Genomic DNA, 57671 nt, shown 5'->3' on the forward strand with positions numbered 1-57671 from the left:
TGACTTCGAAATATCGGACGCCGTATTCCCAGAAGAGCAGAAACGCACCGAAAAAGAGGACGACTTGGCTGTAGGCAACAAGTCGCGAATTAGAGCCTGGCATGGAGGCCTCCGACGACAGAATTTTCATGCATGGTGAAGGGCGCCGGCTGACGCCGGCGCCGGGAGGTCACTGTCCCTGCTTGTCCTTGACCACCTGATGCGGTGGCGGCACGACGAAGCGCTTGAAGCGCCACTGGTCGAAGGCATCGATATTGCGCTCCCACACCTTTGCGGTATGTGGGCTGTCCTCCGTGACCTGGATCATGTCGCAGTAGATTTCGCAGTTGTTCCCGTCGGGATCCTTGAACACGAGGAAGCAGTTGGCTCCGGGACCGTGCTTGCCGATGCCGCGGACGATTTCGACGCCCCGCTCCTGCAGCATTTCGGCCGCAGCCTCCATGTCCTCCAAGCTGTCGACCAGGTAGGAGAAATGCTCCAGGCCGGGCCGCGTGTAGCGTGGCAGGTCGTTGAAATCGGGTGAGTCCGCCGGCAGCTGCGACAGGGCAAGATCGTGATGATCGGCGCCTGCGCGCAGGAAGACCATCTTGTCCTCGATCCAGTCGGACACCTCCAGCCCTACCACATTGGTGTAGAAGTCGACGGACTTGTGGATGTCGCGGACCATCAGGACCATGTGGCCCAGCTTCCTCACATTTATCTTCTTCTTCATGTTCCTCTTCCCTGAACCGAACGGACTTTCCAGAGCGCCGTGCGTTCGCAAGAAACGCACAAACGACGCTCTAACACTCTGATTCCAGAGCATCTTACTGCCTTCAGGTGTTTCCACTCGAAGGCAGAATGCACTAGCGACTGATGTTGCGATAAAGGTCGGTCGTCTTGATGCTGTCGTCGACGACGAAGGCTTCACGCACGAAGTTCATCGTCTTTTCCATGCGGTCCGCCCGCACGAAACCGAGGTCCTTGTTATCCGCGTGCGGATCGCGAACCAACGCATTGATCTGGCGGATCTGTTCGAGCACCACGCTCTTCTTCAAGGTCGGGTATTGCTTGACGATGAGGTCGGCGGCCTCTTCCGGATGCGCGGCCATGTAGTCGTAGCCGCGGTAGGACGCGTCGAGAAACTTGTCGACAACTTCAGGCTTCTCCGAAAGCAGAGCCTCTGTCGTGACGAAACCGCTGCCGTACATGTCGAGACCGAAATCGCGGTACTTGATCATGCCGATCTTCTTGCCGGTCTCACCGGCATTCTCGTTGAGGATGGCAAGGCTTGCGCCTTCCCAGCACTCGGCGAGATCGACCTGGCCTTCGAGGAAGGACGAGGTGATGACGGCCGGGTTCATACGCAGGAGCTTCAGATGATCCTTCGGCAGGCCGTTCTGTTCGAGCCAGGCCGGAACGATGTTCTGCACCGGCGACGTGGCGCCGCCGCCGACCGACTTGCCGCTGAAGTCGGCGAGCGTCATCTCCTTGCCGCCGTCCTTTTGCAGATAGCAGAGGGCGCCTGGCCAGACCGTGTTGATCGAGCCGACGAAGACGGCCTTGCCGCCGTTGACGCGGTTCAGGATGACGCTGACCGGATCACCATAGCCAATGTCGAACAGCCCCTGGTCGATCTCGTTGACGGTGCGCTGGCCGCCATATCCCTGGTAGACGGACACGTCGAGCCCGGCTTCGTCGTAGAAGCCTTTGGCCTTGGCCACGAGCACGCCGCCGACGCTGCCCTGGGGCAGCCAGGACATGTTGAACGAGATCTTTTCTGCCGCGCTTGCGGCCGTCATCATCGATGCGAACGCGCCCGCCAATGCGGCCAGTCGCAATGCAGTCCCAAATTTTTTAGCCATACTGTCTCCTCCTCAGTTCAGCCATTGTTGGCCTTGGTTATTCGATCCGAGCTCCTCTGATCGGATTGGTGATCGTGCCGACCTTCTCCACACCGGCTGTCACGATATCGCCGGCATTCAGGAACTCTCCGGTCCCCATGCCCACCCCGTCCGGCGTGCCGGTTGCAACGAGATCTCCGGGCCGAAGCGTCAGGATCGACGACAGGTACGAGATCTGCTCGGCGACCGAGAAGATCATCGATCCGGTGCTGTCGTCCTGCTTGCGGGTGCCGTTGACGTCGAGGGTCAGGCGAAGGTCCTGCGGATCGCCGACGCAATCGGACGGCACCAGCCAGGGCCCAAGCGGCGCGAAGGTGTCGAAGCTCTTGCCGCGGAACCAGTCGTGCTTGAACGGGAAATCGCTGCGGCGCGTCAGATCGCGCGAGGTGATGTCGTTGATCACTGTGTAGGCGGCGACGTGATCGAGCGCACGCTCGACGGGAATGTCACGGCCACCGATGCCGATCACGGCGGCAAGCTCGACCTCCCAGTCGACCTTCTGTGCACGCTCCGGCAGGATGATTGCTTCGTCCGGTCCGATGACGCTTGAATCCGCCTTCATGAAGACGAAGGGCTGACTCTCGGACTTGGCGGCCAGCACCGTACCCATCTCCTGCGCATGCTCGACATAGTTCGAAGCGGTAGCAAAGATCCTGACCGGACGATAGGGCGCACAGAGCTTTGTACCCGTACCCAACGGCTCGAACTTGCGGCCGCTGTCGACGAGACGCTCAGCAAGGCCCGCAAGCGCCGGCTCCACATCCGTCCAGGCATTGAGCATGCCTTCGATCCCGCCAGCGAGCCATTTGCTCCAGGCCTCTCCCGGTTGCCTGAGGACCCGCGAAACAAGGTCGAGATCATAGACGCCCTCTTCGGTCACAATGACCGGCCGGACTTCCTCCCTGATGAGCCTTTGCCCCAGTGCATGCCAAACCACCAGACTTCTCCTTACCTCGTTGTCCGTATCGTTCTTGCATACAATTTCGTGTTTGTGTATTCTTGTCAAGCGAAAGGTGCACACAATATGAGGGTGAAATGCTGGAACGAGAGATCGAACTTTTCCACCAATGGGGATCGATCCAGTCATTCAAGGTGCGAGTCTGCCTTGCCGAACTCTGCCTTGGCTGGGTTTCGCGACGCATCGACCTTTCACGCTTCGAAAACCTTGAACCCAGCTACCTCGCCATCCACCCGCAAGGCCTCGTTCCGGCCCTGAAAATCGGCAGCGAGGTCACGACCGAATCGTCCGTCATCAACGAGCGTCTCGATCTCATCGCCGGCGGCAAGTTGCTGCCTGAGGATGCAGAGACGCGGCGGCGGGTGCGCGACTGGACCGAGCTCGAAGATACGGTTGTTCATCCGGCGGTGAGACCGCCGACATTCAATCTCATCCTGAAGCCGCGACTTCAGCGGCTCTCGCCCGCAGAGATCATGGTGGCGATGGAACGGCATCCGCTAAAAAGCCGCGCCGAGGCCTACAGGCAGGCAGCAATCGCGCCGGTCGATGTTTCGGCCGTCATCGGGTCGATCGTCATTTTTCAGTCGGTTCTCGCCCGCATGGAAATTCACCTGTCCCAGGCGCGCTGGCTCGCCGGCGACGGCTTCACGCTTGCCGATGTGGCGATGGCCGCCTTCATCGACAGGCTCGGCCGGCTGGCCATGGAAGGACTGCTCGCCCCGTTTCCGCTGGCAGCCGATTGGGCCGACCGGATCCGGCAACGTCCAAGCTTTGCCGCCGCCAAAGGCCCGGAGGCCGAGCGCCCCGATCCGCCGGTGGATCGCCACCTCGTCGACCGGCTGATGACGGCCGCCGACGCCCACGTTCAAAACCAAGTCTGACCTCAATTTGACCTCAAGGAGATCCCATGGACCACCAGACCACGCAGCAGCCTCAAGCCGATGCGACCTTGCTCGCAAGGCTTTTCACCGAGGCGCGGAGCCAGAACGGCTGGCTCGACAAGCCGGTGCCGACAGCCTTGCTGCACCAGATTCATGAACTTGCGCGCATGGGCCCGACCAGCATGAACTGCGCGCCGCTGAGGATCGTCTATCTGACCGGCGCGCAAGCAAAGGAGCGGCTGAGGCCGGCGCTTGCGGCCGGCAACGTCGACAAGATGATGAGCTGCCCGGTTGTCGCGATCCTTGCCACCGATTTCGCCTTTGCCGAACACCTGCCCTTCCTGTTCCCGCACACCGACGGCAAGGGCTTCTTTGAGCGCAATCCGCATCTCGTTGCCGACACTGCCTTTCGCAACGCCACGCTGCAGGCCGCCTACTACATGCTGGCCGCCCGCGCCGTCGGGCTCGACTGCGGGCCGATATCGGGCTTCAACGCAGGCGAAGTCGACCGGATCTTCTTTGAGGGAACTGAGACCCGATCGAACTTCATCTGCGGCCTCGGTTACGGCGACCCGTCGAAGCTCTTTCCCCGGCATCCGCGGTTCGCCTTCGACGACGTCTGCACGATCCTTTGAACGCGATGACCCCCGGCGCCGCAACGCCGGGGGTCAAAAAATTCAAGCGGCAAAGCGCTTATCGGGCTTCGGCGGCGACCACCTTCAACTCCACCACCATATCGGGATGCGGGAGCGCGCTGACGCCGACCGTCGTTCGTGCCGGACCATCGGTCGAAAACCAGCTGTTGTATTCGTCATTGACGGCGCGATAGTCCGCCATGTCGGTCAGGAATATCGTCACATCCACCAGTTGGTCGATCCGAGCGGCGTGGCGCTCAAGCGTGTCGGCCACTTTCTGCAGGATGACCCGCAATTGCAGGGCAGCGTCATGGACACGCCTGCCGTCGTCGGAGACCGCGGTACCGGCAATCGTTCCGTCCGCCTGCCGGGCACTCATGCCCGACAGAAACATCAGGCCGCCTGCCCGCCGCAATTCGGCGTAGTTGGCAAGCGGCTTGACGACGGGCGCACTCGCCGCGCTCATGCGTCCTCCCGCACGACGCTCCAGGGGCGGAAGCCGATCTCGGTGCAGGCGGCGACAAACTTCTGCTCGGCCTGCGGGTCGAGCTCCATCAGCGGCGGGCGCACGGCGCGCCAGCTGGGGTCGCCCGTGTGGCGCGCGATCGCGACTTTCATCGCCTGGATCATCGCAAACTGCTGGAAGAGAGCGCGCACCGGCGCGACGGGTGCGAAGGAGACGGCCGCGCCATGCGTCGCGCTTGCCGCGGCCGCATCGACCATCGCCTTGGCATTGACGTTTGCGGTCGCGGAAATGCAGCCCGCAGCGCCCCGTTCGATAGTCTCGCCAAGCAGGATTTCGGAGGCCGGGAACACCTGGAAGCCGTCGCCGACCTCGAGATAGCGGTTGAGATTGTCACGATCGCCAGAACTGTCCTTCACGCCGGCGATGTTTGCCGGGTAGCGACGGCGCAGCGTCTCGATCAGCTCGACGGTGATCGGCACGCCGGTAAACTGCGGAATATGGTAGAGCACGATCGACAGGCGATCGGAGCCGATGGCCTCGATCAGATGCCCGTAGTAGCGGGCAAGCCCTTCGGTGGAGACCGGCTTGTAGAAAAACGGCGGCAGCACCAGCACCGAAGGCGCGCCGGCATCGACCGCTGCACGCGTCAGTTCGACGGTTTCTTCGAGGCTGCAGGCGCCGACGCCCGGCATCAGCGTGCGTGCCGGGATTCCCGCCTGGATCACGTCGTCGAGCAATTGCCTCTTCTTGCGCAGCGACAGTGAAGCGGCTTCGCTGTTGGTGCCGAAGATCGCAAGGCCGGCACCCTGGTCGACGATCCAGCGGCAGTGCTCGATGAACCTCGGCGTGTTGCAGCTCAGGTCCGACTTGAACGGTGTCAGTACCGGCGCGTAGACGGAAAACAGTTCTCTCTTCATGACGTTCACTCTCACTTTTGACAGGATAGACCGCAGGGGAAGAAACCGCACTCTTCCCGGGCGAAAAGGATGATCTCGCGCCCCAATTCGTCCTCGCCGGTATCGAAATGGGCGACGATGGACGTGTGGTTGTGGGACTTCAGCTGCAGGAAGCGCGGCGCCTTGCCCCGGCGCATGGCGTGGCGCTGGACGAATTCGGCGCCATAGGCATCGATGTAGCGGTTCTCGTGTTCGGCAACGGCGATGAAGACAGGCAGGTCACGAGACCCGGCAAAGGTCACCGGCGACCGAGCGTCGTAGACCGCGGGATCGCCGCCAAAGTACTGGCGCACGTTGGCGGCGTTCGGGTTGTCCGGCAGGCAGTCGGCCCGCAGCCGGGCGCTGACGAGCACCGCCCCCTTGATGGCCGGATGCGGCAGCCGGCCGACGGCCGGATCATAGAGATAGCTTGCGACATGGCAGCCACCGGCGGAATGGCCGATCAGAAGGATCGACTGCGGGTCACCGCCGTAATCGGCGATCGAGCCGACGATCCAGTCGACGGCGGCTGCGACATCGCGCGCGCCCTCGGGATACTGCGCACCCGGGGCTAACCGGTATTCGATGTTGACGCCGACAAAACCCTGGCGCGCGAACCAGCGCAGGACATTGTCGTAGATCAGGCCGTCGCCGCTCTTTGAGCCGCGCGTGAAGGCGCCGCCGTGCACGAAGGCGACGACCGGGCGCGCACGCCCGCCGGCGCAGACACGCGCGCTCTCAAAGACATCGAGGCGATGGGCGACGTCGGCGCCATAGGCGATATCGCGGTGTTCGACGAGCGGCTGGCGCGCGACGCTTGCCTCGGCGTGCGGCCGGTAAACCTCGAGCACGACCTTGCGGCTTGCCGCTAGGTCGTCGTTCCAAACTGTTCCTATCTGCCGCAGCCGGTCCTTCTCGCCCGACGACAACCCTGCAAACCGCATCTGCTCCTCCCAGTCTCGCTGACGGCGCAGCATCCGTGCGTCGTCATCAGCGTGCATTTCGATAACACCCAAAAACACACTTGACAACTATTTTGCATACACAGATTACTAATTGCATACACGGAATGATTTGAGCCGTGTTGGCCGGCACATGTTGCGCCGCGCCCATCAGTAGAGAAAGGAAAAATCACATGGCAAAGTTGCGCCATCTCGCTATCGCCGTCTCCGACCCGGAAGCAGCAGCCCAGTTCTTCGAGAAGGCATTCGGCATGACCCGCGCCGGCCAGGCGATGCGCGGCGTCTACATGACGGACGGCATCATGAACGTCGCCCTTCTGAACTTTGGCGAAGAGCCGGTTCCGGGCTTCGAGACCGAAAAGGACTACAACGGCCTCATCCATTTCGGCATGTGGGTCGATTCCGTCGAGGAAACCGACGAACTCGTTCGCAAGGCCGGCGGCTCCTACATGGCCGGTCGCAAGGAATCGAGCCCGAACGTCTTCTATGAGGTCAAGTACAAGACGCCCGAAGGCATCGTCTTCGACGTCACCGAAAATGGCTGGAAGGGCGCCGTCAAGAACGTCAGCGCCGCCTGAAAGACCTGAAGCGACATCGCACCAGCCCAAAATGGCGCGGTGAAGCAGTGCCTGTCCCTCGACTGACGGGGGATCCAAACAAGACTGGAAAGAGTGACATGACCAGAAAGACGATCGTGGTTTCGATACCGGTTTCAGAGGACTGCCTGTCTCGACTATCCAGTCTCTACGACGTGATCGCGCTGCCCGACGGACTGGGCAGCGGATCACCGTCGCTCGACGCTGACGCCGTGTGGGCGGTCGTCACCAACGGCAGCACCGGTCTGACCGGCGCACAGATGGCCAACCTGCCCAATCTGCATTTTGCCTGCTCCTATGGCGCAGGCTACGAGAACATCGACCTTGATGCCGCGCGGCAACGGGGCATCCGCATCACCCACGCCCCGAACACCAACATGGAAACGGTCGCCGATCACGCGCTCGCCCTGATGCTGGCGGTCTCGCGCGACATCTGCGCCCGCGACCGTTCGCTTCGCGAGGGGAACTGGGCAACGATCCGCTCGCCGCGGCCGACGCTTTCCGGCGCGCGGCTCGGCATGATCGGTTTCGGCAACATCGGCCAGGCGATTGCGCGCAGAGCGGAGGCCTTCGGCATGCAGGCGTCCTACACAACGCCGGAGCCGATGCCGGGCGTCACCCAGCCGCATCTGCCGGATGCCGTGTCGCTGGCGCAGGTCAGCGACTTTCTGGTCGTCGCCTGCCCAGGTGGCCCCGCCACGCGTCACCTCGTCAACCGACCGGTGCTCGATGCGCTGGGCCCGACGGGCTTTCTCGTCAACATTTCCCGCGGGATGGTGGTCAATACGCAGGATCTCATCGAGGCCCTGCGCGACAACACGATCGCGGGTGCCGGGCTCGATGTCTTCGAAGGCGAGCCGACCCTGCCGCCTGAGCTTCGCGACCTCGTCAACCTCGTCGTCACCCCGCACATGGCCGGGCGTTCACCCGCATCGGACGCGGCCCAGATCGACGCTCTGATGAACAACCTTGCGGCCGCGAGCGCGGGTGGCGCCCTGACGGCGCAACTTGCATAAATCGGACGCGGTCATTAAACCGATTCCTGGCCACACCTGGCCTTGCTGCGTCGTGAAGACAGGAAAGCTGCACGCATGACAACGATTGCCTCCCAGATTTATCAGCAGCTTGCCGACGAGATCGCCAAGGGCGTCATGGTGCCCGGGCAGAAGCTCGAGGAAAAGACGATCGCCGAGAAGTTCGGCGTGTCGCGAACGCCGGTGCGTGAGGCGATGCGGGAACTCGGCGCACGCGGGCTGATCGAGATGAATCCGCGCCGCGGCGGCATCGTCGCCCGCATCGATATCGAGCAGATGGCCGACATGCTGGAGGCCGAATGCGAGATCGAGGCATCCTGCGGGCGGCTTGCCGCTCAACGCATGACGGCCATGGAGCGCGAACAGCTCTACGAACTGCACCGCCTCTATGCCGATTGCGTCGCCAATCAGGACATTGATGGCTGCAGGGACATCAATCGCAAATTCCACGATGCGATCTGCCGCGGCGCTCACAATCAGACGATTGCGGCCATGGCAGTCGATCTGCGCGCGCGGCTCGCGCCGTTCCGCCAGCATCAGTCCGGCCCGGCGGATATCCGCCTGCAGCAATCGCTCGACGAGCACCAGAAGATCGTCGACGCGATCAGGGCCAACGACGCCGCCGGCGCCTATGCGGCCCTCTCCGAGCACAACGCGCGGCTCAGCGCCGGCGTCATGCGCCGCTTCACCGCCGAAGCCGCGAAGTAAGCGCTCCGCGTCCATCGACGCGAGCGGCTGCTCAATCACTCAATTCCCGGGCAGAAGCGCGACTGGCACCAGATGTGTGGCCGGAGCGCTTTGCGCATGCCAATTCTTGTCGCTCAGGCCGACATGCGACCGATCACCAGCGCATGAGATCCCGTTTCGGTGATCGCCGCGTCATGGCCCTTTCAGATCGCCGATAGCCCTGCAACGCCCCTCCACGCCCAAATCGTTTCAAGTCAAAGCGGCAGAAGGCGTCGCCCGCCTGTGCGCAAACTTATCTGTTTGCATTCTATATTGATTCTGTGCATACATAGTAGACGTAATGAATACCTATAAATTGGTATCACCGTCTGACCGACTGAGTTCAAGACCCTAGTTCTGGAGGAGAAAACATGGGCAAGACTGCACGGTATATGACATTGGCGCTGGCACTCGCCGCTTCGAGCGCGCTTGCGACCCCGGCAGCCGCGGAGGCTGAGAAAACCATCGGCGTCACCGTTCCCTATTTCGGCTCACCGTTCTGGAAGGCCGGTCTCTATGGCGTCGAGACGGCAGCCAAGGAAAAGGGCTACGCCGTCATCAAGGGCGACGCCAAGGACACGGCGGAGGTGCAGATCAAGCAGATCCGCGACTTCATCGACAAGAAGGTCGCAGCGATCATCATCGGCGCTGCCAACGCCGCTGAAGTCGGTCCGGCCGTCGAGGAGGCGATCGACAAGGGCATTCCGGTCATCGCCCTTTCGGTGCCGCCAAAATCCGACCGGCTGACGTCCTTCGTCGGCGCCGACAACATCGGCATGGGCCGCCTTCAGGGCATCTGCCTCGGCCGGGCCATTGGCGGCAAGGGCGAAGTGGGGCTCTTTGCCGGGCCGGACGAGATCTGGGCCAAGCTCCGGGTCACCGGCTTCAAGAACACGATGGAAGCCGATTTCCCTGACATCAAGATCGTCGTCGAGAAGGCCGGCGGCACGAAGGACGCAGGCGTCGCGGCAACCGACTGGACGAAGAGCCACCCGGACATCCACGGCATTTTCACCGCAGCCGACACCATGGCGGTGGAATCGATCAAGTCGCTGGCGCAGGCCGGGGCAACGGACAAGGTCAAGGTCTCGACGTCGAACCTGAATGATGAAGCCCGCGCAGCTCTTGAAGCCGGCACGCTTACCTGCGCGTCGCTCCAGCCGGCTGTCTCCATGGGCCGTGATGCCGTGCGCGAAGCCACGGCCGCCGTCGAAGGCGGCAAGGTGCTGGGCCGGATCGAGGCGCCAGCCCTGTTGGTCACTCGGGAAAAGGTCGCGTCCTACGACTTCAGCAAGATCATCGCGCCGGCAGACTACAAGCCGTAATCGCCACGACGATCAAAGGGGGAGCCGTGCCCTGCCCGGCTCCTTCGTTCTTTAGTGGACGATCGCAGTCCTCAGTTCAGCAGGCGAACCAGCGCCAGGGCGACACCCGGTGACATCGTGACGATCGCCAACCGGACGAGGTCAGCGATCACGAACGGCATCACACCTCGATAGGTCTCGGTGATCGGAACGTCGGTCGCCAGCTTGTTGATAATGAAGACGTTGAGCCCGATCGGCGGGGCGGAGAGGCCGATACCGACAACGATGAGCACGAGAATGCCGAACCAGATGGCGACGTCGTCCGTCGGCATCCCGAAATCGAGCGTCAGAATGATCGGAATGAACACCGGAAGCGTCAACAGGATCATCGCCAGCTCGTCCATGACCGCGCCGAGCACCAGGTAGGTCAGCAGCATGCCGCAGACGACGACGTAGGGCGGCAGGCCGGAGTCTCCGATCATCGCGGCAAGGGTTGCCGGCATCTGGGTCAAGGCGAGAAACGCGCCAAAGACCTCGGCACCCAGCAGGATCAGGAAGATCATGCCGCTGGTTTCAGCCGTCTGCAGCAGAGCGTTTTTCAGGGCACCGAGGCTGAGCGTTCGCTGCATGAGGCCGATCAGAAGGGTGACAGCGGCACCGACCGCCGCCCCTTCCGTCGGCGTAAACACCTCGCCGTAGATGCCACCAACGACGGTCACGGCGACGGCAGCGGCCGGAACGATCGCGAAATCCGCAAGGACGAGCAGCAGTCCGAATATCGCCAGCAACACGCCGCCGACGGTTCCGAGTGGGCCGAAGAGCCAGCCGGCGATAGCGGCGGCAAGGATGAAGAACCCGGCCGGCCTTGCCCAGAACGGGCGATGGGTTCTGGCGACGTCCACTACCGCCACGGGTGGCGCGAGATGGGGCTTTCGCCGCACGACCACGGCGATCGCGATCAGGTAGAAGGCGGCCGCCAACAGTCCCGGCACCAGGGCAGCCTGAAACAGCTTGGCGATGTTCTGCTCGGCGGTGATGGCATAGATCACCAGGATCACCGATGGCGGGATGAGGATGCCGAGCGTACCACCGGCGGCGATCGTGCCTGTGCCGAGGCCGGCATCGACCCGGGCCCTTCGCAGTTCCGGCAGTGCCGCACGCCCAAAGGTCGCCGTCGTTGCGACCGACGAACCGCAGATCGCACCGAACCCGGTGCACGCCGCAATCACCGCCATCGGCATGCCGCCCTTGAACCGGCCGAAACCGCGCTCGGCAACACGGAACAGGGTCGCCGCGATACCGGATTGCTCGGCAAGCGCCCCCATCAGAATGAAGAGCGGAATGACGGACAGCGTGTAGCTCGCAAACTGGCTGTAGGTGTTGGTCTGCAAATAGTAGATCAGCGCATGCGGGCCGGAGAGATAGGCATAACCGGCGGCTCCGACGCTGAGCATCGCAAGCGCGATCGGCATCCGGATGGCGATCAGAAAAAGCATCGCGGCAAAGCCGATGAAAGCAATGGCAAAGCCGCTCATCGGCCGGCTCCAATCTTCAGAATGGCAACGCTCAGGCCGATGATGGCAGCGAGCGCGGCCAGCACGGCGCAGGTGAGATAGACAGGCCAGATTGGCCAGGGAAGCTGGATCAGCGTCGTTCCGTACTGGCGCGCTTCCAGGCCGCCGGTGAAAAGACCCCAGGCGAAAAACGCCAGGCAGCCGGCAAGCAGAAGATCCCATAGGCCGTCGATGACCCGCGTTAGGCGCTCGGGCAGCGCGAGCGTGAAGGTATCGACGGCAATGTGACCGTTGCGCGCCTGGGTGTATCCGAGGAAGGAGAAGGCCGCGACACCGACCGCGACCTCCACCAATTCGTAGTCGGCCGGCACCGGCCGATTGAAGAGCCAGCGCCCAAGCACGCTGACGCTGACGAGGCCAGCCGCAAGGCAAAGGAGCGTGCCGCCAATCAGCGCCAGCCCGCCCGCAAGTCGCTCAATCTCTCGCCGCCGCGGCACATTCACCGTTTCCTGGCTATCTATGTTGTCCGTCATTCCGGCCCCAGAACCTTGATTTGCGATGGCGCCGGACGCGGCGCGGAGACTTGGCGGGGCCACTCAGCCTTGCGCGTATTTCTGAACGAGCGCCTTAGCGGCATCGATCAGCGCATTGCCATCAAGGTCCTTGGCCTTCATGTCCTCGACCCATTTGGTATGCACGGGTTTGGTCGCTTCGACCCACTTGGCCTTCTCGTCCTCGCTGATCGTGCTGATCGCGCCGCTGCCTGAGGTCTCGATCGAGGCGCGCACGTCGGCCCCGACACTGTCCCACATTTCGCCTGCCTTCTTCGCGAAAGCCGCGCCGCTGTTGGCATCCAGCACCGCCTTTAGGTCGGCCGGCAAACCCTCGTACTTGCCCTTGTTCATCGCCAGGAAGAAGGTCGCCGTATAGAGCGTCGGCGAGCCTGGAATTTCAGTGTGGAACTTGGTGAGCTCGTTGACCTTGATCGAGGGCACGACTTCCCAGGGGATGACGCAGCCGTCGATCGCGCGCTGGGCGAGCGCCTCCGGCACCTGCGGAACGGGCATACCAACCGGGGTCGCACCCAGCGCCGCCAGCGCCTCGCCGGCAAGGCGGGTCGGATTGCGAAGCTTCAGCCCGGCGAGATCCGCGGCGGACTTGATCTCCTTGTTGGTGTGGATCAGACCGTGATCGTGCGCCCAGAAGCACAACAGCTGGGTGTCGCCGGTTTCCTTCAATACATGCGTCTGCCCGTATTCCTGGCACGCCTGTGCGTTGACGATCGCCTCCCTTGCCGCGACGAAGGGCAGCTCGAACACCTCGGTGGACGGGAAGCGCCCGGGGGTGTTGCCCGGCAGCGTCCAGACGATATCGACGACGCCATTGGCCGCCTGATCATAAAGCTGCGGCGGTTTTCCGCCGAGCTGCATGGCCGGAAAGATATCGACCTTGAGCGCACCGCCGCTCTGCTCCTCAAGCGCCTTTACCCAGGGCGTCAGGAGCTTTTGGTGAACGTTGGACGCGGGCGGCAGAAAATGGTGCAGCTTCAACGTGACCGCGCTTTGGGCGCGCGCACCGCCCGCACCGAGGATAAAGGGCGCCGCAAGCATGGCACCACCGGTCTTAATCAGGCTCCGTCTGCTCAGTTTCATGAGGTCCTCCCTGTCGACCCATTTCAAAACGCCGGCGGCGAGCGCCCGCCCGCCGCGCAGGTGCGTGCAGATACGGACGACCGCCCTGAACAGCGGCTGTCCGACGGCGCAGACCTGCCTTTGATCGCTTGAAGTTCCCTTCGCTCCTCACCCGGGAAATTCACTCCATTAACATGTTAAGTTTATTTTGAACCGACTGTCAAGCGACAGCCGCCGGGACGCCGGGCAACGCAAATTAAGGCCGAGCCTTGCTACTCCCGGGGGATTTTTGCATCGCTCACCATCACTTTTGGTTGCGCAACAGTCCAAGCATGGCGCGCCCTTAAGCAACGGTTGCCGCGGCCGTGCTTCAGTCACTGTTCCGTCGCCTGAGGACCCCGCAAACGCAATACTGCGGCCTCCACAGTAGCCGTGCGGCAACGGATGCTAAAAGCGACAGCAAACCAAGATGGTTAAAAATTCAAAATAAACAACAACGCTCCGACCCATAATAAAACGCGAGAGAACCTAATAATTTCAGGGGTTGACTGTGAGTATTAAGGCAGTCATCGTGCTAATATTGGGGGGATATTTGATGATCCATCAAGCGAGTCGCAGATGATCTGGAACGTCTCGAAGACTCTCGACGGCCCAGCTACGCTTCGTTCCACAACCAAACATTTTATTGCAGCAAAGCTGCTACTTTTACTTTGCTCCTGCACGTCAAATGCAGTCGACGACCTAAACCCGAACAGTGAAATCGCCCGCGGCGTGCAGGAGGAATATCGGCGCTTCGTATCGAAGGCCGAAGGTGAACTTGGGCCCCACGTTGCCGACAAGGACGGCAATGTGACGCGTGCGGCCCGCTCTGACGACCCCTATTACGGCGTGTCGCGTGTTCCGCCCAAGGTCGAGGGCCTGCCGATCGGGAAAGCATCGGCCGGGGCCTATTGGGAAAAGGCGATGACCGCGCGGCAGTCGCGCAAGCCCAAGAAAATTCCGGTGGAGATCGACCAACTGCTTGGTCAGATGCTCGCAACCTCGAACCAGCTCGCAGCCAGCTCGGACATTCCGATGATCCGGGAGGCTGTGGTCAACGAGGAAGAGGGCCGCTTTTCCCCCTATGCCTTCGGCGAGGGCAGCTACAAGGACACGGACACGCCGCGCTCGAGCCTGCTGCAGACCGGCACGTCGTCCTCCTCTCCGACAACGCTCAAGGAAGACGAAGGCTCCGTCGAATTCGGTCTTGGTCAGCCCCTCATTACCGGCGGCGAGTTGCGGCTGTCGCAGCGCCTTGGCAGGCGCGACAGCAATTCCGAGTTTTTCGTGCCGAAGGACCAGGCCGACGCCAAGCTGCGGCTGGAGTTCAAGCAGCCATTGCTGCGCGGCGCCGGCGTCGAGGTGAATTCGGCGCCCATGCAGCTCGCACGGCTCGAGCGCGATCGAAGCGTGGCCGACTTTCAGCGCCAGATAGAGGATCAGTTCTCCGAGGTCGTGCGTGCCTATTGGACGCTTTATGCCGAACGGGCGCGCGTGCTGCAGCGGCAGCGGCTGGTGGGCGAACTCCAGAGCGTCGCCGGGCGGATCTCGGCGCGAAAAGGCCTGGACACCCTGACCGGCGAAGCGGAGCAGGCGACCGCCTCGATCCGCAGCGCCGAAGCCTCCATCATCCGCGCGCGCACCGGTGCGGACAACAGTCAGGCCCGCCTCTCTTCGCTTTTGAGCGACAAGGCGCTCTATGGCGATGAAGTCGAGGTGATACCGACCCAGCGACCGGCAAAGAAGTTCATCGACGTTCCGCTCGAGGACGTCGCCTTGCTCGCTGTGCAGAACCGGCCGGAACTGAAGGCCGTCGCCCTGCAGCTCAGAAGTGCTGAACTGCAGGAAAGGGTCGCGAAGAACAACCTGCTCCCGGACCTTGATCTCTTCGCCGGCGTTTCCAACGATGGCCTTGCCGGCAACAACAACTATGGCGATGCCTGGCAGGGGCAGTGGGACCAGACGGATGTGGACGTCGATGTCGGCGTCCGCCTCAAGGTGCCGCTCGGCAACACCAGCGAAAAAGCCCAGCACGAGCGCCGGCGCATCGAACTCCGGCAACTGACATCGCAGATGCGCAACGTCAGCGACACCGTGCTTTTGGAGGCGCAGATCGCCGTGCGCGAGGTCAGGAGCGCCTACCAGGAAATGAAGGCACGCGAGGCGGAACTCTCTGCCGTCAGCACCGAAATCGGGGCGCTTCAGGCCCGCTCGGACGAGGGACTTGAAAGCGGCAGCGCGTTCCTGGCGACGTTGATCTCCGGCCTTGAGGACCGCACCCAAGCGGAAGAACGCCTGATGGAGGCTACCGTCACCTACAATCTGGCGCTCTACGCCCTGGAGCGCGCCGCCGGAACCATGCTGACCGTGCGCGGCATTCAGGCCACCCGCATCGCATCCGACGATCTTGATTACATCCGGGTGAGCCGACAGGGCTACGTCAGCAAGGATGCCGACGCGTCGCCAAACGGCTCTGACAAGAACATTCTCGTCAATCCGCAGGCAATTCGAAAGCGCGATGCGCAAGCCGAGGCCCAAAATGCCAAGACGGCACAGGACTAGCCCGGCGAGCCGTTACTTGATGATGCTGCTCGCCAGCGCGCTGGCGGGCCCGGCGAATGCGCAGGAGTGCTCGCTGGCGATCGCCAGCGGCTTTACCGAGCCGGCGGCGACCGTGGAGGTGGCCGCACGGGAACCGGGCATCGTGGCGACGATGCATGTCGAAGTGGGCCAAAAGGTGAAAGGCGGCGACGTGCTTGCGGAACTCGACAAGACGATGGCGCGTGCCGAGGTTGATGGCGCACGCGTACGCTTTGTTGCCAAGGGGCGCCTGATGGTGGCCGAGGCCAAGCGAGACCTGGCGCGCCGGAAGATGAGCGAGCTTGAAAAACTCGAAAAAGCGCGGGCCGTCCGCCCCCTGGAAATGATCGAGGCGCGCGCCGAACTTCTGGTCGCGGAAGCCGAAGTGGAAGCGATGCTTGAAGAGCGGCGCGCCGCAGAGATCGCACTTGCCAGCGCCGAAGCGCGCCTCTCCCTGCTCGACATCCGCGCGCCCTTCGACGGCGTCGTCAGCACGCTGCATCGCAAGCCGTCGGAGCTGGTCGGCGCCGGCGGCGACGCACGCCTCGTGACCCTGCTCAGTCTCGACAAGCTTCATGCCGATTTCTTCGTCCCGCCTGCCTGCCTTGGCAGGGCCGAAACGGGAACGCCGCTTCAAATCCGGTTGCCGCGGGAGGGAAGAGAGGTTGCGGCACGCGTGCGTGATCTCGGACCGGACATCGATGCGCCGACAGGGCTCAGGCGGTTGGGCATCGAAGTGGACAATGGCGACTACCAGCTTTTGAGCGGGGAAAGGGTCGAACTGGCGCTTCCGCTCCTGGCGCCGGTGCAATGAACGCGGCAGGCAAGATCGGCGCAGCCGCCGGCCGCAGTCCGACCGATGGGGAGCCCCCGTCACAGCCTCCCGTCTACCGCCGACTGCATCGCGTCGTTCAATCCTTCGGCTCTGGTCGAGGTGCATCCGACCGGCGACAGGGCGAGCTCCTCGCAGTGGTTGCCGAACTGGTCGATGCCCACGCACTCGGCCTTGTGATTGACCGCGATGGCACGCTGGCACTCAGCGACTTCGCACTCGATGCCAGCCACCGGGCCAATCATCTTGCCATCGGCAACGAGCTACGCCTCGCAGCCAGCGACGCCATCCGCACGATGGAACCGCGCGCAGAGGTTTCCGCCTCGGTGCCAAACGCGGTCCTGCTTGCCACCCCCCTGCCCCGTGGGACCGGCGCGATCACGGCGATCAGGCCGGCTTCGGAGGCAGCGCTTGTATCATCCCGCGCCACGCTGGAACTGGCAGCGCTTGCCCTGTCACTCGGGACCGTCGAGACGAATGCGAACCTATCAAAAACGCTGGCGGACCTGGCGGTCGCGGAGGCGACGCCGTTGCCAGAGGATCCTGGCACCTTCGCCGATCGCCTTCGAGGGGTCCTGCACGCCCGCTCGGTATTCGTCACCACGCCCGCTGGCGACGTTCTGGTCTCGTCGCCAACGGCCGTGCCGCGCAATTCGGCGCCCATTGCCGAACAGGTCAGGAGTTTCGCGCGCCGCTGCGCCCGGCTCGACCACCCGCTCGTCGAGGAAAAGGCAGGAGACGCAAAACCCGGCCTTGCCTCCGAACTCAACGCCAGGAGCGTGGTCGGCTTCAAGGTGACGGACCGTCGAACGGCACGCGATGTCATTGTCATCGTCGCCGAGCCAGGTGCCAGGTTCGCAGAGCTGGACGCCAACGGCTGGACGGTCGTTCGCGCAATCGTCGATGTGAACGTGAAGCCTGCCGTGCAGCGGCGCATGCCGGCTCTACGACCGGGAGCGCGGCTGCTGACGGCGTTTGCCGCAGCAGCGTTGCTGGCGGCCGCTTTTTTCGTGCCCATCCCGGACCGCATCCGCGCCGAAGCAGAGCTTGAGGCGGAGGGCCGGCATTTCGTGTCCGCAAGCTTCAGCGGGGTCCTGCGGGAAGCGAAGGTCAAGGCCGGCGACGTTGTGAAAATGGGCGACACGATCGCCGTGCTTGAAGGCGAGGCCTTGCAGCTTGCGCGCAACACGGCCGCCTCCAAAGCGGACGAGGCCTTCCGCCGGCGTGACGCGGCAGTCCGGGAAAAGCGCATCACCGAAGCCGAGCTTGCACGAAACGAAGGAGATGCAGCCGCGTCCGAACGCGACCTGCTCGATTGGCAGCTCGCAAACCTGGTCCTGAAGGCACCGGTCGACGGCGTCGTGCTTCAGAGCCCGCTGGAGCGGTCGGCCGGCGCGCCGGTGCGCGAGGGTGATACGATCGTTGAGATCGCACCGCTCGAGCACATGCGCGCCCGCATCGACATTCCGGTCGAGGCACTCGCCCGGCTGCCACTTCAGGCCGAAGCGAAGCTCTATCTCGATGGTGTGCAATCGGACCCGATCACACTTGAGAATTTCAGGAAAGCCCCGGAAGTCGAAACGCTGGCAGGCCGTACCGTTCTGCCCATGCGGGCGACGATCGAGAATACCAGCCAGTCCCTTCGGCCGGGCCAGCGCGGCGTCGCGACCCTCCCGACAGGACAGGCGCGCCTTGGCGAAATCCTGTTCCGCGACGCGTGGGTCGCCCTGAAGCGGTGGTGGCGGTGAGATGGCGGACGATCTCCCGCGGCTGCGGCCGGAGCTACGTTTCATCTATCGTGACGAGGGTCCTCGAGAGACGGTCATCATCGAGGATCCGCTCGGCGGAAGCTTCATGGAGACGGACCCGGAAACCGCCGCGTTCGCGCGCCTGCTCGACGGGACGCACAGCAGCAGCGAGGCCTATGCACGGCTGCAGCTCGAATATCCAGGCATAGGGCTGAAACAGACCGAGGTCTCTCAGCTCGTCGAAGAGTTGCGGCGTCACGGGCTTCTCGTCGGTTCGGACACCACAAGCCTGCCGACCGGCCGCAAGAATCTCGGTCTGATCTCCCAGCGCGTTCGACTGGGGACGTGGGACCGGTTCTTCGACTTCTGCGCCAGACGCCTGAAGTGGCTGTACGGTCCGCTCGGTGCGCTGCTGTGGCTTGCCCTGCTGATCGCGGGGGCAGCCGAGCTTGCCGGCAACTGGAGCGCCTTCCGCAGCGATCTCGGATCGCTTTTCAGCCTGGACATGGTGCTCCTGCTCTGGCTTGCCTGGGTCGTCAGCAAGCTGTGGCACGAATGCCAGCACGGTATCGTTGCTCGCCTCTATGACGTCGAGATCAGGGAAGTCGGCATCCTCTTCATCCTGTTCATGCCGCTCGGCGCCTATGTCGACGCGACGGGCGCCTGGCGGGTGCAATCGCGCTGGCGCCGGCTGCACATCACCGCGGCCGGCATCATGGGCGAACTCGCGCTTGGCGCTGCCGCCGTGCTTTTATGGTCGCACGCGGATGCCGGGCAGTGGAAGGCGTTCCTTCAGTCGCTGATCGTGGCGACGACGCTGAGCACGGTCGTTTTCAACGCCAACCCGTTGATGCGATACGACGGCTACTATGCGCTGGTGGACCTGTTTCGGGTATCCAACCTCTACCAGCGCGGCGCGATTGCGGCGCGAGACCGTGCCATGCGTCTGCTGACAGGCATAGGGCCAAAGGTCTCGGAGCAGGGCTGGATCGAGTTCTACGGCTGGCTCGCCTTCGTCTGGCGGCTCGTCGCTGCGAGCACCCTGACGCTGGTCGCCACGCATCTTGCCTTTGGCTTTGGGCTGGTCCTGGCGGTGGTGGTGGTATGGACGATGGTCGTCGCCCCCCTCTTCCGCTTCCTGTTGGCCGCCTGGAAACTCAGCGCCGCCAACCGCCAGGGAACGTTTGTGCGCATGGGAATTGCTGCAACCGCAGTGCTTGCCCTGTGGTTTGCGCCGGTGCCTGTCTGGCTTTCGGCCCCGGGGGTGATCGACTACCGCGACGCATTCGAGGTGCGCACGACGAGCGCCGGCGTCGTCAACGACATCTTCGTCAGATCGGGGGACCGGGTGGAAGCCGGAGATCCGCTGGCGAGACTTTCCAACCAGTCATTGCAGGCCGATCGCAAACGCCTTCTGGCGCGGCAGGCAGGCATCGAGATCCTCCTGGCGCGTGCGCTCGACGGCCGTGATCCGAGCGCACAGGAAGGCGCCGAACAGGCGCTTCAGGCCATGCATGACGAGATCGCCGATACGGAGCAGCGCGTGGCCGGCCTCGACATGACCGCGAAGCGCTCGGGCGTGATTTACGGCAACGACATCGATACGCTTTCCGGTCGCTGGATCGAACGCGGCGAACTCATCGGCAAGATCGCAGAGCCGGACAAAATCGAAATAAAGGTCTGGCTGCTGCCGGAAGACGTCAACTTTCTGCAGGAAGGCATCAAGGATGTCTCTTTCAGGCCGGCGGTCTTCGGAGATCGCTCCATCCCCGTGCAACTGTCGCGGATCGATCCGACGGCCAGCAACGCGCTGCCGCCACCGGCGCTGACAGCCGAAGGCGGCGGACCGCTTGCAGTCGATATCGCTGGGGCGAAGCATAAACTTGTCGACGTGCGCTTCAGCTCCGTGTTCCTGCCCGCGGGTGGTGCGGACGGCTGGATTGCCGGCACGCCCGGCAGGCTCACTTCGGGACTGAGATGGCGCTCCGTCGGCAGTTTTGCCGCTGAATGGCTGCATTACGTTAACCTGGGGCACCTGCCGCGCTGGGCTCACTATAGAAACTAATATACTGTCACTGACGCCTACCATCGCGAATTGCACACCCGAGACATGACGACAAGGGAGATGGCAATGCTGATCGAGCGGGGACAAGCCTACAGACCGCGTATTCGCCGCCTTGAGGACCGTGTGCTCCTCAACGCGACACCGGAAGCAGCCGTTGTCGACCTTCCCGCCGAAGAGCTGATCAACGACGATTTCACCTTCGCGGTGACCTTCGACAACACGGCAGCGTCCACTGATCCGCTCGGAACCGGCTACGGCCCGTTTGTCGACGTGACCGTCGAACCTGGCGTCGAGATCAACAGCGTGACCTATCTTGGCACAACCGTGACGAGCCAGACGGTCGGCACCTGGAACGGCAGCAACTGGGTCGACGGCAGTGGCGCGGTGGTCAGTGCCCATCCCTTCGGCGGCGGCATGGCGCTGCCACAAGGCACGGAGATCGGCCAGACATGGGTCAACGTACTGGCACCCTTCGGCAGCTACGGCCCGGACCAACCCGTCATTCGCCTGGATTTCAACGCCACCCTCGCCCAGAGCCCGAACGGCATCGATCCGGGCGCCGTTCCCGGCGATCCGATCGACATTACGGCGCGCGGCGGCTTCCGCTTCGGCCTCGACGAACTGAACAATCCAACGACGGACCCGCCGATCCAGCAGGGGTCGACCAGCACGGACGCGATCACGCCCATTGTCATGAGGCTTGAAAAAGCCGTGCAACTGGCGGAAGGCGAGACGGCACAGGGACCGAACTTCCCCTTTACCTACACGATCTCCGTTGACGTCGCGACCAACATCACCGTCACCGACATCGATGTGCGCGACCTGCTGCCGACGAACCTCTATTTCCTCAACGCAACGACGAATGTCGGCGCCACGTCGGTCACCGCGCCCGGCGTCGGCGGCACGCCGCAGGGCGTTCCCGGTGCCGATACCGTGACCACCGCGGAGTGGAGCTTTGCGACGGTGACCGGCCGGGCCGGTGACGGCGATATCGTTATCACGCTCAGCGCGTACGCACCGGAAAGAGATGCCAGCGGCGCGTTGATCATCAATCCGCTGAACCCGCATGTGGCGATCGCCACCAACAACGCAACCGTCGACGCTCTTTATCAAGGAAATCCGGTCGACGCTGCGACGGGTGGAGATCTCCAGGACAGCATCGACATTGCCATCCGTCCCTTCACTGTTCTGAAGACGGTCTCGGTCGAGGGCGGCGGTCCGGCGATCCCGGGCTCTTACCTGCGCTTCCAGGTGACAATCGACATTTCCGACTATCAGGCGTTCAGCGCAGCAATTCTCAATGACCTTTTGTCCGATGGCCTCACCTTCGACACCACGGACAACGGCATCCTGGAGCACACGCCCGTGCTCCAACTGGTGCAAAACGGGCAGACCACATTCATCGACCTGCAGCGGCTCGTTCCGCCCAGCCAGCAGACGGAACTAACGTCGGCGTTCCAGGCAAACGGCACGGAAACGCTGACGTTCTTCATCAGCAACGCCTTGAGCAACAACGGCAACGACGCGCGCCTGGTCGGCGATCTTTTCGCGGGCGATGCGCAGCAAGGCGCAACGACGCTGACGCTCGTCTATTTCGCGCGCATCGACGAAACCTTCCGCCAGCCAGGACGCGGTCCGGTCGTCATCAACGACGTGCTCTCGAACGCCATTTCGATGACCGCCAACAGCGCGCTTCCCGGCGGCGGCGCTGCTGATCCGGACGGGTCGCAGAGCTCCGTGACCGTGCCCCAGCCCCAGGGGCAGAAGAGCATCTACGCCGTCAACGGCGTGCTCGGCAATCCGGGCACGGTTTCACCCGGAGACACGGTCACCTATCGCATCCGCATCGTCGTCGCCTCCAACGACGTCGACGATCTGATCATCACCGATTACCTGCCGCTACCTGTCTACGACGTTGATGCCAATGGCTCGGGCTTCGTATTCATCGACACACAGGGTGGCGTGCCGGTCGCGTTCACGATCATCCGCGGCCCCGATGACACATTGACGGGCGGCAGCCGGATCGCCGGCGTGCCTCTCGTGGCGACGCTTGGCGCCAACAATGCCATCCGGTTGGACTTCGCCAGTTTCGACGAAAACGCGAGCATCGGCGGCATCATCGACATCCTCTACACGGTCGTTGCCACCGACCAACCGTTTGCCGACGGCCTGTTGCTCGTCAACCAGGCCGTTGTCCAGACCGGCGACAGCCAGTCGACGCTGGTGCTGGAACAGGACTTCATCAACTCGATCATCCTCAGGCAGCCGATCCTCTCCCTGACGAAGGGCGTTGTCGCCACCAACGCCAATGGCGCAGTCGACAATTCGCTCGCCTTCAACCCGTCTTCGACGGGACCGTCGAAACTCACCTTCCTTGTCGGCACGCCGGGCTTTTCGACGAGCTCGCCTCTGACAAGCGCCGACCTCGTTGCCAACCCCATCGTCAGCGACCTCTCTGGCATCGACGCCGGCGACACGGTCAAGTTCGCGATCGTTATCCAGAACACGGGCGGTCAGGACGCCTTCGACCTGCTCATTCGCGATCAGCTGCCGCCGGGCTTCACCATACCGCCGGGAGCCGCCCTCCAACTCGACGTGCGATACGGCGACGGTACCGCGGTCGCCTCGTTCAGCGGCGACCTTTTTGGCGCCGGGCTGTCGATAACCGATGGCAACGGCATCGGCTCGATTGCTGCCGACGGCGCCAACGACGGCCGCAACATCATCATCATCACCTATCAGCTGGTGGCAATCGACAGCATCGATCCCGGCATCACGGTGCAGAACGCGGCCGAACTTGTTTCCTATGCGGCGATTGAAGGCGGCACGGACTTCACGCTGAACGTAGAGGGTCAGTTCAACGACGCGGTCTCGCTGGCGACGCAGGGCGTCGCCGCCTCCAAACGGCTGGTGGCAACGGACCAGGCCTTTACATCCGGCAATGACTTCGCGATCGGCGAAATCGGCACGTTCCAGATTTCCGTCACCTTCCCGGATGGCGACACCGCGGCAACGGTCACGGACACGCTTCCGGCCGGCATGGTTCTTGTCGGCACGCCGGTCTTGCGCCTTACCTACATCAATGCGGCGGGGCAGACCGTAACCTTTGATGGCACCGTCGCACAGAACGGGACTGCCTTGGCGGACGGCGCCCTTTTGACCTACAGTTACGTCAACAACGTGCTGACGTTCGATTTCAGCAACGTGGTCGCCAATGCAGCACCCGGCACGGCGCTGTCCGGCCAGTCCTTCGTCATCGAGTACCAGGTCCGAGCGAGCGACGATCCCGTCCTTCAGGCCGGCGTCACGGTCAGCAACTCCGCTATCCTGGATACGCCGACCACGGCGCCGACGGCTCCGGCCGTCGTTCCTGTCGACATCGTCGAACCCAATCTCTCGATCATCAAGGAATTCCTGCCCGACGTGGCGCAGGGTGGCCAACTCATCCAGATGCGCCTGACCGTGCAGAACTCGTCTGCAAGCACCAGCACGACGTCGTTCGGCCTGCAGATGACCGACGACGACCTGCCGCTTGGCTGGTTTACCAGTCTGGTGCTGACATCGAAGACCGGCACCGGCGCCGTCAACACCGCCCTCGTCGACGTGACGATTTCCCAGGCCGGCGGGTTCTGGGTGATCACGGTTGCCGACAACAGTCCCGACTTTGCGATCGCGCCCGGCGAAAAGCTGATCCTGAACTTTGCCATGCGCATCGATCCGGCCATCGTTACAGGGAGCACGCTCAACAACGTCGCCGTGATACCGGACGGTGGCTATACCTCGCTGCCGGGCATCGATCCGAACGAGCGCGCCTTCGAACAGGTGACAGGCCAGGACACGCTGACGATCCTCGCCCCGCAGATCACCAAGACGCTGATCAACACCTCCTATGGCGGCACCGAATACCTTACCCCCGGGCAACCGGGCTACGTCGCAGATACCAATCCCAATGTTCTCGTCGGCGAAATCCTGATCTACGAGATCCGGGTGCCGATCCCCAGAGGCACATCGCAGAATGTCATCGTCTACGATGACACAGACTTCCTGAACGTGCTCGGATCCCAGGGGATCATCGAAATTCTCAAGGTCGACGGCCATAGCGTCGGCACGGACCTGCAGCTTTCCAGCACGCCGACGTTCCAGCTCCTCGACACCGACGGCGATGGCGTCGTCAATCGGCTCCGGTTCGAATTCGGCACGATCGTCAACAACGCCACGGGCACGGTGACCGATGAGGAAACCATTGTCATCACCGTGCGCGCGCAGGTGCTGAACGTGCCGGAAACCGACGAAGGCGACGTGCACCTGAACGGCACTGCGGTGACGTTCAGCGTCAATGACGTGCCGAACTTCGCCGTTCCCAATACCAACGTGACGGTGACGGTCACCGAACCGGCGATCGATGTGGTCAAGTCATTCACGACGCCGGACAGCACCACCGATGCCGGCGACGTGGTCACCTATACGCTGACCATTCGTCACAACGCCTCGTCGACCGCAGATGGCTTTGAGCTCGATCTCACCGACCAGTTGCCGCCGGGCACGATCCTCGTGGCCAATTCGGTGACGATCACGGCGGGTGCGCCCGCCTTCGGTCTCGACCCGCTGCAATTGAGCGACGTGACGCTCGACCTCGTCAACAACCGCGTGCTTGTCACAGGCTTCGACCTCGGCCTCAACCAGGTGGTCACGATCACCTACCAGGCGACGGTGGCGCCGAATGTCGTGGCTGGTCAGGTTCTGACCAATTCGGTCGACCTCACCTACAAGTCGCTTCCGGACCTGGATGCCGTCGACAACGAGGATCCTTCGCTCGCAAAGGATGTGGCCGGCGCGACCAGCGAACGTCGGGATGGGTCTGACGGCGGACCCCGCACGGACGAACTGCGGCTCAACAACTATGCCTTCACCACGACGTCAACGCTGACGATCGCCCAGCCCGGCCCCATCATCAAGACCAGCGACAGGACGAGCTATACGATCGGCGAACAGATCATCTACACGATCACCATTCCGGTGATCGAGGGATTGACTGAAAACCCCTTCCTCACCGATTTTCTGCCGGCCGGCTTCGTTTTTGTGCCGGGCAGCGGCATTGCGGTCGACGCCAACGGCAATGCGCTCGTCATCGATGGTGCCAGCACCATCACACAGACGCTGACGCTCGACCTTGCCAGCTTCACGACGCTCGCCGACAACAACCCGAACAACGACTTCATCCGCGTCAGCTTCCGCGTCCAGGTGCTGAACACGCTCGACAACGTCAACGACGCCGTGAAAGTCAACACCGCCACCTTCACGTCGGACCACTCACCAGACCGCACCGACACGGTGGACGTGCGCATCGTCGAGCCGAAGCTGGTGATCGGCAAGACCAATGATGCCCCCGGCCCGGTCGATGCCGGCGATATCGTGACCTACTCCATCACCGTCGCGCATACCACGTCCTCCAAGGCGACCGCCTACGAGTTCGCGTTTCGCGACCCGACACCAGCCGGACAGCGCGTCATCGGCATCGTCAGTGCCAGGATCAACGGCGTCGACGTCACGGGCCAGATCGGCTTCGACGCGAACGGCGTCTTCTCGCTGCCGGGCGCCAATCTCGACATTCCCTTGGGGTCCACCCTTACGGTCGTCTACCAGGTCGAGATGCTGGACAGCATCGGCCCGGGGCAAACGCAGACGAATACGGTCACCGGCGACTGGAGTTCGCTTGACGGACAGGTCAACCCCGGCGCCATCAATGGTGAGCGCATCGGCACGCCCGTGCCTGACGCCAACAGCTACATCACCACGGCCCAGAGCACGATCGAAACGGCCACAACGTTTGAAATCGACAAGTCGATCGTCGGTCCGGACACCCAGTTCACCATCGGCGAACGCGTCGACTACGTCATCGATCTGAAAGTTTTCGAAGGCACCTTGCACAACGTCATCATCACGGACGTGATGGCGCCGGGCCTCGAGATCGATATCTCGACGCTCGCCATCCTCAATAGCGGCTTTGCCGGCGGCACGGTCTCGATCCGCAATGTCCAGGTCACGACCAACGTGCTGGGCTATACGATCCTGACCTTCGAGCTCGACAACGATGCGGCGACTGCCGGCTCACAGATCGTCAATCCCGGTGATCCCGCGGGCAATACATTCCCGAACGATACGATCCGCATCGCCTACCAGGCAATCGTGCGCAACATTCTTACCAACCAGCAAGGCGAGTTCCTGTCGAACGTCGCCGTTGCGAGGGCCGACGACGTGGACGACGCGGCTGGCGTTGCCTTCGTCGAGATCGTTGAGCCACACCTGATCGTCGACAAACGACAGACGTCCTCGCCCACCACCGTCGATGCCGGCGATGCCGTCGGCTTCGAGGTACTGATCACCAATGACGGCCTGTCCACCGCCTATGACGTGACATTCGTCGACGCCGTGACCCCCAACGCCTTCTTCGGGCTCGCCACGGCTTTCGACAGTTCCGGCAATGTCGTCGGAACGTTCACGATCTCACCGAACGGCCTTGTCCTGACCGGCAGCGGCTTCACGATTGCCGCCGGCGACTTCGTGCGCGTCGTCTATACGATCGTTGCCGCCGATTCCCTGCAGCCCGGTGACGACATCATCAATGGTGTCGATGTTCGCTGGACATCCACGCCGGGAACCAACCCGAGCGAGCGCACGGGCGCCGACGGTCCGGGCCCCGATAACGTCGTGCTCAACAACTATGTCTCGCAGGATTCCGAAACGGTGCAGACGGGCCGCGGTGCCGCAGGCGTGAGCATCGACAAGACCGTATTTGACACCAGCATCGTTCAGACCCCCGGCTCAAGTGTCGCTGTGGGCGAAATCGTCATGTTCCGGCTGCGCATCAACCTTGAGGAGGGCACGACCGTCGGCCTGCATCTGCGCGACCTTCTGCCGGCCGGACAGCGCTACATCCCCGGATCGGTCTTCGTCGTCGCCGGCAATCCGGGCACAACGCTCAACTTCGATCCGGCAAGCGTTAGCATCGGGGCGGGTAATGTGCTTGTCATCCCACTCGGAACCGTCGTCAATCCGGGCGACAATCTTCCGCTCAACGACTACGTCGACGTGTTCTACAGCGTCGTCATCGTCGACGACCCGGTCAATGTCGTGAACGGCGCCGTGTTGCCGAACACGGTCATCCTCACCGGGGACCGGGTGGGCGCCACCGATTCAGCTGACGTTACCGTCGTCGAACCGAAGCTCACTGTCGACAAGAGCGTCAGCGCTCCCTTCGTCGCAATCGGCGATCGGGCCAACTACACGATCACCGTCACGCATGACCCGACCTCTGCGATCGACGCCTTCGACGTCGTCGTCTCGGATCCGTTCGATAACCCCAACATGGTGCTGGACCCCAGCTCGATCACCGCCGTGATCCTCAACGGCAGCGGGCTCCCCGCGCCGATCGTCGAGCTGGTCGGCACGGGTTTCCGGATAACCGTGCCGGACCTCCCCTTCGGAGCGACGCTGCAGATCAGCTTCTCGGCCATCGCCCAGAACACCGCGACGGTCAACGGCCAGACCGTCGTCAACGTCGCGACAGTCGACTACGACACGGTGCCCGGCACCGATGCGCCCGACGAACAGCGGGACTATACCGGTTCCGACGACGCGATGATCACGATCGCCGGTCCCGACCTCCAGGTCATCAAGGATGCCTCGGTCCTGACGGTCGAGCCGGGCGAATTGTTCAGCTATACGATCCAGGTCCTGAACAAGGGCGCACCGGGCATTGACGCCGGCTCGATCGAGCAGGCGCGGAACGTCGTGCTTACCGATACGCTCCCGCGCGACATCATCCTGCATGCGGTCAGCGTCGATGGCGTCGCCGTGCCGTTCAGTCTCGATCCGATCACCCGGCAGTTCAGCGTCAACCTCGGCACGATGAACCCGGATCAGGTTCGTCTCGTGACGCTCACCGTCTCCCTGCAGGATCCGTTGTCGCCGATCTTCAGTGGTGGCCCAGACCGGCTGTTGCTGGTCAACACGGCAACGGCGACGATGGACCAGCCGGAACCGACGCCACTCGACAACACCGATACCGCCGTCGTGATCCCCCTTGTTGACGGGCGCCCGCCGACGCCGGATCTCGTCATCACCAAGACGAACGCGATCGAAGAAACGGGCGGCAGCGAAATCGTGACCTTCACGATCACGGCGAAGAACGTCGGCCATCGGGTCGCAGCCGGCGTCGAGATCGTCGATATGGTCGACACCACCGTCTTCGACTTCGTGTCAGCCAGCGATGGCGGCACGTTCGACGCCGCTACCGGTCGAGTCATCTGGCAGTTCAACACGCTTTCGCCCAACGATCCCGATCGCGTTCTGACGCTGGTGCTGAAGGTCAAGCCGGACCTTCCCGCAAGGATCGACGAAACCACCAACGTCGTCGTGATCGGTGACAACAGCCTTGGCGGCCGGGACCCGACGCCCGACAACAACCGCGATACGCACACCGATCGGTTGATCTACCCCGACCTCGTTGTCACCAAGACCAACAATGTCGAGGAGGTTTCGCCCGGAGACGTCGTCACCTACCAGATCACCGTCAGCAATGTCGGCGCCTTCCTTGCCGATGGCGTGCGCGTCACAGACATTGCCGACCGCAGGGTCTTCCGCGTCATCAGCGCCAGCGACGGCGGCACCTACGATCCGACGACTGGCCGGATCACCTGGAACCTCGGAACGCTTGAAGCCGGATCGACACCGCGCGTTCTGACGCTGACGATGGAGGTGCTGTTTCCTTCGACGTTCGGCATCGAAAACGCCGTCAATCTCGTCGCCATCACCAGCGACGGGACCCGCGGCCAGGATGCGAACATCTTCAACAACATCGACGCCGATATCGACAAGCTCAACGCGGCGATCGATCCGGCCGAGATCCGCGCACTGTTCGAACGCGATCGGCCGTTCCTGGAGGAAGAGGAAGAGGAGCTGCTCTACATCTCCCCGATGCTGACCGGCCGCGCCGCCGTCGGATCCTACGTCTCGGTGGTGCTGATCGGTCCGGATGGGCAGCGCATGGAACTCGGCTCGGCACAGACGCCGACAAGCGGCAACTGGATGATCAGCCTGCCCGACATGCACGGAAGAGGCCCGGTTTCGGCGATCGTCACCACCGCGCCTCCCGTCATGACCAGTCTCGGAGCGCTTGACGCCAACAACGTCTTCTTCAACCCGGGCGGAGATTCGCCGATCGGCTTCCAGCGCCGCTACGACCTGTTCAGCGTCACCGACAACGCGAGCTACACCGCCCTTCAGGCCCAGATTGCCGCGAGCGAAGAACCATTGGCGCTGGCGACGAGGCGCTTCGTCAACTTCAACAAGGTCGGCGCAACGGGTGTCAGCCTTTATTGAAGCTGACGAAATGCCCGGTGCAGGCAAGCGAAAACAGGTATGGCGAGTGGCGCTGTCTCGGCACCACCCGCCATTTTCGAACCTAGCGCAGCGAGCGGAAGCCCTCGCGCATGTCCTCGACCAGCGCCTGCGGCTGTTCCCAGGCGGCGAAGTGACCGCCCTTTTCATGGCGCTTGTAGAAGATCAGGTTCGGAAAGGCCTTCTTCGACCAGCTTTCCGGAGCGGTGTAGATCTCGTCCGGGAAGGCACTGACCGCGACCGGGATGGTCACGCCCTTGGGCGCGAAGAAGGCCAGCTTGCTTTCCCAGAACAGTCGCCCGGAAGAAAGACCCGACTTCGTCAGCCAGTAGAGCGTGATGTTGTCGAGGATGTCGTTGCGTGACAATCCTTCAACCGCCCCGTTAAAGACGCGGTTGATCAGCTTCTGGCTTTCCGGATCGTGGTCGATCATCCAGGCGGCAAGCGCGATGGGCGAATCGTCCAGGCCGTAGAGCGTCTGCGGACGGGCACCCATTTCCAGCGCGTAGCCCACGCGGTTCTTGTAGAAGAAGTCGAGCTGCTTCCACGCATACTTTTCCTCTCCCGTCAGGTCCTTCGGCTGCGGGCCACCGGCCAGCGCCGCCGAGATCTCGTCGGGAAGCGTGCCGGGCATGTTCGTGTGGATGCCGAGCAGCCCCGCGGGTTTTTGCAAAGCAAACTGCTCGTTGACGGCATCACCCCAGTCACCGCCCTGCGCGACGTATTTCTTGTACCCCAGGCGGTCCATCAGAACGGCCCAGGCACGGGCGACATGCTGCGGATCCCAGCCGACTTCGGTGGGCTTGCCCGAGAATCCGTAACCGGGAAGCGACGGAATGACGACGTCGAACGCATCTTCGGCCTTGCCGCCGTGCGCGGTCGGGTCGGTCAGCCGGTCGATGATTTTCAGCTGCTCGATGATCGATCCGGGCCAGCCGTGGGTGATGATGACGGGAAGCGCATTCTTGTGCTTCGACTTCACGTGGATGAAGTGAATGTCGACGCCGTCGATCTTGGTCACGAACTGGGGATACTGGTTGATGTTCGCCTCGGCCTTGCGCCAGTCGTACTCATTGGCCCAATAGTCGGCGAGCTTCTGGACGGTCGAAAGCTTGACACCTTGGGTATCGTCCGAAACCAGCTCCTCGGTCGGCCATCGCGTGGCCTTGATGCGTTGCTTGAGGTCGGCCAGGTCCGCCTGCGAGGCGTGGTAGCTGAACGGCCGGATCGAGACGTCCTGGGCAGGCTGCGCGGCGGCCGCGGTCGAAGACGATGCGGCGACGTTGGCGAAAGGCGCTGCAGCCGATGCGACGCTTGTCATCGTCAGAAGTCCTATGACCCCGGCCGAGGCCGTGGCGAGTACCTGGCGAAGGAACCGCCGCCTGGCGGTGGCGTGGCCCTTCCTGTCGGAAAAGGCATGGGTTTCGTCGCTGTTCGGTGATGCGCCGGTAACCACGGCGACTATGCGTAGATCACTCATGTTGCACCTCTAGGCTTGTGATGGGCGCCCGATTGCGCCGCTTGCAAGAAATTGGGCTCGAAGGTGCAAGACGTGAACGGCCGCGACCCGGCAGTCACTCTTCCGCAAAACGACAGGAATGACGGCTCGATTGCCGGCCTTGAGGATCGGGTTCGACAGTTGGAGCAGTATTCGGGCAGAATTCATGCAGGGTACGGCGCGGCCGATCCCCGCGAGTAGGCCCCCAATCGCCAGCAGGTGTTAAAGACGGCGAGTGCGACGATGGTGATCGCCTGAGGCCACCGACAGAAGGTCAGGCAATCCGTCGTTGGGACGACAACCTTCATGCCGGAGGACCCCAGATGGCACCCTCACGCCGGAGCGCGATACCTTAGCCCATCCATGAACAGTTCCAGCATGCGGGCCGGATACTCCGGTCCGACGTCTTGGGCAGGCGCGCAGAAGCTGGCGACGGCCCGAAGAAGCTCGTTTGCTTTCAAACCGGAGCGGATAGCCCCGGCGGCTTCCGCCGCGTCGAGCAGTCCCTGCAGAGCCGGGTGGAGGCGCTTTTCGAAATAGGCAGGAAGCCCCTGATAGGCGGGATCTCCCGAATAGAGTGCGGCGGCGAGGCCCCGCTTGGTCATGATGAACTGCACGTATCGGTTCATCCAGGCCGAAACAGCCTCGAACGGCTGGAGCTCATCGCCGAACGTTGCGGCGGCATCGGCACAGGCGTCGATCTCACGTGTGCAAACGGCCAGAACCAGATCCGAACGCTGCGGAAAGTGACGGTAAAGCGTACCGACGCCGACACCGGCCTCCTTGGCGATATCTCTGACCGGCGCATCGACGCCTTTCGACGCAAACACCTTCATCGCCGCCTTTAGCAGCTCGTCCAGATTGCGGCGTGCATCGGCACGCACGCGCCCTCTTTCGGCTGGCGTTGCCTCCGCGGTCGTGTCCTCAGGGCCGGTTTCTCTCACCATGCGTAATTCCGATTGATATCCGGAACATTGTTCCGTATAGATGGAACATGGTTCCGGTTACCTTCTTAGACCAACAGCGCGCGGTTGGCCACATGAAAACCCGAGGAGAAGCACATGCACGACAAACCAGTCGCCCTCATCACAGGGGCAAACAAGGGCATTGGATTGCAGATTGCCAAGGATCTGGCAAAGCGTGGCCTGACCGTGCTTGTCGGATCACGCGATCTTGCAAAGGGGGAAGTGGCTGCGGCGACCGTGTCGCCGGATGCGGCCGCCATTCAGATCGACGTGACGGACGCCGCCTCGATCGCCTCCGCCGCGGATCGTATCCGCGACACTTACGGTCGCCTCGACGTTCTGGTGAACAATGCGGGGATCGCGAGCACGGCCGCGCCCGGCACGTCGTTTGAAGAACGCCTCAAGCAGAATGTCCCAAGCCAGGCTCCCATGGACTATGTCAGGGCGATCTACGAGACCAACGTCTTCGGCCTGATGGCCGTTACTCAAGCCATGCTGCCGCTGTTGCGACAAGCTCCTGCAGGACGCATCGTCAACATGGGAAGCTCTTCCGGTTCGCTGACGCTCAATGCCGATCCGCATTACGCGCATCGCCGCGTGTTCGGCGCGGCCTATAGCCCTTCGAAAACCGCTGTCCATGCCGTCACGCTCGCCTTTGCGATCGAACTTGAGCATTCCAACATCAAGGTCAATACGGCCTGCCCCGGCTTTACCGCCACCGACCTCAACGACTTTCACGGGACGCGCACGGTCGAACAGGGCGCGCGTGAAGCCGTCCGCCTTGCCCTGCTGTCAAAGGAAGGTCCGACGGGCACCTTCTCCGACGAAGACGGCACCGTCCCCTGGTAAACAGTCGCCGGGGTGACGTTCTCTGCAAATATCTGGACGGGGCGGTGATCGACCGCCCCTTTCCTTTGCACGGGCGGCGGCTGGTACCACTGCACCCTCGACACTGTGGAGAACCGCCCGCCGGTTGACAGGCAGTGGCGCGGTGCAAAGACCGCGGAGGATCCGCAGGCAGTCGGGCTAGCCCGAGGTCTGCGGGAAGAGGGTCTCCGAGATGTTCTTCTCAGCCTGGGCCATGTGGGTGCGCAGTTCGCGTTCGACCCGGTCACCATCGCGCGCGATCAGGGCCGCGACGACGGCGTCATGTTCCTTGAGCGCTCGCTCCCTGTTCGTCTCCTTCGTCGAACAGACGTAGCGTGCCCGGTAGAGCCTGTCGTTGAGAGCCTTGTGGGTTTCGATCAGAACCGTGTTGCCGCTGGCCGCAACGATCGCCCGGTGAAACGCGATGTTGGTCTCGAAATAGTCGAGATGCGTTTGCCCCTCGGCAATGCGCCGCATGCCCTGCTGCAGCGCTGCGATGGCCTCAATGCGTTTCGTGTCTGCAACCGCACAGGCCAAACGACCCGCCAGCCCCTCGAGCACGCCGATGATCCGCAGCATGTCGTGCAGCTCGGCCTCGCTTGGGTTGGCAACGAAGTACCGCCCGGTGCTCGACAGCGTGATCAGCCCTTCGAGCGCCAGGGTCCGCACTGCCTCCCGTATCGGCGTTCGCGAGGCGCCGAGCAACGCCGACAGTTCGCGCTCCGTCACCTGGCCACCCGGCGGCAGGGCGCCCTGCACGATCATTCGCCGCAACTCCCCAGTCGCCTGGTCAGCCAAGAGATCGCGTTTGATTTTGTTGGGTGTCTCGAGGTTCAAGTTTTTCACCGGTTCAGTCGCTCTTGCTCGCGACCATATTCGATGCCCGTCAGCGTTTGTAGCCGAAAAGCTCTGTGCATCCGTTGACCGTAGATCATTTTGGTATACCATAGACCAAAATGAAATCGAACGGATGCAGCCTTTATGAGAACCATCGCATTGATCCAAGGAGACGCGGCAGGCATCGGGCCCGAGCTGATGGTCAAGCTGCTCCGGCAAGACCATGTCGCACGGGCGGCGAACATCCTTGTCATCGGCGATGAGCGTCTGATGCGTGCGGGCGAAACCGTTGCAGGTCAGGAACTCCCCGAGATCAGGTATGTCGACGATATCGCCGACCTCGACTTCACGTCCGCGCGCATCAATCATCTGAACATGCATCAGCACGGCGTTGATGCGGCCGAATTCGGCAAGGCATCCGCCGCATGCGGCGCGGCCTGTCTGGCCTGGCTGACGCGTGGCTATGAGCTTGCCGCCGAGGGCCGGATCGACGGCATCTGTTTCCTCCCCTTCAACAAGGAGGCCATGTATCTCGGTGGTAGCGAGCACATCGACGAACTGAGTTTCGCGCGCAGCTTCTTCAAGCTGCCGAACCGGCCGAGCGAGTTCAACGTGGCGAACGGCATGTGGAACGGTCGCGTGACGTCGCACGTTCCGATGAAGGACGTCCCGGAATTGCTCACGCACGAGCGCGTGCTGGAATCGATCGAGCTGACGGACAAGACCTTGAAGATGGCAGGCTATGACCGGCCGCGCATCGTCGTTGCCGCCTACAATCCGCATGCGGGCGACGGCGGCCTGCTCGGTGACGAGGAGATCCGCGTCATCAGGCCGGCGGTGAAAAGCGCGCGCGAAAAGCAGATCCTCGTTGCAGGCCCAATGCCCGCCGATACGCTTTGGCTCAAGGTCCGTGACGGGCACTACGACGCGGTCGTGACGATGTACCACGACCAGGGACAGATCGCGATCAAGCTGATGGGCTTCGAAAAAGGCGTGTCAGTGCTCGCCGGCCTGCCAGTGCCGATCACCACGCCGGCCCACGGCACCGCCTCCGACATCGCCGGCAGAAACCTTGCCAATGTCGCGCCAACAGCCAACGCAGTGACGATGCTCGTCAATATGGTCGAGCGCCGCAATGCGATTGCCGGGCTCGAACTTCCCGAGGTCGCCCGTCTCGGCTAGCCGCTTGGGCGGCTGACCGTCCTTCTTACAATTCTAAACGGGATACACGCCATGAGGCTGGCCTCGGCCTGACGCTCAGCACGAAATATCTCGACCAATTTGAAATCATCGAATGACTGAACGACCTCGCGCCAGCCGACGACCGGTCGGCTGGCGAAGGCCAAGCGCGTGTTCCGGCGGGTTTGCAGCGGCGTACCGTGGCCCGGATCGACAGGCGAAGCGGGCCATCAACCCATAAAAAAGGGTTTCGACGAGGATAGCCCAGCTTTTCGGTTCGCCAGGATCGTCGGGCTCCCTCAGTGCGACGACGTAGCCGATACCCCGTGGCATCGCCGCTGCCTCAGTGACTGACGGAGCGCAAGGGCGTGCCGCTGCGCTGCGTGACGCCAACGCCCGGCGCTACGCCGACGGCAGCGTTGGAAGCTGCAAGCAGCGGTTTGCCACGCACCATGTCGGAGGCGCGTTCCGCCAGCATGATCGTCGGCGCGTTGAGATTGGCGTTCGGCTCTGACGGGAAGACGGAGCTGTCGATGACCCTCAAACCGGCAATGCCGCGCACCCGAAGTTCGCTGTCGACGACCGCCATTTGGTCCTCGCCCATGCGGCAGGAGCCGCAGGGATGGTAGGTGCTCTCCATGGTCTCGCGCACCCAGGCATCGATCTCGTCATTGCTGCGCACGTCCTTGCCCGGCGCCATTTCCTCGCCGCGGAACCGGTCGAAGGCCGGCTGGGCGATGATCTCACGCGTCAGCCTCAGGCACCGTCGGAACCCTTCGCGGTCCTCCTCGCGGTCGAGATAGTTGAACAGGATATCCGGCTGTTCATGCGCCTCCGGCGAGCGCAGGCGCACATAGCCGCGGCTTTTCGGCTTGTTCGGCCCCGTCAGCACCATGAAGCCGTGGCCGTCGAGCGGTTTCTTGCCGTCGTAGCGCATCGCCGCGGGCAAGAAGTGGAACTGGATATCGGGCCATTCCAGCGAAACGTCGGAGCGGATGAAGCCGCCGCTTTCGAAATGGTTGGAGACCGAAAGCCCCTTTTTGAACAAGAGCCATTCGGCGCCGATCAAGGCCTTGCTGAAGAGCCCCATCTTGCCGTTGAGCGTGATCGGCTCCTTGCAGGCATACTGGATATAGACTTCCGAATGGTCCTGCAGGTTCTCGCCAACGCCCGGCAGATCGTGCAGCACCGTGACGCCCGCCTGCTGCAAGACTGCCGCTGGACCGATGCCGGAGCGCTGCAGCAAATGCGGCGAGCCGATCGGCCCGGAAGAGATCAACACCTCGCGGTTCGCCCTTGCGACAAGGCGCTCGCCGCCGAGCTCGTATTCGACGCCGACGGCACGTTTGCCTTCGAGCAGGATCCGACGCGTCATCGCATGGGTGATGACCGTGAGGTTTGGCCTCTCCATCGCCGGCTTCAGATAGGCGTTGGCCGTCGACCAACGCACGCCGTCCTTGACGGTCATGTGCATCGGCCCGAAGCCTTCCTGCATGTGCCCGTTCGGGTCATCCGTCGCGATGTAGCCCGCCTCACGGCCGGCATCGACAAAAGCACCGTAGAGCGGGTTCTTCATCCTGTTGCCGGCGTTGGTGGCAAGCGGCCCGGAGGCGCCGCGATAGGCGTCGCCCCCGTCCTGCCAGTCTTCGGCGCGCTGGAAATAGGGCAGGCAATTGGCGTAGCGCCAGCCGCGTGCACCGAGCTCCTCCCATTCGTCGAAATCACGGGCATGGCCGCGCATGTAGACGAGGCCGTTGATCGAGGACGAACCGCCGATCACCTTGCCGCGTGGGCAATGAACCTGCCGACCGTCAAGACCGGGCTCCGGCAGGGTCATGTATTTCCAATTGTACTTCGTCCCGTTCATCGGGATCGAAAGCGCCGTCGGCATCTGGATGAAGATCGACTTGTCGCTGCCGCCGAATTCAAGCACGAGCACCTTGGAGGACGGGTCCTCGGACAGGCGGTTGGCAAGCACGCATCCGGCCGACCCTGCGCCGATGATGATGTAGTCGTAAGTATCGCTCATGGTCGTCTTCTCCGGTGTTATGGGTATTGGCCCCAGCCGCGGCCACGGGCAAAGAGCCGGGTCAGCACGTAGTGGACGGCGCCTGCGGCCAGGCAGGACGGCACGGAGGCGGTCAGGTATTTGAAGGCCGGCAGGCTTGCGAGCGTCTGCGGATTGAAGACGGCGACATAGACAAGGAAGCCGACAGCAAGCGCAAAGAGCCCGATCGGATTGAAGCCACCCCAGAACCGATAGGGCCCGTTTTCCTGTGGTGCGTGCAGGCTGCGCATGTCGAGCTTCTGGCCGCGCAGGAAGAAGTAGTCGGCAATCCCGATGCCCGCGAGCGCGGAGTTCAGCGCCGAGGTCCAGACCAGGAAGATGAAGAAGCCGTCGTACATCTGCGGATAGAAGATGACGAGCCCGAACGGGATAAGGCAGAAGAGGAAGAGGATCGTGCCCCAGGAGATGGCGCGCACCGACGCGGTCCCGACCTGCCTGAGACCGACGATCGATGTGTAGAGGATGTTTGCCATCGAGGTCATGTTGGCGAAGGCGACGAAGAGCAGCGCGACGATGCCGATGATCGGGCCAGCGATCTTCGTCATCCAGATCGTCGGATCGCTCTCGCCGAGTGCGACCGCTGCCAGCAGTCCGACGATTTCACCGAGGGCGGCGGCCCCGAAGATTCCGAGCACGTTTGGCCAGAAGGCGGTGCGCTCGTTCTTCGTCAACCTCGCAAGATTGCCGATATAGGGCCACCAGGAGAAGCCAGCCGCAAGATTGACCTCGACGGCGACGATGAAGTTGAGCGTCTTGTCTTCGAACGGCGGAGCAAGCGCCGGCATCGACAGAAGCTCGCCGATCGAATGATGGCTGAGGATGAGATAGAGCATCGCCACCATCAACAGCACCAACGCCGGCGACACGACCATGTTGAAGAACTTGATCGAGGTCGGCCCCTTGGCGACGATGAACCAGGTGAGCAGGATCGCGCCGATCGCGGCGATGATCATCTTGACGCCGGTCGGATTGGCCGCCTCGCCGGCGCTCAACGCCATCAGACCGTCGATCGAGCGGCCAAACATCATGGCGAGAACCGCAAGCCATCCCATGGTGAGAATGACGACGGCGAGCACGTAGACGACGCGGCTGCCGTTGTAGCCGAACTGGCTGCGTAGCGCCACGAACTGCTCGACGCCGTAGCGGCCGGTCATGGTGGTGGTGGCGAGCGCCGTCAGCACGACGCCGACGATGTTGCCGATGATAATGGCGGCGATGCCTTCCTTCGGACCGACGAAGAGACCGACGGAGCCGCCGATCAGGAAGGCCCAGGTGGCAATCGCCAGCGCCGAATTGGCATAGGTGAATTCCCAGAAGCCCCAGAGCCGTTCAGACGGCAAAAGCGGCGCGTCGCCGCGCTCGGCGGCTGCGCGATTGCGGGCGGCCACCTCCTGCTCGGTCTTCAATGTGGAGAGATGTTCGTGCGCGACGTGATCGGTCATCTCATGCCCCCCACAGCCAGAAGCCGACGACAAGCACGAGCGTCAGCACGGTCATGCCGGTGTAATCGAGCTTGGTCATCGTGCCCTCGAAGCGGTCGCCCGCCTCGATGTCCTCATAGATGCGGGCGCGCCGCGTCAGTTCCTGTTGCCAGGCGATTTCGTTGTTTTCCATCGTCGTTCCCCTTTCGCGTCGCGCCTTTTGGCGTCTATCCGCGAAGATAGTTGCGGCTCCATCAGCCGTTGATTTGCCAAAGCGGCTAAGCCGCTTGCGGCCTACCGAACCCGCACGGGCTCGGAATAGAAGGGCAGCCGGTCGATCCTCGGCGACCAGCTGCAATTGTCGACCACGCGCCGCACGTGAGCGGCGATCTCGTCCATTGGCGCGAACCAGACGTCGCCGCGCGTAAGGACCTGTTCGAGAAAACGGTGCACCACCTCCCAGCGGGCAAGCCTGCCGGTGGCGAACGGATGCACGACCGGGACCCAAAGGGCGCCGTGGCGATAGGCAGCCTCGAATTCCTGCGCGAAGGCTGCGAAACCCTGTTCCGGCGCACGGATCGGCATCATGTAGTCGAGGTCCATCGACTGGACGAATTGCGGCCAGTCGTCGAGCCCCCAGTGCGACGGCAGTTCGACAAGGCTGCCGGCGTCGCATTCAAGTAGATAGGGAATGTCGTCGCCCATCAGCGAGGCGTCGTAGTCAAAGCCACGAGACACCAAGAGATCGGCGGAGCGATGGGAGAAATTGTAGAGCGGCGCGCGCCAGCCGCGCGGGCGCTTGCCGCTTGCCCGCATAATCACCTCGATGCCGCGGTCGAGCCAGTAGGCCTCCTCGTCATCGGAGAGTTCACGCGGGTGTTCGTGCAGGAAGCCGTGATGGGCGAGCTCATGACCGCCCTCGAGAATGGCCTCGATCGCCTGCGGGTATTGTTCGATGCACCAGGCCGGCACGAAGAAGGTCTGCTTGATGCCGAGCTGGCGATAGCTCTCGACGATGCGCGGGATCGCGACCTTCGGGCCATATTGCAGCATCGAGATTGCCGAGACACGGCTGTGGCCATCCTGGGGATGGGCGATATGGACGAGGCTGTCGGCATCCATGTCGAAAGTGATGGACGCGGCGCACTTGGCGCCATCAGGCCACGGGATGGGATTGGCGATCATGGCATGATGCTCCCACCGTTGCTGCCGATCCCCTGCCCTGTGAAGTAACGTCCGCCGGAAGCCGCGAGAAACAGCGCCAGTTCGCCGATCTCCTCGGGACTGCCGAAGCGAGCGAGCGGGATCGCCAGTTCTCTGGCGCGCCATTCGGCGCTCATGTTCGCCGCACCGAGCATTTCGGTATCGATCGGGCCGGGGCAGATGGCATTGACCAGCACGCGCGGCGCGAACTCCTTCGCCCAGGAGCGCACGAGACCAAGCACGCCGTGCTTGGAAGCGACATAGGGCGAGAAGGTCTCGCGGCCGTAATAGGCCATGTCGGAGGCAATCAGGATCAGCCGGGCCGGCGCTTCGGCCGTTCCATCCATCAACCCCAGCGCCATCTTGCCGACGAGAAAGCTGCCACGCAGGTTGATCGCGATTACCCGGTCGAAATCGGCGACGGGCGTTTCGAGGAGCGGCGCCTCATGGATGACGCCCGCGCAGTGAACGACGACATCCAGCCCGCCAAACCTCTGCCGCACTGTCTCGCCGACGGCCGTAACCGAAGCTTCATCGGAGACGTCGCAAACAAGCGTCAGGGTCTCGGCGGCCCCTGCCCGTGCTGCGGCATCGGCCGTCTCGCCAGGTTCGCGGAGATCGGCAAGCGCGACCCGTGCTCCCGTTGCGGCAAACGCCAGGGCGCAAGCAGCTCCAATGCCGCGGTAGGCGCCGGTGATGAGAACGCGCGCGCTCATGCCATCACCTCGCCGCGGTCGAGCATCAATGCCTGGCCGGTCATGTCCCTGGCGCCGTCCGAGGCCAGGAAAAGATAGGGAGCGGCCAGATCCTCCGGTTCGAGCAGTCCGGGCAGAACCTGCGCTCCGACGATTTCGGCAAGCAGGTTCTCCTCACTGCGGCCGGTGCGCAGCGACATGTTCTTCAGCGACAGCATCGCCGCTTCGGTGCGCACCCAGCCGGGGCAGACGGCGTTGACACGAATACCCCTGCCGCCGAGTTCCTTGGCCATCACCCGGGTAAAACCGAGATTGGCGTGCTTGGAGGCGATGTAGGCGGAGAACTCCGGCACCGCGACGCGGCTCCAGATTGACGCCGTGACGACGATACGGCCGCCATCGCGCATATGCGGAAGCGCGTGGCGGGTAACGTAAAAGGTGCCGTTGGTGTTGATGTCGGTGATGCGGCGGAACGTGTCCTCGACGCTATCACTTTCGTCAGTCACCGGCGTGATGCGCTCGAGCCCGGCATTGTTGACCAGCACGTCGATACGGCCGAGCGCTGAAAGCGTTGCCTTCACCGCGGCGCTGTCGGTGATATCGCATTCGAGTGCCGCAACCTTGCGTCCGAAGCGCGCCGACATCTCGTCCGCGGCTTCGTGGATTCCGCGGCCGGAGGAAAGAATGGTGACCTCTGCTCCGGCAGCGGCAAAGCCTTCCGCCACCGCCCGGCCAATGCCGCGACTGGCACCGGTCACCAGCACATGTTCGCCGGAAAAATCGTAAGCGATGCGGCCCATCGTCAGCCTCTCCTTGCGTGCATGACACGGCCGATGAGGTTCATCAGCACCTGAGCGGCGAGGATCGAGGTCGAGCCGGAATGATCGTAGTCGGGCGCGACCTCGACCAGGTCGATGCCGACGATCGTGCCGCGTTTGGCAAGGATCGAGAGGATCTCCAGCACTTCGTAATAGATGAAGCCGCCATGGGACGGCGTGCCGGTGCCCGGCGCAATCGAGGGATCGAAGCCGTCGATGTCGATGGTGACGTAATAGCGGGCGCCGGACGGCACGCGGGCCGCGACAGCCTCTGTGCCGAGCGCCCTGATCTGGCGCACCGACAGAATGTCGGACCCCATCTTGCGGGCATCCTCATAGCCTTCCTTTGCGGTCGATGAGACGTTGCGGATGCCGAATTGCGACAGGCCCGAGACATAGGGCTTCTCGGCCGCCCGGCGCATGGGGTTGCCGTGGCCGTAACGAACCCCATGGCGCTCGTCGACGAAATCGAGATGGGCGTCGATCTGGACGATATGGATCGGGCCGTTTTCAGCGCAGTCGTCTTCGAAGGCGTTGATGCAGGGGATGTTGACGGAGTGGTCACCGCCCAAGACGACCGGCAAAGCGCCGGCGGCCAGGATCTTGCGCACGCCGAACTCGATGTTGGCGTGGCTCTTCATCGTGTCGGTGTGGACGATGTCTGCATCGCCGATATCGACGATCGAGACCTTGTCGCTCGGCAGGTAGGTCACATCGTCCTCGTGGTCATAGGCCCCGCCATGACCGAAGGAAAACAGTGTCGAGGCCTCGCGGATGGCGCGTGGCCCGAAGCGGGTACCGGCGCGCCATTGCGTGCCGCAGTCGAACGGCGCGCCGAGGATCGCGACATCGGCATCGATCGCATCCCAGTCCGGCTGATAGGGATACTTGCCGAACGTGCAGATGCCGACAAACGGCAGGTTCAGTCGTCCGGTCTCGTAGGAATTGCTGGCCATATGTCTCCTCCTCAGGATGAAGGGAGTGTGACGGAAGGCCGATACGCTTAAAAATATCTATGATTGGATGTTTAGTTGTGGCCTAATCAATGAATGATCAACAAGGTTCGTCACCGCGTTCTCAACCTGTCGCTCGGCGATGCCGAGTTGAGATTGCTGCGCGTCTTCGCCTCCGTCGTCCAGCATGGCGGCTTCTCCGCCGCCCAGACAACACTCGGCATGACGCAGGCGACCATCTCCACCCATATGCGCCACCTCGAGGAGCGCCTGGGCCTGCGCCTCTGCAGCCGCGGACGCAGCGGCTTCCTGCTGACCGACGAGGGGCGGCTTGTCTACGAGGCGACGCTGGACCTCTTCGGCTCACTGGAAAAATTCCAGAGCCGGGTCGGCGAGGCGCAAGGGGAACTGACCGGCAGCCTGACCTTCGGCACGGTCGACGCGATGATCACCAACCGGGACCTCGACCTCCAGGGCGCGCTTGCCGCCTTCCACCGACAGGCGCCGCGTGTCCATCTCGAAATCGACGTCGCCGCGCCGCAGGTGCTGCACCAGGGGCTTCTGAACGGTGGCTATCAGATCGTGCTGATGCCAACGGTCGGCAGCGCAACGCCGCATTTCCGCACGCAACCGGTTTTTTCCGAGGTTCAGAAACTCTATTGCGCGCAGGGTCACCCACTATTCGACCTGCCTGACGATGCGCTCACCGACGCAGTTCTGGAAGCACAGTCCTTTGCGGGTCGCACCTACATGCTGACCGAGACGATCTGCGGCGTGAACTTTAACTGGGCAGCCGCAACCCCGCACATGGAGGGCACGCTGCTGCTGCTCCTCTCCGGCGCCTATATCGGCTTCTTGCCCGACCACTACGCCGACGAATGGGTTCGCAATGGCCGCCTGCGGCTGCTCGCGCCCGAGCGCATGACCTTCGAGGACATGTTCCATATCGCCCACCCCCGCAACAAGCCGTCGCGCGCCGCCGAGACGCTTGCCCAGGCGATCCTCGCGAGCGCGCGCCACCCCTAGACAGGCTTCGAGAGCCGGCGCACCAACCCGCAACGCCCCTCATTTCTCGCCCGAATATGCGCATCCGCAAATATTGTCGGAAGGCCGGCTTGACTCCATTCCGGCATGCTCCTATCAAGTTGTAGGCCTAACCCTACAATTGGACGCCATGCACCAGTCTCAGTCAAACTCATCTCCCGCGCTGCCGCTGTCGGACCTCCCCGGTCCCGACGTCGCCATTCGCCGGCTCAAACACCCCGGACGGTGGATCAGCGGCGGTCTCGTGATCCTGCTCCTTGCCGTGATCGGACGCGCCTTTGCCGTCGGGCAGATCCAATGGACCGTTGTCGGCGAGTTCCTCACCGCCGGGGTCATCATCACCGGCTTCGGCTGGACGCTTCTGATCTCGGCCTGCGCGCTGGTGCTCGGCGTCCTGCTCGGCTTTGCCTTCGGCGTCATGCGGCTCTCGGAAAACCCGATCCTGCGGTTCGCCGCCTGGCTCTATGTCTGGATCTTCCGAGGCACGCCGGTGCTGTTGCAGCTTCTCATCTGGTTCAACATCGCGCTGGTCTTCCCGAAGCTCTACATTCCCGGCCTCATCGATGCCCGGATGGTCGATGTGGTGACGCCGTTCGTCGCTGCCGTTCTCGGCCTCGGCGTGAATGAAGGTTCCTATCTGACGGAGGTCGTGCGCGGCGGCATCGCTTCGGTCGACAAGGGCCAGAAGGAAGCCGCCCATACGCTCGGCATGACGCCAAGCCAGACCATGCGGCGCATCATCCTGCCGCAGACCCTGCGGTTGATCCTGCCCGTGCTCGGCAACAGCGCCATCGGCATGCTGAAGTTTTCCTCGCTCGCCGCCACCATCGCCATGGGCGAGATGCTGAACGCGGCCCAGCGCATCTACTTCATCAACGGCGCTGTCATCGAACTCCTGTTCGTCTGCGCCGTCTGGTACCTGGCCGGAACCACGGTTCTCTCCATCGGCCAATACTATCTCGAACGCCACTTCGGCCGCGATGCCGCAATGACGACCACCGAACGCCGCTGGTTCAAGGGATGGGCTCAACGTCCCGCCGTCTCGAGGGAAGCATGACACTTGCAGTCAAGGCAGTCGGTATCCGCAAGAGTTTTGGCAGCCACGAAGTCCTGAAGGGGCTCGACCTGGAAGTCGCCTACGGCGAGGTGCTCTGCATCCTCGGGCCCTCGGGCAGCGGCAAGAGCACCTTCCTGCGCTGCATCAACCACCTCGAAACGCCCAACGGCGGCTATGTCTGGGTGGACGGCGCGATCATGGGCTATGACCTTGCTCGCGGCGCGCTTCAGGAACTGCCGGTCAAGCGGCTGCGCGCCCAGCAGAGCCAGCTCGGCATGGTGTTCCAGCATTTCAACCTGTTCGCGCACCGCACGGTGCTCGGCAATGTCATCGAAGGCCCGATGATCGTGCGCGGCCTCAGCCGCACCGAGGCCGAAGCCCGCGCCATGGCCCTGCTCGATCAGGTCGGCATGGCCGCCAAGGCGTCGAGCTATCCGTCGCAGCTTTCCGGCGGCCAGAAGCAGCGTGTGGCGATTGCCCGCGCGCTCGCCATGGAGCCGCGCGTCATGCTCTTCGACGAGCCGACCAGCGCGCTCGACCCGGAACTCGTCGGCGAGGTGCTCGAAGTGATGCGCAATCTGGCGCGCGGCGGCACGACGATGATCGTCGTCACCCACGAGATCGGCTTTGCCCGGGAGGTCGCCGATCGCGTCGTGGTGATGATCGATGGCGAAATCCGTGAAAACGGCGCGCCTCAGCAAGTTCTCAGCAACCCCGGCGATCCGCGCGTACGCACATTCCTCAGCCGGGTGCTTGCCTGAAGAAATCAGTTCAAAAAAGGGAGAACAGGAAATGAAACGACTGCTGCCGACGGTTCTGGGGCTCGCCTCCGCCACCTTCATCAGCCTTGCCGCAGGGAGCGCGGCCTATGCCGTCGACGAGAAGCTCGCGGCCGCCCTGCCGGACGCCGTGCGCGACACCGGCAAGCTGAATGTCACGATCAGCCTTGCCTATCCGCCGATGGAGTTTAGCGACGCCGGCTCGACCGAGCTCAAGGGCTTCGACATTGACCTCGCCAAGGCGATCGCCGAGCGGCTCGGCCTGACGGCGGAGTTCCAGAACGTCGAATTCCCGCAATTGATCCCGCAGGTCGTCACCGGCCGCTCCGACCTGATCATGACCGCCTTCTCCGACAAGGTAGAACGCCAGACGCAGCTCGACTTCATCGACTACTTCAAGACCGGCAACGTCTTCTATTCCACTGCCGACCACCAGGGCGAGATCAAGGCCGAGGCCGACCTCTGCGGCAAGACGGTCGCGGTCGCGACCGGAACCAGCTGGGTCACCTGGGCGGAGGAACTTGGCAACTCAATCTGCCCGGCCGACAAGCTGATCACCGTCATCCAGATCCCGACCCAGGCCGAGCACATCATGCAGATCCGTCAGGGCCGCGCACAGGCTTCGGTCATCGGCCTTGAGGGTCTGCTCGACCTGATGAAACAGGAGCCGGACAAGTTCTACCAGATCGGCGAGATCGGCGAGATCAACCACTATGGCATCGCGTTCGCAAAAGCGAACACGCAACTGCGCGATGCAATCAAGGGCGCGCTCGACGCGATGAAGGCCGATGGCACTTATGCACAGATCCTCGACCGCTACGGCTTGAAACAGGCCGGTGTCGAAGAGTTCAAGATAAACGGAGCCACCAAGTAACAAGAACCGCGCCGGAGCCTGCCTTGACCCACCCTTCTATGCCAGACGCCTCCACCATCGCAGCAAACGGAAGCCCCGACGACCGCCTGTCACGGCTGCGCCTCGACCTCTATTCGAGCGAGCAGCTCTACCGGCAGCTCTATCGGGCGCTGCGCGCCGCGATCTTGAGCGGCGACTTCTCCGAAGGGGAAGCCATTCCCTCGGAGAACCAGTTGCGCGACCAGTTCGGCATTGCCCGAACGACCGTGCGCAACGCGATGGCGCTGCTGGTGTCGGAAGGCCTGGTCCAGCAGGTTCGCGGCCGCGGCACGATCGTGTCGCACCGGCCGATCAGCCATAACATCTGGAACTTCGGCAGCTTCACCGAGCTTGCCCGCAGGCAAGGCCAGCGCCCGGTGACGCGGGTGCTGGAACACCGGGTGGACAATGGCGAACTCGTGCTGGTGCGCGCCCGCGGCCTTGCCAACGGCGACACCATCACGTGGCTGAACGTCGATACGTCCGAGCTCGACCTTGCCCTCTACCCGGGCATCGAGCGGTACGATTTCGCGGCGCAGTCTCTCTACGAGGTCTTGCGCCGCGACTACAACCGCCACCCCTTGCGCTCGGAATTGCTGCTGACCGTCGTGCCGGCCTCCGACCGATTGCGGGAGGTCTTTGCCCCGGCGCAGGACGTGCCGGGCTACCTTTGCGCCAGCGGGGATGTGCTCGATGCGGACGACCGTTTGGTCGAGCGCACGTCGATCGTCTACTCGCCGGCAGTCCAGATGAAATTTGCAACGCGCTGGGGCCGCGAGACCGCGCCGCACGGTGCGCAGGAGACATGACATGAGCCGCTTCGGCGACATCTTCACCACCCAAAAACCGATCCTCGGCATGCTGCACCTTGCGGGCGAGAGCCCGGCGGCCAAGCTCTCCCAGGCCGAGGAAGAGGCCCGCATCATGGCCGGCGAAGGCGTGGATGGGCTGGTGGTCGAGAACTATTTCGGCGATGCCGATGATGTCGAACGAGTGCTGGAGCGGATATTCAGCCTCGACCTCGGGACGCGCATCGGCGTCAACGTCCTGCGCGACGACGCCCGCGCCTTCGCGCTCGCCAGGCAATATCCCGTTTCCTTCATCCAGGTCGATTCCGTGGCCGGTCACCTGCCACCCGATGCGGACGCCCCCTTTGCGACCGAACTCCAGGCCCGCCGCGACGGCGTGTCGGCGCTGCTGCTCGGCGGCGTGCGCTTCAAGTATCAGCCCGTGCTATCGGGCCGGCCGGAGGAAGAAGACGTGCGCCTCGGTGCGTCGCGGTGCGACGGGCTGGTTGTCACCTCGGATGCCACCGGCCAGCCGACAGACTTGGACAAGGTGGCCCGTTTCCGCGCGGCCACCGGTGGCGAGACGCCGCTGCTGATCGGCGCCGGCCTCACCGAAGCCAACGCCCGTGAGCAATTGGCTCACGCCGACGGCGCCATCGTCGGCAGCTGGTTCAAGCATGACCACAAGGATACAGGCCGGGTCGAGGCCGCCCATGTCGCCGGACTGATGCGTGTCGTGCGCGCGATCAGGAGTGCGGCATGAGCGCTATCGACGCCGTCTACGCCCGCCCGGTGACACCGGATAATTTCTCCCGCTACGGCAAGGTCTACGACCTGACCGGCGATACGGACGCCAAGGCAACATGGACCGTCGGCGATGGCTGGCGCGACGGCTTCACGAAGACGCCATTGATCGACGGCCGCGGCCATCTCGGCATTACCCGTGGCGGAAGTGCGCCCTGGCATTGCAGCGCGATGGAACGGCATCCGCTGACCGAAGAGGCGATCTTCTGCCTCGCTGACCCCGTCATCCTCGCGGTGGCGGTGGCCTCGAACGACGATGCGCCCTGTCGTGACGACATCGAGGCCTTCGTGATCGCGCCGGGACAGGCCGTCGTCATGGACCGCAATGTCTGGCACGACGCCTGCCGGGGCGTTTCCGGTCCCGCACCCTATTACTGGATGGCCGTCTGCGGCATCGGCGAAAGCCCGTGGGTGCCAGTGTCGGGCGGTTCGGTAAATGTGGCCGCGGCCCCGTGCACGGGGTCGACCGCATGAGCGTTTTTTTCATCGGCGATGTCGCGCTCGACGAGTATTACACGGCTGACCGCTGGCCCGGTCGCGCTGACAAGGGCATGGTCAAGGAGCTTCCGGCCGAGACCGGCGGCTCCATCGCCAATGCAGCCGTCGTGCACGCGGGTCTCGGCGGCGACACGCAATTCATCTCGCTGCTCAACGACAGTCCGCTCTCCGAGCGACTGATTGCTGACCTCCGGCAAAACGCTGTCGGCGTCGATCACATGCTCATCGATCCGGCCATTCCGGAATCGCGCAATTTCATCTTCCTCGTCGATGGCGAGCACATCGTGCTCACCGTCGAAATGGGCGAGCAACCGATGTGGCTCTCGCCTGCCGGCCTCGCGGCGCTCCGTCAACCAGGCTTTCTCTATACGACGCTCTACCGTGTCCGTCGATTGCACGCCAAAACGCCGGAAGGCGTCCTGAAACAAGCCGAACTGCTGGACGATCTTCGCTCCCACGGTCGCCGGCCGATCTTCGACCTTGATGTTGGGGGATGTGCACCGGAGGATATGGCCTATCTGACCGGCGCCGCGGTCGTCATCTTCAACCAGATCGGGTTTCACGCCGCTTTCGGTCACGACGACCTCGGCCTCATCGGCGACTGGATGCGGGAACACCGGATCGACTGGGTGGTACGGACGTTGGCGGCTGACGGCGCCGAGGCCCGCAGCCCCGAAACGATCCTTCGCGTTCCCGGCTTTGCGGTCGATGTCGCCGACGTGACCGGCGCCGGCGACACGTTCGGGGGAACACTCACCTGGTGCCTTTCGCAAGGACAGAGCTTCGAGGAAGCGTTGGATTTCGCCGTTGCAGCCGCTTCGCGCGCCGTGACCATCCACGGTCCGCGGGCGGGCAAGGCCAGTCCCGACGAGATCCGCCGCTGGCGGCAGGATGCTCGGGCATCTCTCCGCCACTGAACGAGAACAATCGTCGGCCACAGCACGCCCCGGCCATGAACTGGGGCAGACCCGGCGCCCCTTCATGGCGCCGGGCGAGATTGATGTGGTTACGACTTGACCCTCAGAGCTTTCGGGTCATAGGCGGGCGACAAATGCACCGTCGCCGCGTGGCGGACGCCAGCAAGATCGATCTCGAAACGACCGGTATCAAGGTATGCCTTGTCCACGCCCGAGGCGTTCTCGATGAGGCCCAGCGCGACCGAGCGACCGAGCGTGTGGCCATAGGCGGCTGAGCGGACCTCGCCGACAGGCTTGCCGTCCCGCAGGATCAATTCTCCACCCCAAAGCATCGGCAAGGGATCGTCCACCGTCATCTGCACGATGCGGCGGGACGGCGTGCCCTTGGCCTTCGCCTCGACAAGTGCACGGCGGCCGATGAAGTCGCCCCATTTGTCGAGAGCAACCGCGAAGGCAAGACCAGCTTCGTAAGGTGTAATGTCCGGCGTCAACTCACGGCTCCAGGCGCGGTAGCCCTTCTCCAGCCGGAGCGCTTCCAGCGCATAGTAACCGCAGTCCGTCAGCCCGAAATCGCGGCCGACTTCGTGCAAGGCCTCGTAGACGCCGACGGCGAATTCGGTCGGCACGATCAGCTCCCAGCCGAGTTCCCCGACATAGGTCATGCGGTTGGCAAAGGCCGTGGCGTAGCCGATATCGATTTCCTGGATCGTCGAGAACGGGAAGTTCGTGTTTGAAAGATCGGCCGAAGTCAGGCGCGCGAGTATGTCACGCGACTTCGGCCCCATCAGCGCCAGCACCGAATAGGCGGACGTTACGTCGGTCAGCGTCACATGGGCGTCGAGGGCAATGTTCTTGCGGATCCAGTCTGCGTCGTGCACCGCCTGCGCCGAGCCGGTAATCAGCAGGAAACGGTCCGTCGCAAGGCGCATCACCGTCAGGTCGCTTTCATAGCCGCCGCGCCCATTCAACAGGCCTGTATAGACGGAACGACCGATCTCCACGTCGATCTCGGCAGCGCAGATCCGATTGAGCATTGCCGCAGCATCCCGCCCCTGGACGAGCAGCTTGGCAAAGGAGGTCTGGTCGAAGATGCCGGCGGCTTCGCGCGTCGCCTTCATCTCACGCTTCACTGCCTCATGCCAATTCTGCCGGCCGAAGGAGTACTCCGTCACCGGGTTCTCGCCTTCCAAGGCAAACCAGTTGGCACGCTCCCACCCCATCTTCGAACCGAAGCACGCGCCTTTTGCGGCGAGCCGGTCGTAGAGCGGCGAGCGGCGGAAAGGTCGCGCCGTGTCCAGTTCCCGGTTCGGCCAGGGCATGGCGTAGTGGAGCCCCAGCGTTTCCTTGACGCGATCGTGCAGCCAGCGCGGATTATTGTTGAAGTCGGCGAAGCGGCGGATATCGACCGGCCAGAGGTCCATGGTCGGGGCGCGGTTGACGATCCACTCGGCCAGTGCCCGCCCTGCCCCACCGGCGCTCGCGATCCCCATCGAATTGAAGCCCGCGCCGACGAAGAAGTTCTTCAACTCCGGCGCCTCGCCGAGGATGAAATTGTTGTCCGCGGTAAAACTCTCCGGGCCGTTGTAGAATTTCTTCACCTCAGAGGTCGCAAGCTGCGGCACGCGCTGCAGCGCATTGTGCATCAGGATCTCGAACTGGTCCCAATCATCCGGCAACAGGGCGAATTCGAAATCATCGGGAATACCGGCCATGCCCCAGGGCTTCGCCTCGGGCTCGAAGCCGCCCATGACGAGACCGCCGACCTCTTCCTTGAAATAGATGTAGCCGTCGGGATCGCGCATGACCGGCAAGTCCGGGTGCACGCCCTCGATCCGGCCGGTGACGATGTACATGTGCTCGGCCGAGTGCAATGGCACGGTTACACCGCACATCTGGCCGACCTTTCGCGCCCATTGCCCGGCGCAGTTGACGACAATCTCGGCGGCGATCGGCCCGCGATCGGTTTCGACACCGGTGACGGCGCCGTTCTTCGTCGAGATGCCGGTGACCCGGACACGTTCGATGACACGGGCGCCGCGGCTGCGCGCACCCTTTGCGAGCGATTGGGTGAGATCGGTCGGATTGGCCTTGCCGTCACCCGGCAGCCAGACGGCGCCGACGAGATCATCGATGGCCATGACCGGCCAGAGATCCTGTGCCTCCTGCGGTGAGATCACCTCGATCTCGACCCCTTGCGCGCGGGCGGATGCTGCCGTGCGCTTCAGCACGGTCATCCGGTCTTGCGTGCGTGCGACCGAAAGCGAACCGCAATTCTTCCAGCCGGTGGCAAGGCCGGTCTCGGCTTCCAGCTCGCTATAAAGCTTGGTCGAGTATTTGATCAGGCTCGTCATGTTGGCGTGGCTGCGCAGCTGACCGACGAGCCCGGCTGCATGCCAGGTGGTGCCGCCACTGAGCTGCCCCTGCTCCAGAAGAACGACATCGCTCCAGCCGAGCTTGGTCAGATGATAGGCGACCGAACAACCGATGATACCGCCACCGACGATGACGACCTGTGCCTGCGTTGGAAATTCCTGCGCCATGAAACGACCTCCCGAAACCATGGAAGGCCACACGGTAACAAAACGCCGACAAAGAACAAGACAAAAGGTTACAAAATATTACATTTAGTCACTAGCAACGATCAGAGCCGGTCCTTTTCGCTCCAGCGCCTCACGGATCGCCTCCGGCGGGCGCCGATCGACGATCACCCCGGCAGCAGCTTCGAAGCGCGGAATGCGCAGCGGCGTCAAGCGTCCGAACTTGGAGCTGTCGAGCACGAAATAGGCCTTGGCGGCCGTGACCACCATGCGCGAGCGCTGCTCGGCACCGCTGCGGGTAAAGTCGGTCACCTCGCCATCCGGCGACAGCCCGCCGCCACCGAGAAAGGCAACATCGACACGGAAATGGTTGATGGCCTCCAGCGCATCAATGCCGACGGCTGCCTCCTCGTCCGGATCGATTTCCCCCCCGAGCATATGGACCCGCACCAGCGGCTGCCGGCACATCAACAGCGCAATCGACAGCGAAGTTGTGCAAATCGTTAGGTTTTTTCGCCCTGATAAGGCGTGAGCGACAGCCAGCGTCGTGGTGCCGGAATCAAGAAAAATCACCATGCCGTCGCGCACCAAGCCCGCCGCCGTCCGGCCGATCGCCGCCTTCGGCCCGGCATTTTCCTCGCGCCGCTCGACGAAGGCCGCTTCGGTCGGCTCAAACAGGGTCGCGCCACCATGCACGAGATCCAGCTGCCCGCGATCGGCAAGCAGCTTCAGATCTCGCCTGATCGTCTGGCGCGAGACGTCGAAGAATTCCGCAAGCTCGGTGATACCCACGGTACCGTCGGCCGCGAGACGCCTGAGGATTTCGCCGTGACGGCGCGGAGCGAGGGCTTTTGTGCTTTGAGAGTCGGACATGGAACCAACTGTGTTCATTTTTGTCCATTTGACAAGCCGCACCACAGGCTCGCGGCGCCATAGCGCGGAAGACGCCAACTTCCTACGCGACAAAGCGGAAAAATTTCCTCCGCAGCCGTTGAAACCGGCTTGGCAACGGTTCATTATGTTGCATAATGTAACTATTCCATCGAACTCGCAACACGCCGCGCCCTTTCATGATCAGGAAGAGACAATGCAGCAGGCAACCGCGCCGGTCCGCCACTTCACCTTCTATCTGCTCGAAGGCTTTGCCCTGCATGGTTTTTCCGCAGCGATCGAAGCGCTGCGCCTTGCCAATGACGTGGCCGGGAGCCCGGTCTATCACTGGCACGTCGTAACGGCAGATGGGTCACCCGCCGTCTCGTCCTGCGGCACACGTCTTGCTGCGGCCGGACCTCTTTCGGATGAACGCAGCCGGTTCCATCGGGGCGAGCAGCCAGGGTTCGTCGTCATCTGCGGCAGCCGCACCAAGCCTTCCGCCGACCGACCTCTGGAGGCCTGGCTCCGGTTGTGCGCCCGCAGCCAAGTGCGCCTCGCCGGGCTTGCCGGCGGCGTCTACTGCCTGGCGCGCGCAGGCCTGCTCGACGAGCGTCGCTGCGCGGTCCACTGGGAGCATTTTCCGGATTTCTCGGAACGGTTCTTCATTGCCGGGGCGCGTCAGACGGCCTTCGAGATTGACGGCAACCTTTACACCTGTGCTGGCGGCAACGCGCCTTTCGACATGTTCCTGCGCATCATCGAAACGGACCTCGGCCCTGATGTGATCAACCGCATCTGCGAAGCGGCGCTCTGCGAACGGCTTCGCGAGACGGGCGAGCGCCAGCGTCTTCCGCTGCAGGCGCGCCTTGGCATCGATAATCCGTTGCTGATCCGGATCGTCGCCCAGATGGAGGCCAATCTTGCCGAGCCGATGAAGCTTGCCGACATGTCGCCGTCGACAGGCCTTTCGCGGCGGCAGATGGAGCGCCTGTTTCGCAAGGAGATGGGGCGCACGCCGGCGCGCTACTATCTCGACCTCAGGCTGGAGCGCGCCCATCTGTTGCTCCTCACCTCATCCCTTCAGGTGATCGAGATTGCGGTCGCCTGCGGCTTTTCCACCGCGTCGCACTTTTCCCGCACTTACCGTGAACGCTATGGGCTGACACCGCAGCGCACGCGCCTCACCGAAATCGAACGCCTTCGTGCCGGAGACCGTGGGGCGGTGATGGAAGAGCGCAGGGTCGCCTAGATTGCCGTCGAACAGTCGGCGTCTCCCTTCGGCGGCGAAGGGAGACGAGACGATTTGCGGATCTGGAACAGGCCAGATCATTTCATTGTTTCGTCGAAACAGTGAAATGATCTAACTCTTTGATATTACGCAATTTCGGACGGAAAACCGTTTCTACACTTTTCCTGGAATTGCTCTAGCGCCAGGCCTGGGTTCGGGCGAGCAGGCCGCGAGCAATCAGCGCATGGACGAGCTTCGCCGCGACATTCGTGTAGAAGATCATCATGCCCATGGCCGCGGCCGGCGCGATGTCGCCGGCATCGTCCATGTTGAGCACCGCGACCGACGCGAGCTTGGTGTCCGTCGAGTACAGAAAGACCACGGCCGAGACGGTCGTCATCGCGTTGACGAAGAGATAGATCGCGACGTTGAGGATCGCCGGAAGGCAAACAGGCACCGTGACCCGGAAGAACAGCCGGTGGAAGGGTTGCTTGAGCGAGGCGGCGACGGATTCGAACTCCGGATCCATCTGCTTCAATGCCGTCAGAGCCGTCAGATGCGCGACCGTATAGAAATGCGTCACCGTCGAGACGACGAGGATCGTCATCGTGCCGTAGATCGGGTGCAGCGGATTGGTCGGATTGTTGAAGAAGAAGATGTAGGCGAGGCCGAGCACCATGCCGGGAACAGCCATCGGCATCATCGCCAGGAAATGGAAGAGACCGCGGCCGAGGCGGAAGCCGTCAGCCTTTTCGACCATGTAGGCACCCGCGAAAACCACAACCGAACCGAAGAACGCGGTCAGCAGGGCAAGCCGGATCGAATTGCTGTAGGCCGCCCAGCCGCCGCCGTCCATCAGGTCGAAGGCGAAGTTCTTGGCCGTCAGCGTCAGGTCATAGGGCCAGAACTTCACCACCGCCGCGATCTGGCACATGGCGATCATGCTAAGGATGAAGAGGCTCACGAGACAGGCGAAGGCGAAGCAGAGCCCATCCGTGCGAGGATTGCATTTCGGGGCATAGGGCACGGCGCGCGCCGACAGCAGCGCCACCTGCCGCTTCTGCATGTGCCGGTCGACGGCAAAGGCAAGCACAGCCGGCACGAGCAGGATGACGGACACGACCGCGCCCATCTCGAAATTCTGCTGGCCGATCACCTGCTTGTAGATGTCGACCGCGAGCATACCGTACTGCCCGCCGATCACCTTGGGCAGACCGAAATCGGTGATGACAAGCGTGAAGACGACGAAGGCCGCCGAGACGATGCCGAAGCGCGCGCCGGGCACCGTGACGGTCGTGAAGGTGCGCCACTTGCTGGCTTTGAGCGACGCGGCCGCCTCGTAGTGGCGGGCATCGGCAATGGAGAGCGCCGTCAGGATGATCAAAAAGGCATGCGGCAGTGTGAAGAATATCGAACCGATGACGATGCCGATCGGTCCGTAGATCGAATAGCCGAAAAGCCAATCCCTGAAGACGCCCTGGTTGCCGAAGAGATAGACGAGCGCAATGCCCGGCAGCAGCGACGGCACCAGGATCGGGATCGTCAGGATGCCGCGGAACAGACCCTTGAGCGGCATGCAGCTGCGCGTCAGGCCATAGGCAAGCGCGAAGGCGATCGAGATCGTGAACACCGTGCTGATCACCGCCATCAGCACGGAGTTGTAGATCGACTGCGCCAGCGCCGGCGTCGAGAAATAGGTCGTGAAATTCGTAAACCCCAGAGAGCGCGCCGGTCGCAGCACCACGCGACGGAACGTGCCGGAATCGTAGTCCCGCCACTCCGTCCCCTTTTCGAGCGTGGAGCCGACGAGGAAGGCCGCATCGTCGGTGGTGCCGCGAATGCGATAGTGGACCGGACTGCGGAACTTGAAGTCCGGGAAGAGTTTCGTGGCCGCCAGCCGTCCGTCGGAATTGCTGGAAAGCTCGGCCTCCGTCACCGCCCCGAGCTCCTGATTGAGATCGGCGGCACGGACGACCGGCCCCCAGTTCGCCCCCGTTTCGTCACTCACCTGGAACTCGAAAGCCTGGAGGTCGAACCGGTAGGTCGACAGCGACTTCGACAGCATGACGAAGAGCGGCGCGCCGAGCGCGACCACCAGATAGAGGCCGATGACCGCCATGAAGCCGAGCTTGATGCGGTCGTCCCGCGAGGCTTGCTGGCGCAAACGCTTGCCGATCAGGGGAAGATGCGGTGCTTCGAGGACCATGTTCATCGTCACGCACCCCTCGGATAGAGCAGAAGACGATCCCGGGGGATTTCCACCTGGATGGCGCCGCCCGTCTCGATCCGCAGGCGCCGGACGGCATTGACCGAGAAATCGGCGACGAGCGTTCGTTCTCCGAGCCTCGGCGCCGTCAGGCGGGTGCGCCAGAACATGCCGAGGAATTCCATCTCCTGCACCTCCGCGTCGATCAGGTTCTGCGGCGTCGCCGGTCGGTCGATGGCGTTGGCGGCATGCGCGTCGGCGCCGTGCGGGATGATATCAACAGGACGGACGACGGCGGTTGCCGCGTGTCCCGCCGAAAAATCCTCGGTCGAGCAGCAGAAGGCCGAATGGCCGATCTCAACCTCGCCGTCCCCGATGACACGGGCCGGGAACTGGTTGGTCTCGCCGATGAAGTCGGCGACAAACAGGGTTTCGGGATGCCGGTAGATTTCCGTCGGCGAGCCGACCTGCTCGATGACGCCGTGGTTCATGACGACAATCCGGTCGGCCATGGCGAGCGCCTCCTCCTGGTCGTGGGTGACCATGATGGTGGTGACGCCGAGCTTGCGCTGCAGCGCCTTGATCTCGTGGCGAAGATGCACGCGAACCTTGGCATCGAGTGCCGAAAGCGGCTCGTCGAGCAGGAGCAGCCCCGGCGAGATGGCGATGGCGCGTGCAAGCGCGATGCGCTGCTGCTGGCCGCCGGAAAGCTGGGCCGGATACTTCTTGCCGTGCGCCGACAGGCCGACGGTTTCCAGCAATTCGGCGACACGGGATGCGACGCCGGCCTTCGAGCGACCGGTGTTTTCAAGGCCAAAGGCGATGTTCTGCTCGATCGTCAGGTTGGGGAAAAGCGCATAGGACTGGAAGACGATGCCATAGTCGCGGCTCGAGGCCGGCAACGTCGAGATGTTGCGGTCGTCCTGCAGGATGGTCCCTCGCGTCTGAAGATCAAGACCGGCGATGGCTCGGAGCAACGTTGTCTTGCCGCAACCGGAAGGGCCGAGGAAGCAGATGAACTCGCCGCGGGCAATGCTCAACGAGATGTCGCGCAACGCGACGAAGTCGCCGTATGTCTTCCAGAGATCCCGGATCTGCAGATAGGGGGCCGGTTCGGCGGCCGCGTTATCAGCGGAATGCTGACGGCTGGTGGGTGTCGGTTCGATCGACAGGGCATGCCTCATCTGCAAGCTCCGCTGGCTTGAGGGATTTCCAAGAGAAATGCTAACGGGCGCAGTGCGATTGCGCTGCGCCCGGCCGATCAGGCTCAGCTCTTCGGCTCAGACTTGGCGTCGTAGCGCTTCTGCCATTCCTTGAGGATTTCCGAGCGGTTGTTGGCTGCCCATTCGAAGTCGT

The 57671-nt window shown here is 63.1% G+C and carries 46 protein-coding genes (1 of these 46 running past the window's edge); 22 read left to right on the forward strand and 24 right to left on the reverse strand.

The window, feature by feature from the left end; translation table 11 throughout:
- Positions 1–169 precede the first annotated feature (169 nt).
- The 3 genes from VGO04_RS26885 to VGO04_RS26895 form a co-directional block, all read right to left on the reverse strand.
- Positions 170–712, reverse strand: coding sequence for a VOC family protein (locus VGO04_RS26885; protein WP_327499023.1), 543 nt, complete (start codon positions 710–712; stop codon positions 170–172).
- A gap of 133 nt (positions 713–845) precedes the next feature.
- Complete coding sequence (locus VGO04_RS26890; protein WP_327499024.1) at positions 846–1844, reverse strand: ABC transporter substrate-binding protein; 999 nt, start codon at positions 1842–1844, stop codon at positions 846–848.
- A 37-nt stretch (positions 1845–1881) separates the two neighbouring features.
- Positions 1882–2820 (reverse strand): fumarylacetoacetate hydrolase family protein, encoded by a 939-nt coding sequence (locus VGO04_RS26895; protein ID WP_327499025.1) that lies wholly within the window; start codon positions 2818–2820, stop codon positions 1882–1884.
- A 98-nt stretch (positions 2821–2918) separates the two neighbouring features.
- Here VGO04_RS26895 and VGO04_RS26900 point away from each other — a divergent pair, with 98 nt between their 5' ends.
- Both VGO04_RS26900 and VGO04_RS26905 read left to right on the forward strand, forming a co-directional pair.
- On the forward strand, positions 2919–3722 hold the full coding sequence (locus VGO04_RS26900; protein ID WP_327499026.1) for a glutathione S-transferase family protein: 804 nt from the start codon (positions 2919–2921) through the stop codon (positions 3720–3722).
- A 26-nt stretch (positions 3723–3748) separates the two neighbouring features.
- The gene (locus VGO04_RS26905) at positions 3749–4357 is read left to right on the forward strand and encodes a malonic semialdehyde reductase (RefSeq protein WP_327499027.1); all 609 of its coding nucleotides are present in this window, start codon (positions 3749–3751) and stop codon (positions 4355–4357) included.
- A 58-nt stretch (positions 4358–4415) separates the two neighbouring features.
- Here the strand turns inward: VGO04_RS26905 and VGO04_RS26910 are convergent, their stop codons facing one another.
- Genes VGO04_RS26910 through VGO04_RS26920 form a run of 3 tightly spaced genes read right to left on the reverse strand, consistent with a single transcriptional unit; the run spans position 4416 to position 6702 of the window.
- Positions 4416–4823: a RidA family protein gene (locus VGO04_RS26910; protein WP_327499028.1), complete on the reverse strand. Its 408-nt coding sequence runs from the start codon at positions 4821–4823 to the stop codon at positions 4416–4418.
- On the reverse strand, positions 4820–5740 hold the full coding sequence (locus VGO04_RS26915; protein ID WP_327499029.1) for a dihydrodipicolinate synthase family protein: 921 nt from the start codon (positions 5738–5740) through the stop codon (positions 4820–4822). The genes VGO04_RS26910 and VGO04_RS26915 overlap by 4 nt, the downstream gene beginning before the upstream one ends.
- Positions 5741–5751: 11 nt before the next feature.
- Positions 5752–6702 carry an alpha/beta hydrolase gene (locus VGO04_RS26920; RefSeq protein ID WP_327499030.1) on the reverse strand — a complete coding sequence of 317 codons (951 nt, stop codon included), beginning with the start codon at positions 6700–6702 and terminating at the stop codon, positions 5752–5754.
- 191 nt (positions 6703–6893) lie between these two features.
- Here VGO04_RS26920 and VGO04_RS26925 point away from each other — a divergent pair, with 191 nt between their 5' ends.
- The 4 genes from VGO04_RS26925 to VGO04_RS26940 all read left to right on the forward strand — a co-directional run bounded on the left by VGO04_RS26925 (position 6894) and on the right by VGO04_RS26940 (position 10401).
- Positions 6894–7298 (forward strand): VOC family protein, encoded by a 405-nt coding sequence (locus VGO04_RS26925; RefSeq protein ID WP_327499031.1) that lies wholly within the window; start codon positions 6894–6896, stop codon positions 7296–7298.
- Positions 7299–7396: 98 nt separating this feature from the next.
- On the forward strand, positions 7397–8332 hold the full coding sequence (locus VGO04_RS26930) for a 2-hydroxyacid dehydrogenase (protein WP_327499032.1): 936 nt from the start codon (positions 7397–7399) through the stop codon (positions 8330–8332).
- A 75-nt stretch (positions 8333–8407) separates the two neighbouring features.
- A complete protein-coding gene (locus tag VGO04_RS26935) occupies positions 8408–9058 on the forward strand; it encodes a GntR family transcriptional regulator (RefSeq protein ID WP_327499033.1) in 651 nt (216 codons plus the stop codon).
- A 389-nt stretch (positions 9059–9447) separates the two neighbouring features.
- Positions 9448–10401, forward strand: a complete 954-nt coding sequence (locus tag VGO04_RS26940; protein WP_327499034.1) for a sugar ABC transporter substrate-binding protein — start codon at positions 9448–9450, stop codon at positions 10399–10401.
- A gap of 71 nt (positions 10402–10472) precedes the next feature.
- Here the strand turns inward: VGO04_RS26940 and VGO04_RS26945 are convergent, their stop codons facing one another.
- The 3 genes from VGO04_RS26945 to VGO04_RS26955 form a co-directional block, all read right to left on the reverse strand.
- Positions 10473–11915 carry a TRAP transporter large permease gene (locus VGO04_RS26945; RefSeq protein ID WP_327499035.1) on the reverse strand — a complete coding sequence of 481 codons (1443 nt, stop codon included), beginning with the start codon at positions 11913–11915 and terminating at the stop codon, positions 10473–10475.
- A complete protein-coding gene (locus tag VGO04_RS26950) occupies positions 11912–12427 on the reverse strand; it encodes a TRAP transporter small permease (RefSeq protein ID WP_327499036.1) in 516 nt (171 codons plus the stop codon). The genes VGO04_RS26945 and VGO04_RS26950 overlap by 4 nt, the downstream gene beginning before the upstream one ends.
- Positions 12428–12490: 63 nt before the next feature.
- Entirely contained in the window at positions 12491–13546 is a 1056-nt protein-coding gene (locus tag VGO04_RS26955; protein WP_327499037.1) for a TRAP transporter substrate-binding protein, read from the reverse strand.
- Between the two features lie 750 nt (positions 13547–14296).
- Here VGO04_RS26955 and VGO04_RS26960 point away from each other — a divergent pair.
- From VGO04_RS26960 to VGO04_RS26980, 5 genes are all read left to right on the forward strand, one after another.
- Positions 14297–16126 (forward strand): TolC family protein, encoded by a 1830-nt coding sequence (locus VGO04_RS26960; RefSeq protein ID WP_327499038.1) that lies wholly within the window; start codon positions 14297–14299, stop codon positions 16124–16126.
- A gap of 19 nt (positions 16127–16145) precedes the next feature.
- The gene (locus VGO04_RS26965) at positions 16146–16958 is read left to right on the forward strand and encodes an efflux RND transporter periplasmic adaptor subunit (protein WP_327499039.1); all 813 of its coding nucleotides are present in this window, start codon (positions 16146–16148) and stop codon (positions 16956–16958) included.
- Positions 16955–18724 (forward strand): efflux RND transporter periplasmic adaptor subunit, encoded by a 1770-nt coding sequence (locus VGO04_RS26970; RefSeq protein ID WP_327499040.1) that lies wholly within the window; start codon positions 16955–16957, stop codon positions 18722–18724. Before VGO04_RS26965 ends, VGO04_RS26970 begins: the two co-directional genes overlap by 4 nt.
- A gap of 1 nt (position 18725) precedes the next feature.
- Positions 18726–20789, forward strand: a complete 2064-nt coding sequence (locus VGO04_RS26975) for an efflux RND transporter periplasmic adaptor subunit (RefSeq protein WP_327499041.1) — start codon at positions 18726–18728, stop codon at positions 20787–20789.
- A 66-nt stretch (positions 20790–20855) separates the two neighbouring features.
- Positions 20856–30170, forward strand: a complete 9315-nt coding sequence (locus VGO04_RS26980) for a hypothetical protein (protein ID WP_327499042.1) — start codon at positions 20856–20858, stop codon at positions 30168–30170.
- Between the two features lie 82 nt (positions 30171–30252).
- On the opposite strand, the gene VGO04_RS26985 is transcribed toward VGO04_RS26980, so the two are convergent.
- Both VGO04_RS26985 and VGO04_RS26990 read right to left on the reverse strand, forming a co-directional pair.
- Positions 30253–31668 (reverse strand): epoxide hydrolase family protein, encoded by a 1416-nt coding sequence (locus VGO04_RS26985; RefSeq protein ID WP_327499043.1) that lies wholly within the window; start codon positions 31666–31668, stop codon positions 30253–30255.
- Positions 31669–32018: 350 nt separating this feature from the next.
- Positions 32019–32633 (reverse strand): helix-turn-helix domain-containing protein, encoded by a 615-nt coding sequence (locus VGO04_RS26990; RefSeq protein ID WP_327499044.1) that lies wholly within the window; start codon positions 32631–32633, stop codon positions 32019–32021.
- A 114-nt stretch (positions 32634–32747) separates the two neighbouring features.
- On the opposite strand from VGO04_RS26990, the gene VGO04_RS26995 reads away from it, so the two are divergent.
- Positions 32748–33500: an SDR family NAD(P)-dependent oxidoreductase gene (locus tag VGO04_RS26995; RefSeq protein ID WP_327499045.1), complete on the forward strand. Its 753-nt coding sequence runs from the start codon at positions 32748–32750 to the stop codon at positions 33498–33500.
- Positions 33501–33677: 177 nt separating this feature from the next.
- Here the strand turns inward: VGO04_RS26995 and VGO04_RS27000 are convergent, their stop codons facing one another.
- Entirely contained in the window at positions 33678–34580 is a 903-nt protein-coding gene (locus VGO04_RS27000) for a GntR family transcriptional regulator (protein WP_327499046.1), read from the reverse strand.
- On the opposite strand from VGO04_RS27000, the gene VGO04_RS27005 reads away from it, so the two are divergent.
- Positions 34500–35537: a PdxA family dehydrogenase gene (locus tag VGO04_RS27005; protein ID WP_327499047.1), complete on the forward strand. Its 1038-nt coding sequence runs from the start codon at positions 34500–34502 to the stop codon at positions 35535–35537. The genes VGO04_RS27000 and VGO04_RS27005 overlap by 81 nt on opposite strands.
- 340 nt (positions 35538–35877) lie before the next feature.
- Here VGO04_RS27005 and betA read toward each other — a convergent pair whose 3' ends face one another.
- The 7 genes from betA to speB form a co-directional block, all read right to left on the reverse strand.
- Positions 35878–37563: a choline dehydrogenase gene (gene betA / locus VGO04_RS27010; protein WP_327499048.1), complete on the reverse strand. Its 1686-nt coding sequence runs from the start codon at positions 37561–37563 to the stop codon at positions 35878–35880.
- A gap of 17 nt (positions 37564–37580) precedes the next feature.
- The gene (locus VGO04_RS27015) at positions 37581–39044 is read right to left on the reverse strand and encodes a purine-cytosine permease family protein (protein ID WP_327499049.1); all 1464 of its coding nucleotides are present in this window, start codon (positions 39042–39044) and stop codon (positions 37581–37583) included.
- Between the two features lies 1 nt (position 39045).
- Positions 39046–39216, reverse strand: coding sequence for a hypothetical protein (locus VGO04_RS27020; protein WP_327499050.1), 171 nt, complete (start codon positions 39214–39216; stop codon positions 39046–39048).
- Positions 39217–39317: 101 nt separating this feature from the next.
- Positions 39318–40208 (reverse strand): polysaccharide deacetylase, encoded by an 891-nt coding sequence (locus VGO04_RS27025; RefSeq protein WP_327499051.1) that lies wholly within the window; start codon positions 40206–40208, stop codon positions 39318–39320.
- Complete coding sequence (locus VGO04_RS27030; protein ID WP_327499052.1) at positions 40205–40942, reverse strand: SDR family oxidoreductase; 738 nt, start codon at positions 40940–40942, stop codon at positions 40205–40207. Before VGO04_RS27030 ends, VGO04_RS27025 begins: the two co-directional genes overlap by 4 nt.
- Positions 40939–41721, reverse strand: coding sequence for an SDR family oxidoreductase (locus VGO04_RS27035; protein ID WP_327499053.1), 783 nt, complete (start codon positions 41719–41721; stop codon positions 40939–40941). Before VGO04_RS27035 ends, VGO04_RS27030 begins: the two co-directional genes overlap by 4 nt.
- A 2-nt stretch (positions 41722–41723) precedes the next feature.
- Positions 41724–42695, reverse strand: coding sequence for an agmatinase (gene speB, locus VGO04_RS27040; RefSeq protein ID WP_327499054.1), 972 nt, complete (start codon positions 42693–42695; stop codon positions 41724–41726).
- Positions 42696–42788: 93 nt separating this feature from the next.
- Here speB and VGO04_RS27045 point away from each other — a divergent pair, with 93 nt between their 5' ends.
- From VGO04_RS27045 to VGO04_RS27080, 8 genes are all read left to right on the forward strand, one after another.
- Positions 42789–43718, forward strand: a complete 930-nt coding sequence (locus VGO04_RS27045) for a LysR family transcriptional regulator (RefSeq protein ID WP_327499055.1) — start codon at positions 42789–42791, stop codon at positions 43716–43718.
- Between the two features lie 148 nt (positions 43719–43866).
- On the forward strand, positions 43867–44793 hold the full coding sequence (locus tag VGO04_RS27050; protein WP_327499056.1) for an amino acid ABC transporter permease: 927 nt from the start codon (positions 43867–43869) through the stop codon (positions 44791–44793).
- Positions 44790–45554, forward strand: coding sequence for an amino acid ABC transporter ATP-binding protein (locus VGO04_RS27055; RefSeq protein ID WP_327499057.1), 765 nt, complete (start codon positions 44790–44792; stop codon positions 45552–45554). Before VGO04_RS27050 ends, VGO04_RS27055 begins: the two co-directional genes overlap by 4 nt.
- Positions 45555–45585: 31 nt before the next feature.
- On the forward strand, positions 45586–46446 hold the full coding sequence (locus tag VGO04_RS27060; RefSeq protein WP_327499058.1) for an ABC transporter substrate-binding protein: 861 nt from the start codon (positions 45586–45588) through the stop codon (positions 46444–46446).
- 23 nt (positions 46447–46469) lie between these two features.
- Positions 46470–47273, forward strand: coding sequence for a GntR family transcriptional regulator (locus VGO04_RS27065; protein ID WP_327499059.1), 804 nt, complete (start codon positions 46470–46472; stop codon positions 47271–47273).
- A gap of 1 nt (position 47274) precedes the next feature.
- Complete coding sequence (locus VGO04_RS27070) at positions 47275–48015, forward strand: BtpA/SgcQ family protein (RefSeq protein ID WP_327499060.1); 741 nt, start codon at positions 47275–47277, stop codon at positions 48013–48015.
- Positions 48012–48530 carry an ureidoglycolate lyase gene (locus VGO04_RS27075; RefSeq protein ID WP_327499061.1) on the forward strand — a complete coding sequence of 173 codons (519 nt, stop codon included), beginning with the start codon at positions 48012–48014 and terminating at the stop codon, positions 48528–48530. The genes VGO04_RS27070 and VGO04_RS27075 overlap by 4 nt, the downstream gene beginning before the upstream one ends.
- The gene (locus VGO04_RS27080; protein WP_327499062.1) at positions 48527–49471 is read left to right on the forward strand and encodes a carbohydrate kinase family protein; all 945 of its coding nucleotides are present in this window, start codon (positions 48527–48529) and stop codon (positions 49469–49471) included. Before VGO04_RS27075 ends, VGO04_RS27080 begins: the two co-directional genes overlap by 4 nt.
- Positions 49472–49560: 89 nt before the next feature.
- Here the strand turns inward: VGO04_RS27080 and VGO04_RS27085 are convergent, their stop codons facing one another.
- Both VGO04_RS27085 and VGO04_RS27090 read right to left on the reverse strand, forming a co-directional pair.
- Positions 49561–52011, reverse strand: coding sequence for an FAD-dependent oxidoreductase (locus tag VGO04_RS27085; RefSeq protein ID WP_327499063.1), 2451 nt, complete (start codon positions 52009–52011; stop codon positions 49561–49563).
- An 84-nt stretch (positions 52012–52095) separates the two neighbouring features.
- Positions 52096–52881 (reverse strand): DeoR/GlpR family DNA-binding transcription regulator, encoded by a 786-nt coding sequence (locus VGO04_RS27090; RefSeq protein ID WP_327499064.1) that lies wholly within the window; start codon positions 52879–52881, stop codon positions 52096–52098.
- A gap of 214 nt (positions 52882–53095) precedes the next feature.
- Between VGO04_RS27090 and VGO04_RS27095 the strand changes: the two genes are divergently transcribed.
- Complete coding sequence (locus VGO04_RS27095) at positions 53096–54130, forward strand: GlxA family transcriptional regulator (protein WP_327499065.1); 1035 nt, start codon at positions 53096–53098, stop codon at positions 54128–54130.
- A gap of 175 nt (positions 54131–54305) precedes the next feature.
- Here VGO04_RS27095 and VGO04_RS27100 read toward each other — a convergent pair whose 3' ends face one another.
- From VGO04_RS27100 to VGO04_RS27110, 3 genes are all read right to left on the reverse strand, one after another.
- Complete coding sequence (locus VGO04_RS27100; RefSeq protein WP_327499078.1) at positions 54306–56315, reverse strand: putative 2-aminoethylphosphonate ABC transporter permease subunit; 2010 nt, start codon at positions 56313–56315, stop codon at positions 54306–54308.
- An 8-nt stretch (positions 56316–56323) separates the two neighbouring features.
- Positions 56324–57499 carry a putative 2-aminoethylphosphonate ABC transporter ATP-binding protein gene (locus VGO04_RS27105; RefSeq protein WP_327499066.1) on the reverse strand — a complete coding sequence of 392 codons (1176 nt, stop codon included), beginning with the start codon at positions 57497–57499 and terminating at the stop codon, positions 56324–56326.
- Between the two features lie 83 nt (positions 57500–57582).
- A protein-coding gene (locus VGO04_RS27110; protein WP_414650606.1) for a putative 2-aminoethylphosphonate ABC transporter substrate-binding protein crosses the window boundary here: on the reverse strand, positions 57583–57671 show its end. Its footprint extends 934 nt past the window's final position; 89 of the gene's 1023 nt are visible here — the last part of the coding sequence; its start codon lies beyond the right edge, outside the window; its stop codon occupies positions 57583–57585.

The organism is Ensifer sp. (assembly GCF_035999185.1).
GTDB lineage: Bacteria > Pseudomonadota > Alphaproteobacteria > Rhizobiales > Rhizobiaceae > Ensifer.

Excerpts from the sequence above, each read along its gene's own strand:
- VGO04_RS26935 (WP_327499033.1), top strand. The coding sequence starts at position 8,408 with ATGACAACGATTGCCTCCCAGATTTATCAGCAGCTTGCCGACGAGATC.
- VGO04_RS27100 (WP_327499078.1), bottom strand. The coding sequence starts at position 56,315 with ATGGTCCTCGAAGCACCGCATCTTCCCCTGATCGGCAAGCGTTTGCGC.
- VGO04_RS26965 (WP_327499039.1), top strand. The coding sequence starts at position 16,146 with ATGATGCTGCTCGCCAGCGCGCTGGCGGGCCCGGCGAATGCGCAGGAG.
- VGO04_RS27020 (WP_327499050.1), bottom strand. The coding sequence starts at position 39,216 with ATGGAAAACAACGAAATCGCCTGGCAACAGGAACTGACGCGGCGCGCC.
- speB (WP_327499054.1), bottom strand. The coding sequence starts at position 42,695 with ATGGCCAGCAATTCCTACGAGACCGGACGACTGAACCTGCCGTTTGTC.
- VGO04_RS26885 (WP_327499023.1), bottom strand. The coding sequence starts at position 712 with ATGAAGAAGAAGATAAATGTGAGGAAGCTGGGCCACATGGTCCTGATG.
- VGO04_RS26995 (WP_327499045.1), top strand. The coding sequence starts at position 32,748 with ATGCACGACAAACCAGTCGCCCTCATCACAGGGGCAAACAAGGGCATT.
- VGO04_RS26930 (WP_327499032.1), top strand. The coding sequence starts at position 7,397 with ATGACCAGAAAGACGATCGTGGTTTCGATACCGGTTTCAGAGGACTGC.
- VGO04_RS26985 (WP_327499043.1), bottom strand. The coding sequence starts at position 31,668 with ATGAGTGATCTACGCATAGTCGCCGTGGTTACCGGCGCATCACCGAAC.
- VGO04_RS26940 (WP_327499034.1), top strand. The coding sequence starts at position 9,448 with ATGGGCAAGACTGCACGGTATATGACATTGGCGCTGGCACTCGCCGCT.
- VGO04_RS27005 (WP_327499047.1), top strand. The coding sequence starts at position 34,500 with ATGAGAACCATCGCATTGATCCAAGGAGACGCGGCAGGCATCGGGCCC.
- VGO04_RS27050 (WP_327499056.1), top strand. The coding sequence starts at position 43,867 with ATGCACCAGTCTCAGTCAAACTCATCTCCCGCGCTGCCGCTGTCGGAC.
- VGO04_RS26925 (WP_327499031.1), top strand. The coding sequence starts at position 6,894 with ATGGCAAAGTTGCGCCATCTCGCTATCGCCGTCTCCGACCCGGAAGCA.
- VGO04_RS27090 (WP_327499064.1), bottom strand. The coding sequence starts at position 52,881 with ATGTCCGACTCTCAAAGCACAAAAGCCCTCGCTCCGCGCCGTCACGGC.
- VGO04_RS26955 (WP_327499037.1), bottom strand. The coding sequence starts at position 13,546 with ATGAAACTGAGCAGACGGAGCCTGATTAAGACCGGTGGTGCCATGCTT.
- VGO04_RS26905 (WP_327499027.1), top strand. The coding sequence starts at position 3,749 with ATGGACCACCAGACCACGCAGCAGCCTCAAGCCGATGCGACCTTGCTC.
- VGO04_RS26950 (WP_327499036.1), bottom strand. The coding sequence starts at position 12,427 with ATGACGGACAACATAGATAGCCAGGAAACGGTGAATGTGCCGCGGCGG.
- VGO04_RS27080 (WP_327499062.1), top strand. The coding sequence starts at position 48,527 with ATGAGCGTTTTTTTCATCGGCGATGTCGCGCTCGACGAGTATTACACG.
- VGO04_RS27055 (WP_327499057.1), top strand. The coding sequence starts at position 44,790 with ATGACACTTGCAGTCAAGGCAGTCGGTATCCGCAAGAGTTTTGGCAGC.
- VGO04_RS26890 (WP_327499024.1), bottom strand. The coding sequence starts at position 1,844 with ATGGCTAAAAAATTTGGGACTGCATTGCGACTGGCCGCATTGGCGGGC.
- VGO04_RS27085 (WP_327499063.1), bottom strand. The coding sequence starts at position 52,011 with ATGGCGCAGGAATTTCCAACGCAGGCACAGGTCGTCATCGTCGGTGGC.
- VGO04_RS26975 (WP_327499041.1), top strand. The coding sequence starts at position 18,726 with ATGGCGGACGATCTCCCGCGGCTGCGGCCGGAGCTACGTTTCATCTAT.
- betA (WP_327499048.1), bottom strand. The coding sequence starts at position 37,563 with ATGAGCGATACTTACGACTACATCATCATCGGCGCAGGGTCGGCCGGA.
- VGO04_RS26980 (WP_327499042.1), top strand. The coding sequence starts at position 20,856 with ATGCTGATCGAGCGGGGACAAGCCTACAGACCGCGTATTCGCCGCCTT.
- VGO04_RS27070 (WP_327499060.1), top strand. The coding sequence starts at position 47,275 with ATGAGCCGCTTCGGCGACATCTTCACCACCCAAAAACCGATCCTCGGC.
- VGO04_RS26970 (WP_327499040.1), top strand. The coding sequence starts at position 16,955 with ATGAACGCGGCAGGCAAGATCGGCGCAGCCGCCGGCCGCAGTCCGACC.
- VGO04_RS26900 (WP_327499026.1), top strand. The coding sequence starts at position 2,919 with ATGCTGGAACGAGAGATCGAACTTTTCCACCAATGGGGATCGATCCAG.
- VGO04_RS26910 (WP_327499028.1), bottom strand. The coding sequence starts at position 4,823 with ATGAGCGCGGCGAGTGCGCCCGTCGTCAAGCCGCTTGCCAACTACGCC.
- VGO04_RS27060 (WP_327499058.1), top strand. The coding sequence starts at position 45,586 with ATGAAACGACTGCTGCCGACGGTTCTGGGGCTCGCCTCCGCCACCTTC.
- VGO04_RS27105 (WP_327499066.1), bottom strand. The coding sequence starts at position 57,499 with ATGAGGCATGCCCTGTCGATCGAACCGACACCCACCAGCCGTCAGCAT.
- VGO04_RS26945 (WP_327499035.1), bottom strand. The coding sequence starts at position 11,915 with ATGAGCGGCTTTGCCATTGCTTTCATCGGCTTTGCCGCGATGCTTTTT.
- VGO04_RS26920 (WP_327499030.1), bottom strand. The coding sequence starts at position 6,702 with ATGCGGTTTGCAGGGTTGTCGTCGGGCGAGAAGGACCGGCTGCGGCAG.
- VGO04_RS27030 (WP_327499052.1), bottom strand. The coding sequence starts at position 40,942 with ATGAGCGCGCGCGTTCTCATCACCGGCGCCTACCGCGGCATTGGAGCT.
- VGO04_RS27035 (WP_327499053.1), bottom strand. The coding sequence starts at position 41,721 with ATGGGCCGCATCGCTTACGATTTTTCCGGCGAACATGTGCTGGTGACC.
- VGO04_RS27095 (WP_327499065.1), top strand. The coding sequence starts at position 53,096 with ATGCAGCAGGCAACCGCGCCGGTCCGCCACTTCACCTTCTATCTGCTC.
- VGO04_RS26915 (WP_327499029.1), bottom strand. The coding sequence starts at position 5,740 with ATGAAGAGAGAACTGTTTTCCGTCTACGCGCCGGTACTGACACCGTTC.
- VGO04_RS27000 (WP_327499046.1), bottom strand. The coding sequence starts at position 34,580 with ATGGTCTTGCCGGAGCAGCTTGACCATCAGCTCGGGCCCGATGCCTGC.
- VGO04_RS27075 (WP_327499061.1), top strand. The coding sequence starts at position 48,012 with ATGAGCGCTATCGACGCCGTCTACGCCCGCCCGGTGACACCGGATAAT.
- VGO04_RS27025 (WP_327499051.1), bottom strand. The coding sequence starts at position 40,208 with ATGATCGCCAATCCCATCCCGTGGCCTGATGGCGCCAAGTGCGCCGCG.
- VGO04_RS27045 (WP_327499055.1), top strand. The coding sequence starts at position 42,789 with ATGATCAACAAGGTTCGTCACCGCGTTCTCAACCTGTCGCTCGGCGAT.
- VGO04_RS26990 (WP_327499044.1), bottom strand. The coding sequence starts at position 32,633 with ATGGTGAGAGAAACCGGCCCTGAGGACACGACCGCGGAGGCAACGCCA.
- VGO04_RS27015 (WP_327499049.1), bottom strand. The coding sequence starts at position 39,044 with ATGACCGATCACGTCGCGCACGAACATCTCTCCACATTGAAGACCGAG.